The 48262-nt window shown below is 67.2% G+C and carries 40 protein-coding genes, 1 other RNA gene, 1 pseudogene and 1 riboswitch; of the genes and pseudogenes, 27 read left to right on the top strand and 15 right to left on the bottom strand.

Features of this window, described 5'->3' with window-relative positions; all coding sequences use genetic code 11:
- Positions 1–84: 84 nt before the first annotated feature.
- Positions 85–1047 (top strand): thiamine-phosphate kinase, encoded by a 963-nt coding sequence (gene thiL, locus AC5O77_RS17820; RefSeq protein WP_197611160.1) that lies wholly within the window; start codon positions 85–87, stop codon positions 1045–1047.
- A 206-nt stretch (positions 1048–1253) separates the two neighbouring features.
- On the opposite strand, the gene AC5O77_RS17815 is transcribed toward thiL, so the two are convergent.
- The 6 genes from AC5O77_RS17815 to AC5O77_RS17790 form a co-directional block, all read right to left on the bottom strand.
- Complete coding sequence (locus tag AC5O77_RS17815; protein ID WP_478057659.1) at positions 1254–1664, bottom strand: hypothetical protein; 411 nt, start codon at positions 1662–1664, stop codon at positions 1254–1256.
- Between the two features lie 568 nt (positions 1665–2232).
- Entirely contained in the window at positions 2233–4623 is a 2391-nt protein-coding gene (locus AC5O77_RS17810) for an autotransporter family protein (RefSeq protein ID WP_478057658.1), read from the bottom strand.
- A gap of 414 nt (positions 4624–5037) precedes the next feature.
- On the bottom strand, positions 5038–6423 hold the full coding sequence (locus AC5O77_RS17805; protein ID WP_478057657.1) for an FAD-binding oxidoreductase: 1386 nt from the start codon (positions 6421–6423) through the stop codon (positions 5038–5040).
- Entirely contained in the window at positions 6420–7037 is a 618-nt protein-coding gene (locus AC5O77_RS17800) for a metal-dependent hydrolase (protein WP_478057656.1), read from the bottom strand. The genes AC5O77_RS17805 and AC5O77_RS17800 overlap by 4 nt, the downstream gene beginning before the upstream one ends.
- 110 nt (positions 7038–7147) lie before the next feature.
- On the bottom strand, positions 7148–7516 hold the full coding sequence (locus AC5O77_RS17795) for a YraN family protein (protein WP_177179500.1): 369 nt from the start codon (positions 7514–7516) through the stop codon (positions 7148–7150).
- Entirely contained in the window at positions 7506–9227 is a 1722-nt protein-coding gene (locus AC5O77_RS17790; RefSeq protein ID WP_478057655.1) for a penicillin-binding protein activator, read from the bottom strand. The genes AC5O77_RS17795 and AC5O77_RS17790 overlap by 11 nt, the downstream gene beginning before the upstream one ends.
- 81 nt (positions 9228–9308) lie before the next feature.
- Between AC5O77_RS17790 and rsmI the strand changes: the two genes are divergently transcribed.
- Both rsmI and rnpB read left to right on the top strand, forming a co-directional pair.
- Positions 9309–10127, top strand: a complete 819-nt coding sequence (gene rsmI, locus AC5O77_RS17785; RefSeq protein ID WP_005412235.1) for a 16S rRNA (cytidine(1402)-2'-O)-methyltransferase — start codon at positions 9309–9311, stop codon at positions 10125–10127.
- Between the two features lie 155 nt (positions 10128–10282).
- Positions 10283–10634, top strand: an RNA gene (gene rnpB / locus AC5O77_RS17780) — RNase P RNA component class A.
- Between the two features lie 123 nt (positions 10635–10757).
- On the opposite strand, the gene AC5O77_RS17775 is transcribed toward rnpB, so the two are convergent.
- Both AC5O77_RS17775 and AC5O77_RS17770 read right to left on the bottom strand, forming a co-directional pair.
- Positions 10758–11237, bottom strand: a complete 480-nt coding sequence (locus AC5O77_RS17775) for a DM13 domain-containing protein (protein ID WP_100467800.1) — start codon at positions 11235–11237, stop codon at positions 10758–10760.
- Positions 11238–11595: 358 nt separating this feature from the next.
- Positions 11596–12348, bottom strand: a complete 753-nt coding sequence (locus tag AC5O77_RS17770; RefSeq protein WP_478057654.1) for an NRDE family protein — start codon at positions 12346–12348, stop codon at positions 11596–11598.
- 323 nt (positions 12349–12671) lie between these two features.
- On the opposite strand from AC5O77_RS17770, the gene mraZ reads away from it, so the two are divergent.
- From mraZ to lpxC, 15 genes and pseudogenes are all read left to right on the top strand, one after another.
- Positions 12672–13118 (top strand): division/cell wall cluster transcriptional repressor MraZ, encoded by a 447-nt coding sequence (mraZ, locus tag AC5O77_RS17765; protein WP_004143635.1) that lies wholly within the window; start codon positions 12672–12674, stop codon positions 13116–13118.
- A gap of 14 nt (positions 13119–13132) precedes the next feature.
- Complete coding sequence (gene rsmH, locus AC5O77_RS17760; protein WP_094000427.1) at positions 13133–14101, top strand: 16S rRNA (cytosine(1402)-N(4))-methyltransferase RsmH; 969 nt, start codon at positions 13133–13135, stop codon at positions 14099–14101.
- Complete coding sequence (gene ftsL / locus AC5O77_RS17755; protein ID WP_005412242.1) at positions 14098–14361, top strand: cell division protein FtsL; 264 nt, start codon at positions 14098–14100, stop codon at positions 14359–14361. The genes rsmH and ftsL overlap by 4 nt, the downstream gene beginning before the upstream one ends.
- A complete protein-coding gene (locus tag AC5O77_RS17750) occupies positions 14358–16202 on the top strand; it encodes a peptidoglycan D,D-transpeptidase FtsI family protein (RefSeq protein WP_253144674.1) in 1845 nt (614 codons plus the stop codon). The genes ftsL and AC5O77_RS17750 overlap by 4 nt, the downstream gene beginning before the upstream one ends.
- Positions 16199–17707, top strand: a complete 1509-nt coding sequence (locus AC5O77_RS17745) for a UDP-N-acetylmuramoyl-L-alanyl-D-glutamate--2,6-diaminopimelate ligase (protein ID WP_478057653.1) — start codon at positions 16199–16201, stop codon at positions 17705–17707. Before AC5O77_RS17750 ends, AC5O77_RS17745 begins: the two co-directional genes overlap by 4 nt.
- On the top strand, positions 17704–19098 hold the full coding sequence (locus AC5O77_RS17740) for a UDP-N-acetylmuramoyl-tripeptide--D-alanyl-D-alanine ligase (protein WP_478057652.1): 1395 nt from the start codon (positions 17704–17706) through the stop codon (positions 19096–19098). The genes AC5O77_RS17745 and AC5O77_RS17740 overlap by 4 nt, the downstream gene beginning before the upstream one ends.
- Entirely contained in the window at positions 19088–20173 is a 1086-nt protein-coding gene (gene mraY, locus AC5O77_RS17735; protein WP_010481929.1) for a phospho-N-acetylmuramoyl-pentapeptide-transferase, read from the top strand. Before AC5O77_RS17740 ends, mraY begins: the two co-directional genes overlap by 11 nt.
- A gap of 1 nt (position 20174) precedes the next feature.
- On the top strand, positions 20175–21497 hold the full coding sequence (gene ftsW, locus AC5O77_RS17730; RefSeq protein ID WP_121504877.1) for a putative lipid II flippase FtsW: 1323 nt from the start codon (positions 20175–20177) through the stop codon (positions 21495–21497).
- Complete coding sequence (murG, locus tag AC5O77_RS17725; RefSeq protein ID WP_049461621.1) at positions 21494–22582, top strand: undecaprenyldiphospho-muramoylpentapeptide beta-N-acetylglucosaminyltransferase; 1089 nt, start codon at positions 21494–21496, stop codon at positions 22580–22582. Before ftsW ends, murG begins: the two co-directional genes overlap by 4 nt.
- Before the next feature lie 40 nt (positions 22583–22622).
- Complete coding sequence (gene murC / locus AC5O77_RS17720) at positions 22623–24059, top strand: UDP-N-acetylmuramate--L-alanine ligase (protein WP_012510048.1); 1437 nt, start codon at positions 22623–22625, stop codon at positions 24057–24059.
- Positions 24056–25018, top strand: a complete 963-nt coding sequence (locus tag AC5O77_RS17715) for a D-alanine--D-alanine ligase (RefSeq protein WP_049399805.1) — start codon at positions 24056–24058, stop codon at positions 25016–25018. Before murC ends, AC5O77_RS17715 begins: the two co-directional genes overlap by 4 nt.
- A pseudogene (locus AC5O77_RS17710) lies at positions 25015–25692 on the top strand (cell division protein FtsQ/DivIB); the annotation flags it as partial. The gene AC5O77_RS17715 and the pseudogene AC5O77_RS17710, both read left to right, overlap by 4 nt.
- A gap of 68 nt (positions 25693–25760) precedes the next feature.
- Positions 25761–26996, top strand: coding sequence for a cell division protein FtsA (gene ftsA, locus AC5O77_RS17705; RefSeq protein ID WP_005408083.1), 1236 nt, complete (start codon positions 25761–25763; stop codon positions 26994–26996).
- A 170-nt stretch (positions 26997–27166) separates the two neighbouring features.
- The gene (ftsZ, locus tag AC5O77_RS17700; RefSeq protein ID WP_043397963.1) at positions 27167–28402 is read left to right on the top strand and encodes a cell division protein FtsZ; all 1236 of its coding nucleotides are present in this window, start codon (positions 27167–27169) and stop codon (positions 28400–28402) included.
- Positions 28403–28607: 205 nt separating this feature from the next.
- Positions 28608–29519: a UDP-3-O-acyl-N-acetylglucosamine deacetylase gene (lpxC, locus tag AC5O77_RS17695; RefSeq protein WP_005408085.1), complete on the top strand. Its 912-nt coding sequence runs from the start codon at positions 28608–28610 to the stop codon at positions 29517–29519.
- Positions 29520–29801: 282 nt separating this feature from the next.
- Here the strand turns inward: lpxC and AC5O77_RS17690 are convergent, their stop codons facing one another.
- Positions 29802–30251 (bottom strand): DciA family protein, encoded by a 450-nt coding sequence (locus AC5O77_RS17690; RefSeq protein ID WP_005408086.1) that lies wholly within the window; start codon positions 30249–30251, stop codon positions 29802–29804.
- 12 nt (positions 30252–30263) lie between these two features.
- Here AC5O77_RS17690 and AC5O77_RS17685 point away from each other — a divergent pair, with 12 nt between their 5' ends.
- From AC5O77_RS17685 to AC5O77_RS17675, 3 genes are all read left to right on the top strand, one after another.
- The gene (locus AC5O77_RS17685) at positions 30264–31220 is read left to right on the top strand and encodes a M23 family metallopeptidase (protein WP_107432410.1); all 957 of its coding nucleotides are present in this window, start codon (positions 30264–30266) and stop codon (positions 31218–31220) included.
- 341 nt (positions 31221–31561) lie between these two features.
- Positions 31562–34294, top strand: coding sequence for a preprotein translocase subunit SecA (secA, locus tag AC5O77_RS17680; RefSeq protein ID WP_032129708.1), 2733 nt, complete (start codon positions 31562–31564; stop codon positions 34292–34294).
- Between the two features lie 113 nt (positions 34295–34407).
- Complete coding sequence (locus tag AC5O77_RS17675) at positions 34408–35364, top strand: Nudix family hydrolase (protein ID WP_423175276.1); 957 nt, start codon at positions 34408–34410, stop codon at positions 35362–35364.
- An 87-nt stretch (positions 35365–35451) separates the two neighbouring features.
- On the opposite strand, the gene AC5O77_RS17670 is transcribed toward AC5O77_RS17675, so the two are convergent.
- Both AC5O77_RS17670 and metF read right to left on the bottom strand, forming a co-directional pair.
- The gene (locus tag AC5O77_RS17670) at positions 35452–36036 is read right to left on the bottom strand and encodes a DUF4124 domain-containing protein (protein ID WP_132809205.1); all 585 of its coding nucleotides are present in this window, start codon (positions 36034–36036) and stop codon (positions 35452–35454) included.
- A 40-nt stretch (positions 36037–36076) separates the two neighbouring features.
- Positions 36077–36904 (bottom strand): methylenetetrahydrofolate reductase [NAD(P)H], encoded by an 828-nt coding sequence (gene metF / locus AC5O77_RS17665; protein ID WP_049399801.1) that lies wholly within the window; start codon positions 36902–36904, stop codon positions 36077–36079.
- A gap of 203 nt (positions 36905–37107) precedes the next feature.
- Between metF and AC5O77_RS17660 the strand changes: the two genes are divergently transcribed.
- From AC5O77_RS17660 to AC5O77_RS17650, 3 genes are read left to right on the top strand one after another with little or no spacing between them, the layout of a single operon-like run.
- Positions 37108–38034: an alpha/beta fold hydrolase gene (locus tag AC5O77_RS17660; protein WP_478057651.1), complete on the top strand. Its 927-nt coding sequence runs from the start codon at positions 37108–37110 to the stop codon at positions 38032–38034.
- 24 nt (positions 38035–38058) lie between these two features.
- A complete protein-coding gene (locus tag AC5O77_RS17655) occupies positions 38059–39105 on the top strand; it encodes a sensor histidine kinase (protein ID WP_478057650.1) in 1047 nt (348 codons plus the stop codon).
- Entirely contained in the window at positions 39102–39833 is a 732-nt protein-coding gene (locus tag AC5O77_RS17650) for a LytR/AlgR family response regulator transcription factor (protein ID WP_478057649.1), read from the top strand. The genes AC5O77_RS17655 and AC5O77_RS17650 overlap by 4 nt, the downstream gene beginning before the upstream one ends.
- Positions 39834–39839: 6 nt before the next feature.
- On the opposite strand, the gene AC5O77_RS17645 is transcribed toward AC5O77_RS17650, so the two are convergent.
- A complete protein-coding gene (locus AC5O77_RS17645) occupies positions 39840–41354 on the bottom strand; it encodes an amidohydrolase family protein (protein ID WP_478057648.1) in 1515 nt (504 codons plus the stop codon).
- A 136-nt stretch (positions 41355–41490) separates the two neighbouring features.
- On the opposite strand from AC5O77_RS17645, the gene AC5O77_RS17640 reads away from it, so the two are divergent.
- A complete protein-coding gene (locus AC5O77_RS17640; protein ID WP_049425078.1) occupies positions 41491–42048 on the top strand; it encodes a DUF3228 family protein in 558 nt (185 codons plus the stop codon).
- A gap of 109 nt (positions 42049–42157) precedes the next feature.
- The gene (locus AC5O77_RS17635; protein WP_494507028.1) at positions 42158–42772 is read left to right on the top strand and encodes an energy transducer TonB; all 615 of its coding nucleotides are present in this window, start codon (positions 42158–42160) and stop codon (positions 42770–42772) included.
- Here AC5O77_RS17635 and AC5O77_RS17630 read toward each other — a convergent pair.
- From AC5O77_RS17630 to ahcY, 3 genes are all read right to left on the bottom strand, one after another.
- Entirely contained in the window at positions 42769–43272 is a 504-nt protein-coding gene (locus AC5O77_RS17630; RefSeq protein ID WP_478057647.1) for a hypothetical protein, read from the bottom strand. The genes AC5O77_RS17635 and AC5O77_RS17630 overlap by 4 nt on opposite strands.
- Positions 43272–43745 carry a Cys-tRNA(Pro) deacylase gene (gene ybaK, locus AC5O77_RS17625; protein ID WP_317217307.1) on the bottom strand — a complete coding sequence of 158 codons (474 nt, stop codon included), beginning with the start codon at positions 43743–43745 and terminating at the stop codon, positions 43272–43274. The genes AC5O77_RS17630 and ybaK overlap by 1 nt, the downstream gene beginning before the upstream one ends.
- Before the next feature lie 279 nt (positions 43746–44024).
- Positions 44025–45470, bottom strand: a complete 1446-nt coding sequence (gene ahcY, locus AC5O77_RS17620; protein ID WP_014036003.1) for an adenosylhomocysteinase — start codon at positions 45468–45470, stop codon at positions 44025–44027.
- A gap of 36 nt (positions 45471–45506) precedes the next feature.
- A riboswitch (S-adenosyl-L-homocysteine riboswitch) is annotated at positions 45507–45590 on the bottom strand.
- Positions 45591–45710: 120 nt separating this feature from the next.
- Between ahcY and AC5O77_RS17615 the strand changes: the two genes are divergently transcribed.
- The gene (locus AC5O77_RS17615) at positions 45711–48227 is read left to right on the top strand and encodes a S9 family peptidase (RefSeq protein WP_494507027.1); all 2517 of its coding nucleotides are present in this window, start codon (positions 45711–45713) and stop codon (positions 48225–48227) included.
- The last annotated feature ends 35 nt before the right edge of the window (positions 48228–48262 follow it).

Genomic DNA, 48262 nt, shown 5'->3' with positions numbered 1-48262 from the left:
GCAGGGATCCTGAGGTTGCCGGCCAGCGGCCGGCACTACCGCCCACCGCGCACTGCGCGGCACGTACAACAGCGGGAACGCCCCATGTCCCTGGCCGAATTCGCCCTCATTGACCGCATCCGCGCCCGTACCCTCGAGCGCGACGACATCCTGCTCGGCATCGGCGACGACGCTGCGCTGCTGCAGCCGCGTGCCAATGAGCAACTGGTGGTCACTGCCGACACGCTCAACAGCGGCGTGCACTTCCCGGTGGAAACCCCGGCCTTCGACATCGGCTGGAAAACCCTGGCGGTCAACCTGTCGGACCTGGCTGCGATGGGCGCGCGTCCGGCGTGGTGCACGCTGGCGTTGTCGCTGCCGGAAGCCTCCGAAGACTGGATCGATGCGTTCGCCGATGGCTTCTTCGCCCTGGCCGATCAGCACGACATTGCGTTGATCGGTGGCGACACCACGCGTGGCCCGCTGTCGCTGTCGGTGACCGCGATGGGCCAGGTGGGACGTGGCCAGGCGCTGCGTCGCGACCGCGCGCAGGTGGGCGATGACATCTGGGTAAGCGGCACGCTCGGCGATGCCGCCGGTGCGCTGCGCCTGTGGCAGCAAGCTGCGCTGAGCATCGCCACCGCCACGCTGCTGGCCGACTACGAAAGCCTGCGCCTGCGCCTGCTGCGGCCGACGCCGCGTGTCACCCTGGGCCTGCGCCTGCGTGCCTTCGCGCACGCGGCGGTGGATGTATCCGATGGCCTGCTGGCCGATCTGGGTCACATCACCACGCGCAGCAACGTGGCCGCACATGTCGATGCCGATTCGTTGCCGATCTCCCACGCGCTGCGTGAGCTGCTCGGCCGCGATGGCGCGCGCGACTGCGCACTGCGCGGTGGCGACGATTACGAACTTTGCTTCACCGCTGCCGCCGACCAGCGCGATGCGCTGCACTACCTGGCCGAATCGCTGGACGTGCCGCTCACCCGCATCGGTCGCATTGCCGAAGGGCAGGGCGTGCATGTGGATGGCGAAGCCGCCGACGGCGGATACCAGCACTTCGCGTAGCCGCAGCGGTACTGCTCTGGTGGGGCCAACCTTGATTGGTACGAGTGTGTCGACCAAGGTCGACACCTACCGAAGCAGGGGCGCATCGGCATTGCCCTGGTAGGTGCCAACCTTGGTTGGCACGAACGTGTCGGGCGCCCGTATCAATGCCGTGTCGACCAAGGTCGACACCTACCCGAGTGGACATGCATCCGCATCGCCCGGTGTTACGCCGTGTGCAACTGCACATCCACATATTCGGCCAGCCCACGACAGGCCAGTAGTAATCCCTCGCGCACGTCGTCACCCACCTGCTGGTCATCAGCGCCGTCCACGCGCACGCGTTCGGTCGCATGCAGCAGTTCCAGCAGCAACGTCAGGCCGGCTTTGGCGCGGTCGGCACGTGCCATGGCCATGCATTGCCCCGATGTACGGCCCTTGTCTGGCCACGGCTGGCCGTCAGCACCCTCCACGTGGCGGATGCGCTGTAGGCACGCAAGCAAGGTGTTGCTGGTGGGCGCGGTGTTGCCGTGCGTGGCACTGAGCGTGGTTTCCAGTGCGCGGGCGATGGTCTCGGGCAACTGGTTGGCGGCTCCACCGAGGGTGGCGAACAGGTAGGGATAGTGCGTGGCAGTCATGGCGGCGTCCTTGTGCAGGAGGCAAGGCGCCACCCCGCTTAACAGCGAGGGTGGCGGACGGTGCATGGTTCCAATGCCGGTGGTAACACTGCGAAACACCGGCGGGCACGAGGCCCCCACGCACCGCCCGCCATAGATGCGCGGACAGAATGCCTGCCGACGTCACCCAACAAGGAAAGGGTGACGCCGGCAGACAAGCGTAAACAACAGTGTTACCGATCGGGATTGGAAGCCCGTGCCACCCGTTGTCGGTGGCGCCACATGATTTGCATGGAGCGCCAATGCTGCCAATGAGAATTGTTGGAAACTTCGAAAGAGTTGCAATTTCGTCGCCGGCAGGCAGCAGATGGCGTTGCCTGCCGAATGCGACATTCCCTGTAGCGTCGAGCCATGCTCGACTGTTGTTGGCCGCCGTCGAGAAGAGCCAGTAGAGCATGGCTCGACGCTACAGAAAGCAGAAAGCAGAAAGCAGAAAGCAGAAAGCAGAAAGCAGAAAGCAGAAAGCAGAAAGCAGAAAGCAGAAAGCAGAACGGCGCCGGATCTCTCCGGCGCCGTTCTTTCAACTACATCACCACTTGTACGACATGCTCAGATTGGCCGTCGCTTCGCGGTACCCATGGTCACCGCGCATCACACCAAACCCACCCCAGGCACTCAGCCCCGAGCGGAAGTCCACTCGCGCACCGGCATTCAACTCGTAACGGTTGCGCGGCACGCAGGCCTTCAGCGCTTCATCGTCGAACGCCATGCCGTTGCTGGCACCGTCGCGGTACCAGTTGGCTACCACGTAGGGGCTGATCGATGCGCCAGCCGCCGAATGCCCCTCGCCCTGCAGGCGCAGGCCCATGCGGCCAGACAGTCCACTGTCGCCCAGGCTGCGCACCACCGTGCCGTTGGCTTCCTCGTGGCGGTCGATCTTGGCATCGGTGTAGATCAACTGCAGCTCCGGCTGCAGGCTCAGCGCCGTGTTGCCGATCTGGCCGATGCCGAAGCGGTAACCGGCTTCCACCGAGCTCTGCCAGATATCCGAGTCGTAGCGTTCCTCGGCCAGGCCTTCGCCCTGCACGCGGTTGCGGAACTGTCCACGCTGCACGCTGGCATCCACATACAGAGCATCGTTGGCCCAGTTGCCGTACACGCCCAGCGCGCCACCTTCCACCTTGCCGCGTGCGCTGAAACCGGTCACGTTCGAACGCGAGGTAGCGCTGCTACGCGCCGCAGTGCCCATCAGACCGATGCGGCCACGGCCGTCATCAAACACGCCGATGTCCGCACCCAGCTGCACGCGCGAGCGGTCTACGCGCAGGTCCAGCTGGTCTTCCACCGCCGAGAGCTTGCTCTGGTTGGCATCCACGCGGGCCCAGCCACGCACGCCTTCCTCAGCGGTGATGCTGCCGCCCTGGCGGTCGCGCCAGGAGTGCCGCAGCAGCTGGTCCATCGCGAACTGGTTGGCCAGGTAGGCGCCGGCTTCCGGGCGCAGCACCGGGGTCGGGTCCACCGGATCAACCGGGTCCACCGGGTCGATCGGCTGGCATTCCGGCAGGGTCGGGTCCACCACACACGGGTCCGGCACGGTGGCCAGTTCCGAGCGCAGGTACCAGCCGCCATTGGTCGCGTCCTTGAACAGGAAGTACTCGTACTGCCCGCCCACGGCGCGGCCCTGCAGGTCGAACTGGCCGTTGGAGGTACCGCCCACGCGGATCAGCTCGATGCCCTTGTCGGTCTTTGCGCCTGCACCACCGGCATTGAGCACGCGCACGTTGGCCTGGCCGCTGGTGTCGCCGGTGACGATCAGCTTGTCGGTGGCCGAGGTGTCATCACCCAGCTGGGTGTTGAACAGCAGGGTGCCGCCGTTGCCGGTGAAGGTATCGACGGTAAGGGTGTTGAAGGTGCTGCCGTTGCCCAGTGCGACGGTACCGGTGTTGCCCAAGGTAAGTGCGCCGACGGTGCTGTCGCCGGTCAGCAGCCAGGTGCTGTCGCCACTGATCTCGGCGGAGGTGACGTTGAAGAAGCGGCCATCGATCTGCGCCTTGTTGCGCAGCACGACATCCAGATTGCCACTGACCCGGCTGGTATCGAAGGTGATGTCACCGGCCAGGCGGGCGTCGTCCACCGTGAAGTGGACATCGGCCTCGCCCGAGGCCGTGCCATCGGGGCGTACCAGCAGCAGATGCCCATCACCGCCGGACAGCTGCGAACCGTTGGCGACGGTGATGTCGTAGCGCACCGACCTGCGCGGTGCTACCCAGATGGCGGGACCGCTGTCCGAGGCAACCTGGGCGTTGTCCACGCGCAGGGTGATGGGTTGATTGAGCACAGACGCGATGGTGCCGCCCAGCAGCAGTACACCCGAATTCGCGCCTCCCACCCGGGTGCCGTTCTGCAGGATGGCCGTGCCTTGTTGCAGGCGCACCGCGTGACCATTGCTGAGCACTGCCGCGCCCGGTGACGCTTCAGCGCGCACGAACGAGGAGTCGACGATGACGGTGCTGTTGGCATTGGGCTCGGTGGGCGACTTGTCGAGGTAGATGCCGACGCTGAACCGGGTATTGGCGCCGACCGAATGCAGGGTGCTTCCAGTAATGCGCGCGGTGGAAAGGTCGCTGACCACTACGCTGCCGTCATGCAGGGTGCTGTTGGTCATATCCAGCGCTGATGTGCCTCGAAGTACGATGTTTGCCTTCCCTCCACTGGCCAGCGCTTCGACGCGGCCATTGCGCAGCGTCACCAGCGAGTCTTTGCTGGTGATCTCCTCCGTGCGGCCCCCGTCAACCGTCAAAGAGGAGCCATTGATCAGATTCCAGACCTCTACGGTGCTGCTTTCACGCACTGTGGCCGATTGCCCATCAAGGTTGCGGGCCAGTGCAGGCTGCAGGGGAGCTGCGGCAAGGGCCAGCAACAGGCCGTGCGTCAGCGGGCGCAGGCGAAAACGGCGCCGGGTTTGGAAATCGCGATGCATGGGACGCTCCTGATGGAAGATGGTTCGGTCAGGTTTCCGGATGAGCTTGCTATCGCACGCTGCTGAATGCGCTCAGTGGGGTGAAGAGCGGGTGATGCACAGGGCAAGTCGTCTTGGCACATCCGGATCGGACGCCAGTGTCCCGGCTGCCTTTGGCTGATCCCATGCAATTAGTTGCAAAGTGTCGTTTTCGACACAGTTCGTGGTGGCGCGGTTCAGGGCTGTGAAACGTGTGCAGCGCAGCATGTTGTAGAGCCGAGCCCATGCTCGGCTCACCGCGAGAAGCGCGGCGCTCTGCGGGATCTGACCGGCGCGCAGCCGAGCATGGGCTCGGCTCTATAGTGCGGTGGGTGCATCTGTTGGGGTCCGAGCCCATCGTCGTTGCGATGGGATCTGACCCCGAGCAACCAGGCCTCACACCGGAGGCAGCACCTTGCCCGTGTTGAGAATCCCATCCGGATCAAGCGCGGACTTGATCGCACGCATCGCCGCCAGCGTTTCGCGGGTGAACGCCTGGGCCATGAAATCGCGCTTGGCCAATCCAATCCCGTGTTCGCCGGACAGCGTGCCTCCGAGCGCCAACGTCAGCTCGAAGATCTTCGGCAGTGCGGCATGCGCGCGCGCGTTCTCGTCGGCATCGTCGGGGTGATAGAGGATGTTGACGTGCAGGTTGCCGTTGCCGGCATGGCCAAAGGTGACGATGGTCAGCGCGTAGTCGCGTGCCAATGCCTGCACGCCGGCCACCAGTTCCGGAATGCGCGATACCGGTACCACCACATCCTCATTGATCTTGCCCGGGGCAACGCTGCGCAGCGCCGGCGACAGCGCCTTGCGTGCGGCCCATAGCTGGTCACGCGCGCGGCCTTCCATCGCGACGTCCAGCTCGATCATGCCGTCGCCTTCGGCAGCGCTGGCCAGTGCCTGCAGCAGGTAGGGCAGGGTGTCGTGGTCACCATCGGCTTCGACCAGCAGCATCGCGCCAGCCTCGGGTACGTCCGCACCATTGAGACGTAGCAGCTCAAGGCTGCGGGCGTCCATGAATTCCAGGCGGGTGGGTACCACCGGCTGCGACATCAGCCGCGATACCGCCGCAGCGGCGGCATCGGCATCGCGGTACAGCACACGCAGGCCGGCCTGGCTGACCGGCAACGGGGTCAGTTTGAGCGTGGCTTCCACGATCAGTGCCAGCGTGCCTTCGCTGCCCACCAGCAGATGCGTGAGGTCATAGCCGGTGGCGTCCTTGGTGTAGGCACCGCCGCAGCGGATCACGTCGCCGGTGCCGGTAACGGCAACCAGGCCCAGCACGTTGTCGCGGCTGGTGCCGTACTTCACCGCGCGCGGGCCGCCGGCATTGCAGGCCAGGTTGCCGCCGATGCTGCAGATCTCGGCGCTGGAGGGGTCCGGCGCCCAGAACAGGCCATGCGGGGCCAGCGCCTGCTGCAGGGCGCCGTTGAGCACGCCTGGTTGCACCACCGCGCAACGGTCACCGGCGCGGATCTCGACGATGCGGTCCATGCGGGTGAACGACAGCACGATACTGCCGGGCAGCGGCACCGCCGCGCCGGTGGTGCCGGTACCAGCGCCACGTGCGACCAAGGCCACGCCATGCGCACGGCAGGCCCGCACCAAAGCCTGCACCTGTTCGATGTCGGCTGGCAGCGCCACCGCCGCCGGGCGCTGGTGACGCCATGAGTTGTCCTGCGCGTTCGCCTCCAGCGCGCCGTCATCCATGCGCCAGCCCTCCGCGCCCAGCAGGGCGGACAGTTCGGCAACCAGTGCAGCAGGCAGGGCAGGACTCATGACGGATCTCGTGGGGTAACAGGAGCGGGTTGGATCAGTTTCCAGGCGACGACGGCGGTAGCCAGCGGCAGCCACACCCAGCGCAGTTCAGAGAGCAGGGTGGCCACGCCGCGTGCGCTGAAGAACTGCGGCGCGAACGGAGAAACGCGGATGGGTCGCCACGGTGCGAAGAAGCGCTGTTCGCTCCACGGCCAGGCCAGCGCGACGCCGAGGCCGCCGGAGGTCATCGCATCCAGCAACGGATGGCTGGCAGCACAGACGAAGACGAACACGGCGGCTTGTAGGGTAGATGCCAACCTTGGTTGGCACGAAACCGCCGACCAAGGTCGGCGACTACCGGAGCTGTGTGGTGCCGACCAGGATCGGCCGCTACCAAAGAACGCCAACACCGCGGCCAATGCCGCCAGCACGCAGGCAAACAGCAACGAATGGCTGGCACCGCGGTGGCCGAAGGCATCGGCATAGGGAATGTGCAGTGCAAAGGCCAGCACGTCGGCATCGGGCAGCATCGCAGCGATCACACCGGCCGCCAGCAGGCGCGGCGGGATGCGGCCACGGTCAGCGGCGCACCAGAGCGCCAACGGCACAGCGGCATGGGTGATGATCGAAGGCATCAGTCACGCACCGTGGTCGTGCCGGCCAGGCTGCGCTCTGGTAGGTGCCAACCTTGGTTGGCACAGAAGCGCCGACCAAAGTCGGCCTCTACCAGAGCGGACGGTAACCATCAGCAGTCATCCAGCCGGAACGCATCACGCAGCCACCGCAGCTGCGGCGGTTCACCACTGGCTTCAACCACATCGAAACGGCAGGGCGCATTGGCCAGTGCCGGGTTGTCCTGCAGGTACAGCTGCGCGGCATGCGCCAGGCGCCGGCATTTGCGCGCATCCACCGAAGCGGCGCCGCCACCGAAATCGGAGCGCGCGCGATAGCGCACTTCCACGAACACCACGGTACCGGCGTCATCCATCACCAGGTCCAGTTCACCGCCGCGATAACGCACGTTGCGCGCACGCGGCAGCAGCCCGGCCTGTTGCAGATGCTGCTCGGCGGCAGCTTCCACCGCCGAGCCACGTTGGCTGCGCTCAGCGACCACCGACGATCGGCATCGGCCGGCCGCCATTGAAGGTCGACCATGCCGGCTGGCGCAGGATGTTGCCGTTGCTGTCCAGGAACAGGGTGCCGGTGGCACCGTCCAGGCCGCCTTCGTTGGACAGCTTGTCCAGGTAGGCGGTGATCTTCCAGGCATCGGCACCGAAGGCGAACAGGCGGCCGGCCGCACCGCGTGCGCTCGGCAGGGTGCTGGCCACCTGGCTGGCCGAGGGCAGGCCGGACACGCTGCGCACGTTCCAGGCTTCGTTCGGGTAGACGATGCCGTCCAGTGCCACGTCTTCTTCCACCTTGCCGCTGCCGACGGTCAGCTGCGAGGTGCCGACGCGGGTCGCGCCACCGGCACCGGCCAACGCCAGCTGCGGCGCCAGCAACCGGGCCTGCGGGGCGCGCACGGCGAGGAACACGGCATCGACCTGACCGGCATTGCGCACCTGCGCGCCGACATCGCCGACGGCTTCGCTGACATTGACCGTGGCCACCACCTGGCCGCCGCGCTGTGCGAAGCGCTGGGCAAAGGCGGCGGCGGAACGGCGGCCGGTGTCGTCGTTGCTGCTGATCACCAGCGCGCGGTTGCGCTCGCGGCCACGCAGGTACTCGGCGGCGACGATGCCGTCGTCTTCCGGTGCCAGCGAGAAACCAGCGCTGCCGGCCGGCGGTGCATCCTTGCCGCGGTTCAGGGCCAGCACCGGTACCTGCAGCTGCTGGCGGCCGTACACGGCGTCCACTTCGTCGCGGCCCAGCGGGCCGACCACGAAGTCGGCACCGGAGGCGACGGCCTTGTCGTAGGCGGCGAGGGCACCGGCCGGGGTGCCGGCGGTGTCGAAGAAGTTGATGTCCGGGCGGCGGCGGCTTTCACCGTAGTAGGCGCTCAACAGGCCATCGCGAACCGGCTGCGCGGCGGTGGCCAGGCGGCCGCTGAGCGGCAGCAGCACGGCCAGCTTGGCCGGCGGCCGGTAACCGTCGCTCATCGCCGGCGGCCGCTTGCTGGTGTCGAACTGAGCCGCGCCATCGCGGTCGAACGGGCGCGGCAGCGGCAGGCCGCGGGCGATCAACGCGCGACCGGCGAAGTTGTACAGCGGGTCGTTGGCCGGCAGGGCGGCGGCACGGCTGCGCAGCGTGGCGTCGTCGAGGGTGCCGAGCAGGCCGGCGATGGCGGCCTGGTTCTCGCTGCGCGCACTGCCGGTCAGGCTGGCATGGGCGCGTGCACGTTCGGTGGCGGCGCCGAAGGCATCGCCGGTGCCCTGCAGCGCGTTGGCGCGGGCCAGATACCAGCGCGTACGCAGCGCCGGCAGCACGTTGTCGCCGTGGTCCTTCAGCAGGGCCAGGGCCTGCGCCGGCTGCTTGTCGGCCAGTGCCAGCTCGGCGCCGGTCAGCTGGTAGCGCTGCAGGCTGGCGCCGGACAGCTGGCGCGCGGTGAGCTGGCCCAGCAGGCTGCGCGCGCGCGCACTGTCACCGGCCAGGTGCCAGGCCCAGGCCGCGTCGGCCAGCGCGTTGCTGCGGGCGCCGCCGCGGAGGGTGGCGGCCAGGGCTTCCAGCTGCAGCGCGGCGTCGCGCGGCTTGCCCTGTTCGATCAGCGCCAGCGCCTGGCTCTGGGCCGGCGAATCGGGCGTGCTGGTCAGGCTGGTGGTGGCGCAACCGGCCAGCAGCATCAGCGACAGCGACAGGGCGGAGATCCGTGCGGCGGGCTTGTTCATGATCGGGTCCATGCGATGAGGGCAGCGGCCTTGGCCGGGTACACGCTACGATTCTACCCTTGCCCCGTGAGTACCGCTGAAATGAGTGTGCCAACCCTGTACGTCGTCGCCACCCCGATCGGCAACCTGGCCGATCTGAGCCCGCGCGCGCAGGAGGTGCTGCGGTCGGTGGCGGCCATCTGTGCTGAAGACACCCGCCGCAGTGGCCAGCTGCTGTCCCATTTCGGCATCCAGCAGCCGTTGGTGGCCCTGCACGAACACAATGAAGAGGCCCTGGCCCAGCGCCTGGTATCGCGCCTGCAGGCCGGTGAATCGCTGGCGCTGGTCAGTGATGCCGGCACCCCGCTGGTCAGTGATCCCGGTTTCCGTCTGGTGCGTGCTGCGCGCGCGGCGGGCATCAAGGTCAGCCCGATTCCCGGCGCCTGTGCTGCCATCGCCGCGCTGAGCGTGGCCGGCCTGCCCAGCGACCGTTTCAGTTTCGAGGGTTTCCTGCCGGCCAAGGCCAGCGGCCGCCGCGACCGCCTGCAGGCGCTGGCCGGTGAAGTACGCACCATGGTGTTCTACGAATCCTCGCACCGCATCGCCGAATCGCTGGCCGACATGGCGGCGATCTTCGGCGGTGAGCGCCCGGCGGTGCTGGCCCGCGAGCTGACCAAGCTGTTCGAGACCGTGCTCGATGGTGACCTGGCCGGCCTGCTGGCGAAGGTGGAAGCTGACGAGAACCAGCGCAAGGGCGAGTTCGTGGTGATGGTGCAGGGTGCTGGCGACGATGAGGAAGCGCAGCTGGCGCATGGCCGCCGTGTCTACGCCAAATTGAGCGAGCATCTGCCGCCGTCGACCGCCGCCAAGCTGGCTGCCGAGCTGACCGGCGCACCGCGCAAGGCGTTGTACGGGAGTTGATGGATCATGCGGACCAAGGTCCGCACCCACCAGAGCGGAATCCGCACCCACCAGAGCAGCGGAGTCGGTAGATCCACGCCATGCGTGGATGGATGAACCGGACGCCGCGATCAGCACGGCAGGAAGGGCGTGCGTAGGCTAGAATGTGCACTGGCGGAGCCGGCCAGACAGTCGCGTCATCCCTTCGGGGGTGCCGAGGAAAGTCCGGGCTCCATAGGGCAAGGTGCCAGGTAACGCCTGGGCGGCGCAAGCCGACGGAAAGTGCAACAGAAAGATACCGCCTACGTCTTCTTCGGAAGGCCGGTAAGGGTGAAATGGTGCGGTAAGAGCGCACCGCGAGTCTGGCAACAGACCGGCACGGCAAACCCCACCTGGAGCAAGACCAAATAGGGATCCTTTGGCGCGGCCCGCGTTGGATCCGGGTAGGTTGCTTGAGCGTTGCGGTGACGTAACGCCTAGAGGAATGACTGTCCACGACAGAACCCGGCTTATCGGCCGGCTCCGCCTCTTTCTTCCATATGCGTGAACCGCGCATCGGTAGTGCCGGCCGCTGGCCGGCAGCTTCACGATGCCTGCAGGGCGGACAGAGTGCCGGCCAGCGGCCGGCACTGCCTCGACGTCGCGCGTTCGTCAGCCCGGCGTACGGTACTGCCCTGCGGAAATGAACTGCGAGAAGCGTTCGCACCACACCACGACCGTGGTGTAGTCGTCCACGTTGACGTCATCGGGTACATCGACCAGGAAGCGGTTGAAGGTCTTCACTTCACCGATGCGTTTCGCCTGTGCCTTGATCTTCAGGAAGTCGGCCTTGTTGTCGACGAAGTCGCGGACCAGGTACACCTTGTAATCCGGGCCCGGCCCCATCTTGCCGTCGAAGGCGACCTGGCGCGGGCTGACGCTGACTTTGCCTTCCGCCCAATGCACTGCATCGCTGCCCTTGAGGTCGCGGCGAAAGGTGGTGCGGTAGGGGGCATCAGTCATGGCGGCCTGCACCTGTGCGACCGGCGGGTCATCGGGGGCAATCAGGATCGGCAGGAAGTACACGCCCAAGCCGAAGCCAAGGCCGAGGGTGAGCAGGTGGGTGACGATCAGGATGAGGATGCGGCGCATGGGGCCTCCATGGGGGTTGCGGTCGATCGCGCGGCGGGGTGCCGGGCGCCACCACCCTGGGGGGGCAGGGGCGACATTTATAGACACAGTGCCGATTGCGAAAAGGGCACAGTGGGCGGACTGCGACGCCGGAGCCCCTGTGGCGTGGGCGGATCGCGGTCGCGGTTGGAAGCTGAATGACGTTTCGAGCCCGTTGCGATGACGACTGCCGTCGCGTGGATCGCGACAACGCGATGCCCGGTAGTGCCGGCCGCCGGCCGGCAGCTTCATGGCGCATCCAAAGATCCAGAGGTTGCCGGCCAGCGGCCGGCACTACCCTGCTGGAAAGGAATTCCCGCCAGCGGCCGGCACGACCCGGTCAGAAAATGACGTGACTCTGTCCGTTGGCTGCGCCCTGTGGGCCAAAGCGGCGCTCGTGGATCTGGCCGTGGCCGTCGGCGTCGATCAGCAGCACGGTGCTGGCGCGGGTGCCGTAGTCGTCGCCGCGGATGAAGGCGGGGCTCAGCCAGCGCTCGCGTTCCAGGCCGATGCCGGTGTCGGGCAGGTCGCTGTCGGCAGGGCGGTGTTCGTCGGCCAGCGCGGCCCAGAGCGGGGCCAGCTCGTCGTCGCCGGACTGCAGCCACGCCGACAGCGCGGCCATCAGCCGCCGGGTCTTCGGCCAGGGCGCGTCCAGCGCACCGTTGGACATGCCATGCACGCCCGGGCCCAGGCTCTGCCGCTCGGCGGGGTGGTTGCCCAGGAACTCCAGGCTGTGGCCGTCGGCCAGCAACAGGTTGAACGGCGCGTAGGCGCCGGCCACGGTTGCCAGTCGGTCGATATGCACGGCGGCCGGGTCGCGGCCGCGCAGGAAGTCGGCCACCAGCGCGCCCCGTGAAGGACCGGTCTGGGAGGCCAGCGGATCACGCACATTGGTGACCACCGCCATCCGGCCTGCGGCACCGACGCCCGCCCAGCCGCCGCCGGAGCGCAGGTCGCGCCCCCCGATGACGGAGGTCTCATCTTGCCAGGGGGCCAGCGCCGCCGTCGGGCGGGCGTGGAACTCATCACGGTTGCCGGTCATCACCAGCCGCCAGCGCGGGTGGTGCATCCAGCCAAGAGCGAGCAGGCACATGGCCTCATTGTGCACGGTTTGCGCAGTCTGGCGCCGCTTCCAGCCCGTTTTGGATGAATGCGCGGCCGATGTTTCACGCGCTGTCCACAGCCCTGAACTTCCGTTCAATCTCAAAAATTGAGACGGATCAGCAACTTGTGGATAAGCCTTGAACAATTCTCTAAAGGTTGTTGCAAGCCATTGATGTGGCTGGCGATTTCCCCGCTGAAAAGTTGTTGACAACCCTTCGGCCGCTGCTAAGGTGGGCATCAGAGGGAAATCCGGGTGTTTTGTGGGTTTTCGTGGTTCAATGTTTCACCGGGCGAAGGATAGGTGCACGCGTCGTGTTCCAGGGCGAGACGGCCATCACAGTTGACGATAAAGGGCGCATGGCGGTTCCCACCGCTTACCGCGACCTCGTCGCGCGCGCCAGCAACAACCGTCTCGTGCTGACCTACAACCCGTTCGAAGCCGGCTGCCTGTGGCTGTATGCAGAGTCGGAATGGGAGCGGGTCCGCGACGACGTGATGTCCAAGCCCAACACCCAGCGCGTCGTGCGCCTGTTGCAGCAGAAGCTGGTCGGCTCGGCCGCCCATCTCGAGCTGGACGGCAACGGTCGCATCAGCATCCCCGCCAGCCACCGCGGTGCGGTGGGCATTGAGAAGAAGGCGGTATTGCTCGGTATGGGCGACAAGTTCGAATTGTGGAGCGAGCAGGCGCATCGGGCCCTGATCCAGCAGACATTGTCTGACGAGGATCTGGGTGATGGGTTGCTCGACCTGAAGTTGTGAGCCGGGGTGCCCGGATGCGCCCAGAAGCGCAGGCCGGTCACCTTCCGGTGTCGCAGTCGCCGGCGGTGCACCTGCCGGTCCTGTACACCCAGGTCCTTGAAGGCCTGAGGGTGATCGAAAACGGACGTTATCTGGATGGCACGTTCGGTCGTGGCGGTCATGCACGTGGCGTGCTCACCCAGCTCGGTCCCGAGGGGCGCCTGCTGGTCATGGACAAGGATCCGGAAGCCATCGCCGTAGCCGAGCGCGATTTCGCGCCGGACCCGCGCGTGTCCATCTTCCGTGGCAGCTTCGCCCAGCTGCTGCAGTGGGATGCGACGGCTGAAGGCCTGGACGGCGTCCTGTTCGACCTGGGCGTGTCGTCGCCGCAGCTGGACGTGGCCGAGCGTGGCTTCAGCTTCGGCAAGGACGGCCCGCTGGACATGCGCATGGACCCGGACAGCGGTGAAAGCGCCGCGCAGTGGATCAACCGCGTCGAAGATCGCGAGATTGCCGACGTGCTGTGGACCTACGGCGAAGAGCGCCAGAGCCGCCGTATCGCCCGTGCCATCGTGGCGCGCCGCGAGAAGCAGCCGTTCACCCGCACCGCAGAACTGGCCGAGCTGATCGCCTCGGTGATGCCGCGTGGCAAGGACAAGATCCACCCGGCCACGCGCAGCTTCCAGGCCATCCGCATCCACATCAACCGCGAGCTGGCCGATCTGGAAGCCGGGCTCGATGCGGCGGTGGAGCGTCTCAAGCCCGGCGGTCGTCTGGCGATCATCAGCTTCCACTCGCTGGAAGACCGCATCGTCAAGCAGTACATGAACCGCCTGGCCAAGGCGCCGCCGGCCAACCGCCGCCTGCCCGAGGCGGAGGTGTTCGTACCGACGCTGGATCTGATCGGGGGTGCCATCAAGGCTACCGACGAAGAACTGGCGGCCAACCCGCGTGCCCGCAGCGCCGTGCTGCGCGTGGCCCAGAAGCGGGAGGCCGATGCATGAGCCGGCTGCTGCTGATCATCCTGTTGGCCTCGACCGTGGCCTCGGCGATCGGCGTCGTGTTCGTGCGTCACCGTCACCGGCAGACGTTCATCGAGCTGTCGCGCGCTGAGCGCAAGCGCGATGACATCAATCTGGAATTCGGCCGCCTGCAGCTGGAGCAGGCCACCCTGGCCGAAGCCAACCGTGTCGATCGCATCGCCCGCGAGAAGCTCGGCATGAAGTTCCCCGAGGCCGCCGACATCGTGGTAGTGCGCCCATGAGCAAGACCGGCCGCAACCGCCCCCGCAACGCCTTCAACCTGCGCCAGCGCCTGCGTTGGGTTGCCCTGGCGCTCGGCCTGTGCTCGGTGTCGCTGGTCGGCCGCGCGGCCTACGTGCAGATCATCAACAGCGATTTCTACCAGCGCCAGGGCGAAGCCCGCTACCTGCGCGAGCTGCCGATCAAGACCTCGCGCGGCATGATCACCGACCGCAACGGCGAGCCGCTGGCGGTGTCGACCCCGGTCGCTTCGATCTGGGTCAACCCGCAGGACCTGCTGCGTTCGCCTGAGCGCATCCCTGAGCTGGCCCAGGCGGTCGGCATGTCGGTGGATGAACTGAGCAGCCGCCTGTCGCAGAAGTCGGACAAGGAATTCATGTACCTGCGCCGCCGGATCAATCCGGACGAGGCAGAGAAGGTGGTCGCGCTGAAGATTCCGGGCGTGGCCGCGCAGCGCGAGTTCCGCCGCTTCTACCCGCAGGGTGAGGCGATGGCGCACGTGCTGGGCTTCACCAACATCGACGACCGCGGCCAGGAAGGCCTGGAGCTGGCGTTCGACGAATGGCTGCGCGGCAAGGCCGGTGCCAAGCGGGTGATCCGCAACCGCAAGGGCGAGACCGTCGAGAGCGATCTGCTGCGCGCCGCCGAACCGGGCAAGGACCTGACCCTCAGCATCGACCGCCGCATCCAGTACCTGGCGTTCAAGGAACTGCGCAACGCGCTGGTGGCCAACAAGGCGGCAGGTGGTTCGATGGTGATCATGGATGTGACCACCGGCGAGATCCTGGCCATGGTCAACCTGCCGACCTACAACCCGAACTCGGTGGGTGGTGCGGCTCCGGACACCCGCCGCAACCGCGCGGTGACCGACCTGGTCGAGCCGGGTTCGACGATGAAGCCGCTGACCATCGCCACCGCGCTGCAGTCCGGCGCGGTGACCAAGGACACCATCATCGACACCAACCCGGGCTACATGACCCTGGGTCGCTTCACCATCCGCGACGTGCCGCGCAACAACGGCGTGCTGAACGTGACCGGCGTGATCACCCGCAGTTCGAACGTGGGTGCGGCCAAGGTCGCGGCGAAGATGCCGGACCAGGTGTTCTACGACGGCGTGCGCCGTTTCGGCTATGGCTCGGTACCGCACAGCGGCTTCCCGGGTGAGTCCGGCGGCGTGGTGCTGCGCCCGGCGCGCTGGTCGGGCACCACCAAGACCACGATGTCCTACGGCTATGGCCTGAACGTGACGCCGCTGCAGATCGCCACTGCTTACTCGGCGCTGGCCAATGGCGGCAGGTTGATCGCGCCGACCTTCGTCAAGGGCCAGCGCAACGAAGGCCAGCAGATCATCGACGAGAACGTCGCCAGGCAGGTGGTGGCGATGATGGAAACCGTGGTCACCCAGGGCGGCGCCAAGCAGGCGGCGGTGCTGGGCTACCGCGTGGCCGGCAAGACCGGTACCGCGCGCAAGGCCGGCCCCGGCGGTTACGAGCGCGGCCATTACAACGCGCTGTTCGCCGGCGTGGTGCCGGCCACCAATCCGCGCTTCGCCACCGTCATCGTCATCAACGACCCGCAGGCCGGCAAGTTCTATGGCGGCCTGGTGTCGGCGCCGGTCTACCACAACGTGATGGAAGGCACCCTGCGCCTGATGGACGTGCCGCTGGACGACCTGCAGTCGTGGCTGGCCGCACAGCAGTCCGGCAAGGTCGGCCATTCGGCCTCGATCCTGCCCGCGCCGCCGGCCGAGGCCGCGCTGCCGGTGGATGCCGCCGCTGAATTCGACGCTGCGCTGCCCAGCGCGCAAGCCCAGACGCCGCCCGCTACGGGAGGCACGCAATGAGTCCTTCGATGTTGCTTTCGCAGTTGCTTCCGGATGTGGCCCTGGCGGGCCACGATCCCGTTCTGACCGGCCTGGTGCTGGACAGCCGCGCCGTGCGCCCCGGCAATGCCTTCGTCGCCATCGCCGGTTTCGGCGCGCATGGCCTGGGCTTTGTCGAGCAGGCCCGTGCGGCCGGCGCTGGCGCCATCCTGTTCGAACCGCCGGCACCGGTCGAACTGCCGGCACCGGACGATGCGATCGCTGTGCCGGGCCTGCGCGCGCGCATGGGTGCGATGGCCGACCAGTTCCATGGCGCACCGTCGCGGGCGATGGCGATGGTCGGCGTGACCGGCACCAACGGCAAGACCTCCACCGTGCAGCTGCTGGCCCAGGCCTGGCACCTGCTCGGAACGCCCAGTGGCAGTATCGGCACGTTGGGCGCCGGACTTTATGGTTCGGTTGAGCCTACCGGCTTCACTACGCCGCTGGTGCTGCAGATGCATGAGCTGCTGGCGCAGCTGCGTGATGCCGGTGCGCGCGCGGTAGCGATGGAAGTCAGCTCGCACGCGCTGGACCAGGGCCGCGTGGATGCGGTGCACTACGACGTGGCGGTGTTTACCAATCTCACCCGCGACCATCTGGACTACCACGGCGACATGGCCAGCTACGGCGCGGCCAAGGCACGGCTGTTCCATCGCCCGGGACTGAAGGCCGCGGTGATCAATCTTGACGACGCGTTCGGTCGCCAGCTGTTCGCCGGCCTCCCGGCGGGCGTGCAACCGATCGGCCTGAGCTCGCGCGGTGCCACCGATGCCAGCGTGCGCGCCGAGGCGCTGCAGCTGGACGGCCGTGGCATTGCCTTCGAACTGGTCATCGACGGCCAGCGCGCGGCGGTGCAGTCGCCGCTGCTGGGCCGCTTCAACGTGGACAACCTGCTGGCCGTGGCCGGCACCCTGCACGCTCAGGGTCAGCCGCTGCCGCGCATTGCCGAGGTGTTGTCGGCGCTGCAGCCGATCCGTGGCCGCATGAACCGCCTGGGCGGCGAAGACGGCCTGCCGACCGTGGTGGTCGATTACGCACATACCCCGGACGCACTGGAACAGGCGCTGGACAGCCTGCACGGCCACCTGCAGGGCACGCTGTTCTGCGTGTTCGGCTGCGGTGGCGAGCGTGATACCGGCAAGCGCCCGCAGATGGCCGCGATCGCCGAGCGCTTGGCCAACCAGGTCATCGTCACCGACGACAATCCGCGTGGCGAAGATGGCGACGTGATCGTAGCCGACATCCTGGCCGGCTTCACCGATGCCTCCGCCGTGACCGTGCAGCGCAGCCGCGCGCGTGCGATCGGCCTGGCGGTGAAGCGTGCCGGTGCCGGCGACATCATCCTGATCGCTGGCAAGGGCCACGAGCCGTACCAGGAAGTGAATGGCGTGCGCCATGACTTCGACGACACCGAAGTGGCCGCCGCTGCGTTGGCCGCCAAGGCCGGTGTGCTCAGCGCGCAGGCCGGGGAGGGCATCGCATGAAGCGCACTCTGCTTTCGCTGATCGCACACTGGGCCGGCGGCGAGATCCACGGCGACGACGTGGCCATCGATGCGGTCAGCAATGACACCCGCAGCCTCGGCCCGGGCAGCCTGTATGTGGCGCTGCGCGGCGAGCGTTTCGATGGCCATGACTTTGCCGCCGACGCGCAGGCGCGCGGTGCCAGCGCGCTGCTGGTCGAGCGCCTGCTGCCGATCGAACTGCCGCAGGTGCTGGTGGCCGACAGCGAACTGGCGCTGGCGAAGATCGCCACCGGCATGCAGCGTGACCGCGATACCGAGGTGTTCGCGATCACCGGCAGCAACGGCAAGACCAGCGTGAAGAGCCTGCTGCTGGCAATCCTGCAGCAGGTGGCCCGTCATGCGCACAAGGTGGTCTACGCCAACCCGGGCAACCGCAACAACGAGATCGGCCTGCCGCTGGCGGTGATCGATGCACCGGAAGATGCTGACTACGCGGTCTACGAGATGGGTGCGGGCAAGCCGGGTGACATCGCCTACCTGACCGACATCGCCCGCCCGCGTTATGCGCTGGTCAACAACATCGCCCCGGCGCACCTGGAACGCATGGGCAGCCTGCTCGGCGTGGCAGTGACCAAGGGCGCGATCTATGCCGCGCTGCCGGCCGATGGCGTGGCCGTGATCAACGTCGACGATGCCTACGGCCGCTGGTTCGAACAGCACTTCGTCGGCACCCCGCCGCGCTGCCGCGTACTGCGCTATGGCCTGGAGCACACCGCGGACATCACCGCGCGCGACATCCGCGCCGGCGCGCAGGGCAGCCAGTTCACCCTGGTCGCACCGGGCGGCGAAGCCCGCGTGGTGCTGGGCCTGCCGGGTCGCCACAACGTCAGCAATGCGCTGGCCGCTGCCAGCCTGGCGCTGGCCGCCGGTGTCGATCTGGCGTTGATCGCGGCCGGCCTGGCCGAAGCACAGCCGGTACCGGGCCGCCAGATCGCCCATCAGCTGCGCAACGGCGCGGTGCTGGTGGACGACAGCTACAACGCCAACCCCGGTTCGCTGGCCGCGGCCATCGACGCCCTTGCCGCCGCACCGGAAGAGGGTTGGCTGGTGCTGGGCGACATGCGCGAGCTGGGTCCGGACGCCGAAGCGCTGCACGCGCAGGCAGGGCTCCGCGCGCGCGCTGCTGGCCTCAAGCGCCTGTATGCGCTGGGCCCGCTCAGCGCCGCTGCCGCCACCGCCTTCGGTGAAGGCGGCCGTCATTTCGCCACCCATGACGCGCTGTCGCAGGCGCTGAAGGACGAGCTGCACGCCGGCGTGCGCTGCCTGGTCAAGGGTTCCCGTGGCAGCGCCATGGACACGATTGTCAAAGCGCTGCTGGCGCAAGGAGAGGAATCCCCGCATGTTGTATGAACTGGCTCGATGGTTGCAGCAGTTGGAGAGCCTGTTCGGGCTGTTCAACTACCAGACGTTCCGCGCCATCCTTGCCGCGCTGACGGCCCTGTTCCTGTCGCTGTGGCTCGGCCCGGCGATGATCCGCAAGCTTGCCCAGTTCAAGGGCGGCCAGCCGATCCGCAAGGACGGTCCGCAGACCCATTTCTCCAAGGCCGGTACGCCGACCATGGGCGGTTCGCTGATCCTGCTCACCATCACCCTGTCGGTGCTGATGTGGGCCGACCTGCGCAACCGCTACGTGTGGCTGGTGCTGGCGGTGATGCTGTGCTTCGGCGCCATCGGCTGGTATGACGACTGGATCAAGATCGTCCGCCGCGACCCGAACGGCCTGAAGTCGCGCTGGAAGTACCTGCTGCAGTCGATCTTCGGCCTGGCCGCGGGCCTGTTCCTGTTCTACACGGCCGACGTGCCGGCGGCGCTGACCTTCTACATCCCGATGTTCAAGTCGATCGCGCTGCCGCTGGCCGGCATCGGATTCGTGGCCATCGCCTACTTCTGGATCGTCGGCTTCTCCAACGCGGTGAACCTGACCGACGGCCTGGACGGCCTGGCGATCATGCCGACCGTGCTGGTGGCCTGCGCACTGGGCGTGTTCGCCTACGCCTCGGGCAACGTGGTGTTCGCCAACTACCTGCAGATCCCGCAGATCCCGGGCGCCGGCGAGCTGGTCATCATCTGCGCGGCCATCGCCGGTGCGGGCCTGGGGTTCCTGTGGTTCAACACCTATCCGGCCATGGTGTTCATGGGCGACATCGGCGCGCTGGCGCTGGGTGCGGTGCTGGGTACGATCGCAGTGATCACCCGTCAGGAGCTGGTGCTGGTGATCATGGGCGGCGTGTTCGTCATCGAAACGCTGTCGGTGATGATCCAGGTCGCCTCGTTCAAGCTGACCGGCAAGCGCGTGTTCCGCATGGCGCCGATCCACCACCACTTCGAACTGAAGGGTTGGCCGGAGCCGCGCGTGATCGTGCGCTTCTGGATCATCTCCGTCGTGCTCGTGCTGATCGGCCTGGCCACGTTGAAGGTGCGCTGAGATGAACGACCTGTCCCGCCAGGCAACACGCCTTGAGGCCATCGAAGGCAGCTACGACAAGTGGCTGCTGGGCGCGATCATCGCGCTCACGGGCATCGGCGTGGTGATGGTGGCGTCCAGCTCGATCGCTCTGATGAGCAGCCCGTTCTACTACCTCAACCGCCACCTGATCTTCCTGGCGGTGGGTATCGTGCTGGCGGTCGTAGCCGCCCGCACTGAACTGAAGTCCATCGAGCAGTACAACCAGATGCTGCTGCTGGGCTGCTTCGTGCTGCTGCTGGCGGTGTTCGCGCCGGGTCTGGGCAGCACGGTCAACGGCGCACGCCGCTGGATCAATCTGGGCATCTCCAAGTTCCAGACGGTGGAAGCGGTGAAGGTGCTCTATATCGTCTGGCTGTCCAGCTACCTGGTGCGCTTCCGCGACGAGGTCAACGCGACCTGGCCGGCGATGCTCAAGCCACTGGGCGTGGCCGGTGCGCTGGTGCTGTTGCTGCTGCTGCAGCCGGACTTCGGTTCCTCGACCCTGCTGCTGGCGATCACCGCCGGCATGCTGGTGCTGGGCGGTGTGAACATGCCGCGCATGTCGATGCCGGTGATCATCGGCCTGGTCGGCATGAGCGCGCTGGCGATCATCGAGCCGTACCGCATGCGCCGCATCACCTCCTTCCTCGACCCGTGGGCCGACCAGCAGGGCGACGGCTACCAGCTGTCCAACGCGCTGATGGCCGTGGGCCGCGGCGAGTGGACCGGCGTTGGCCTGGGCAACTCGGTGCAGAAGCTGTACTACCTGCCGGAAGCACATACCGACTTCATCTTCTCGGTCACCGCGGAGGAGTTCGGCTTCCTCGGCACCTGCGTGATCGTGGCCCTGTACGCGCTGCTGGTCGGCCGCACGTTCTGGCTGGGCATGCGCTGCGTGGAAATGAAGCGCCACTTCTCCGGCTACATCGCCTTCGGCATCGGCCTGTGGATCAGCATGCAGACCTTCGTCTCGATCGGCGTGAACCTGGGCATCCTGCCGACCAAGGGCCTGACCCTGCCGCTGATCTCCTCCGGCGGTTCGTCGGTGCTGATGACCTGCGTGGCGATGGGCCTGCTGTTGCGCGTCTCCTATGAACTCAAGCGCGCCGAGCGTCGCCAGGCCGTGCGCATCGGCGGTGGCGACGAGGCCGTGGCCGATGCACCCGTGGACGCGCCGGCCGCACCGGCTGCGGTCAGCGTGCCGATGAGCGCCGAGCCGACGGCTGCCGCTGCAGCGAACGCCGCACGCGGTACCAGCCGCCTGCAGTCGCGCATCGAACCGACCTTTGGGAGGCTGTCATGAGCGCAGCCACCGATAACGTGCGCCCGGTGATGATCCTGGCCGGTGGAACCGGCGGTCACATCTTCCCCGGTCTGGCCGTGGCCCGCGTGCTGCGCGCCCGCGGCGTACCGGTCACCTGGATGGGCGCCGATGGTGCGATGGAAACCCGCCTGGTGCCGCAGCACGACATTCCGATCGACACGCTGGCCATCACCGGCCTGCGCGGCAAAGGCAAGCTGGCCCTGCTGGGCGCGCCGTGGCGGCTGATGCGCGCGCTGCGCGCGGCCGGCATGATCATCCGCAAGCGCCAGCCGCGTGCGGTGGTCGCCTTCGGTGGTTTCGCGTCCGGCCCGGGGGGCATGGCCACACGCCTGCACGGCCTGCCGCTGCTGGTGCACGAGCAGAATCGCGCTCCCGGCATGACCAACCGCATCCTGTCGCGCTATGCGCGCCGGCTGCTGACCGGCTTCCCGGGCACCTTCGCCAAGGGCGAAGAGTTCGTCGGCAACCCGGTACGTGCGGAGATCGCCGCCATCGCACCGCCGGAACAGCGTTTCGCTGACCGCCAGGGTCCGCTGCGCGTGCTGGTGGTCGGTGGCAGCCAGGGCGCGCGTGCGCTCAACACCGGCGTGCCGCAGGCGATTGCTGCGCTGGGCACGAGTGTGCCGGTGCAGGTTCGCCACCAGAGCGGCGAGAAGCTGCATGCCGAAGCGGTCGAGGCGTATGCCAAGGCCGGCGTGCAGGCCGAGATCACCCCATTCATCGCCGACATGGCCGAGGCCTTCGCCTGGGCCGACCTGGTGGTGTGCCGTGCGGGCGCTTCGACGCTGGCCGAGCTGTGTGCGGTGGGTGTCGGCAGCGTGCTGGTGCCTTTCCCCGCTGCTGTCGACGATCACCAGACCCGCAATGCGGAGTACCTGGTCGAGCGCGGCGCGGCGGTTTTGCTGAAGCAGGACGGAACGCTGGCCGACGGCATTGCCGCACTGCTGCGCGATCTGTCCGAAAATCCCGCCCGCCGCATGCAGATGGCGCAAGCCGCGCGTGCCCTGGCCAAGGTCGATGCCGCCGAGCGCATCGCCGATATCATTCTTGAGGAAGCTGTATGAAGAAGGCATGCCACCGCGCCTGCCCTGCGCGAGGCCGCGCATGATCCGTCGCCTGCACGACACCAACGACCTGGTGCGCGCGTTCCCGCGCGTGCATTTCGTCGGCATCGGCGGCACCGGCATGAGCGGTATCGCCGAAGTGATGCTGACGCTGGGCTATGAGGTGTCCGGCTCGGACAACGCCGACAACGTGGCGACCCGTCGCCTGGCCAGCCTGGGTGCGCGCATCATGCGCGGCCACTCCGCAGCCAACGTGCTGGGCACCGACTGCGTGGTGGTCTCCAGCGCCATCCGCGAAGACAACCCGGAACTGATGGAAGCGCGCAGCCAGCGTATTCCGATCATGCCGCGTGCGGCGATGCTGGCCGAGCTGATGCGCTTCCGCCGCGGCATCGCTGTGGCCGGTACCCATGGCAAGACCACCACCACCAGCCTCACCGCTGCGGTGCTGAGCGAAGGCGGGCTCGACCCGACGTTCGTGATCGGTGGCCAGCTGCTGGCTGCCGGCGCCAACGCCAAGCTGGGCGGTGGACAGTGGCTGGTGGCCGAGGCCGACGAAAGCGATGGCAGCTTCCTGCGCCTGAACCCGCTGATGTCGATCATCACCAACATTGACGCCGATCACCTGGAGAACTACGGCAACGACTTTGCCCGCGTGCAGGCGGCGTTCGCCGAGTTCCTGCAGCGCCTGCCGTTCTACGGCCTGGCGGTGCTGTGCATCGACGATCCAGAAGTCGCGGCTCTGGCTGCCAAGACCCCGCGCCACGTGATGAGCTACGGCATGAGCCCGCAGGCCGACGTGCGCGCCGAGAACGTGGTGCAGGAAGGCTCGCGCATGCGCTTCACCCTGCGCCTGCCGCAGGGCACCAGCCAGGAAGTGGTGCTGGCGCTGCCGGGCAAGCACAACGTACTCAACGCGCTGGCCGCCGCTGCGGTGGGCTGGCAGCTGGGCGTGGCACCGGACGCGATCGCGCGCGCACTGGAAGGCTTCGCCGGTGTCGGCCGTCGCTTCAACGATCTGGGCGAAGTGACCACCGCCAGCGGCGCCAAGGTCCGCATCATCGACGACTACGGTCATCACCCGAGCGAGCTGGAAGCGGTGTTCGCCGCCGCCCGTGGTGGCTGGGCCGACAAGCGCCTGGTGGTGGCCTTCCAGCCGCACCGCTACAGCCGTACCCGCGACCAGTTCGACAAGTTCGCCGCGGTGCTGTCCAGCGTCGATGCACTGGTGCTGAGCGAGGTCTACCCGGCCGGCGAGGAACCGATTGCCGGTGCCGATTCGCATGCGTTGGCCCGCGCCATCCGAGCGCGTGGCCGCAGCGAGCCGGTGGTGGTGGGCAAGGCCGCCGAGCTGGCCAGCGTGCTGCCGGACGTGCTGCAGGACGGTGACCTGCTGCTGATGATGGGTGCCGGCGACATCGGTGCCGTGGCCACCCATATCGCGGTGGAAGGCTTCAAGGGGGAGGGCGAGGCGTGAGCGCGCTGACCTTCCCGCCGCTGCGCGTGACCGACCCGGCCGTGTTCGGCCGCGTCGCCGTGCTGCTCGGCGGCAGCTCCAGCGAACGCGAGGTGTCGCTGGACTCCGGCCGCAACGTACTGGAAGCGCTGCAGTCGCGCGGCGTCGATGCGTTCGCGGTGGATGGCATTCCGGCGCTGGCCAAGGCGCTCGCCGCCGGTGGCATCGATCGCGTGTTCAACATCCTGCATGGCCACAACGGTGGCGGTGAGGACGGCATCGTGCAGGGCCTGATGGACGCCTTCGGCGTGCCGTACACCGGCTCGAACGTGCTGGGCTCGGCGCTGAGCATGGACAAGATCCGCACCAAGCAGGTGTGGCTGTCGCTGGGCCTGCCCACCCCGCAGTACCGGAAGGTGGACGCGACCACGGTGCATGCACTGGCAGCCGAACTGGGCCTGCCGGTAGTGGTGAAGCCGGCCAATGAAGGCTCCAGCGTGGGTATCAGCCGGGTCACCGACGACGCCGGCCTCGATGAAGCCGTGGCGCTGGCCGCGCGCTACGACGGCCAGCTGCTGATGGAACAGATGGTGGTGGGCGACGAACTGACCGTGGCCATCCTCGGCGATGTCGCACTGCCGTCGATCCGCATCGTGCCCAAGGGCCAGTGGTACGACTACAACGCCAAGTACATCGCCGAGGACACCCAGTACCTGTGCCCAGGCCTGGACGGTGACGACGAAGAGGAAATCCGCCGCATCGCGCTGGCCGCGTTCCGTGCCGCTGGCTGCCGTGGCTGGGGCCGCGTGGACGTGATGCGAGATCGCAGCAGCGGCCGCTTCTTCCTGCTGGAAGTGAATACTGCGCCGGGCATGACCAGCCATTCGCTGGTGCCCAAGGCCGCAGGCCAGGCCGGCATCAGCTTCGAAGAGCTGGTGTGGCGCGTGCTGGAACAGACCCTGGAGGCCTCGCACGCATGAACGCGGTGCTGCGCATCTTCGTCTGGCTGTTGGCGCTGTCGGTGGTTGCACTGCCGGTGGTGGCCGTGGTCAATGGCTGGGTCGGCGCCGAGCGCTGGCCGCTGGCGAAGCTGCGCGTGCATGGTGAGTTCAAGCGGGTGCCGGCCGAGCAGTTGCAGCAGGTGCTGCTGCCGTACGCGCACGCGGGCTTCTTCGCGGTCAAGCTGCAGGACGCGCAGGACGCACTGGAACAGCTGCCGTGGGTGGAAAGCGCGCAGGTGCGCAAGCAGTGGCCGGACGTGCTGGAAGTGACCCTGGTCGAGCACAAGCCGTTCGCGCGCTGGGGCAACGACCGCCTGGTTTCCGAGCAGGGCAAGTTGTTCCCCACGCCGAAGAAGCTGGCCGATCTGGCGCTGCCCGAACTGGATGGCCCCGACAGCCAGACCGAAGAAGTGATGAAGCTGTACAGCGACTCGCGTGCATTGTTCGCACCGGCCGGCGTCGACGTGCGCCGGGTGACGATGGATGCGCGCGGCAGCTGGTCGCTGGTGCTGAGCAACGGTACCGAAGTGGTGGTCGGCCGCGACGACGCGCGCTCGCGCATGCAGCGCTTCGTCAAGGTGCTGCCGCAGCTCAACCGTCAGGACGCGCCGATCGAGCGCGCCGACCTCCGTTACACCAATGGTTTCACGCTGAGCTGGGGTACCCCGGCCACGCCGGCGAAAACGCCGGCGACCCCAGCCAGCAGGACGCAGGAAAGGACATGAATCGCAAGGGTGACAAATCGCTGATCGTTGGGCTGGACATCGGCACCTCCAAGGTGGTGGCGCTGGTGGGCGAGTACTCGCCGGGCAACCCGATCGAAGTGATCGGCATCGGCTCGCACGAGTCGCGCGGGCTCAAGCGTGGCGTGGTGGTGGACATCGAATCGACCGTGCAGTCGATCCAGCGCGCGGTGGAAGAAGCCGAGCTGATGGCCGGCTGCGAGATCCGCTCGGTGTATGCCTCGATTTCCGGTAACCACGTGCAGTGCAAGAACTCGCCGGGCATCGTGCCGATCCGCGACGGCGAAGTGACCTGGGGCGACCTGGATCGCGTGCTCGATGCGGCCAAGGCCGTGGCGATTCCGGCCGACCAGAAGATCCTGCACGCGATCCCGCGCGAGTACGTCCTGGACGATTCGCAGGAAGGCATCCGCAACCCGGTCGGCATGACCGGCGTGCGCCTGGAAGTGCATGCCCACCTGGTGGTGTGCGCGCAGTCGGCTGCGGCCAACATCAGCAAGTGCGTCCAGCGCTGTGGCCTGCAGGTGGACGACCTGGTGCTGTCCTCGCTGGCCTCCAGCGTGGCGGTGCTGACCGCCGACGAGCGCGAGCTGGGCGTGGTGCTGGTCGACATGGGCGCCGGCACCACCGATATCGCGGTGTTCGTGCAGGGCGCGATCTGCCACACGGCTTCGCTGCCGATCGCCGGCGACCACGTCACCAATGACATCGCGCACATGCTGCGCACGCCGACCCCGGAAGCCGAGCAGATCAAGGTGCGCTATGCCTGCGCCCTGGCCCAGCTGGCCACCGCCGAGGAAAGCATCCAGGTGCCGTCGGTGGGCGACCGCCCGCCGCGCCGCATGCCGCGCCATTCGCTGGCGCAGGCCGTGCAGGGCCGCTACGAGGAAATCTTCGAGATGGTGCAGGCCGAACTGCGCCGCTCCGGCTTCGAGGAACTGGTACGCGCCGGCATGGTGCTGACCGGTGGCGCTTCGAAGATGGAAGGCGTGGTCGAACTGGCCGAGGAAATGCTGCAGATGCCGGTTCGCGTGGGCATTCCGCAGCACGTCACCGGCCTGGGCGAAGTGGTGGGCAACCCGGTGCATGCCACCGGCGTGGGCCTGCTGCTGATGGGCAGCCAGATCGAGCACCCGCGGCGGCCGTCGCTGCCGACCGGGCGCGCTGGAAGCATGTTCAAGAAACTCAAGACCTGGTTCCGCGGCGAGTTCTGACGCGGAACCCGTAACACCGGGCATCGCCCGGGCGCAGCACCCGCAGTACCCGTAGCACAACGCAACACCGGCAACACACAACCCACACAGCCGCAACGTCGGCATGCAGCAGGACGGCAGGACGCCCGAATGCTCATGCCAGCCAAAGCGGATACAACGAGGACACGGACATGGCGCATTTTGAACTGATCGAAAAGATGGCACCCAATGCGGTGATCAAGGTGGTTGGCGTGGGCGGCGGCGGCGGCAATGCCGTGGCGCACATGGTCAACTCGGCGGTGGACGGCGTGGAATTCATCACCGCCAACACCGACTCGCAGGCCATCAAGAATTGCGGTGCCAAGCTGCAGCTGCAGCTGGGTACCAACGTGACCAAGGGCCTGGGCGCAGGCGCGAACCCGGAAGTCGGCCGCCAGGCCGCGCTGGAAGACCGTGAGCGCATCATGGACGCCCTGCAGGGTGCGGACATGGTGTTCATCACCGCCGGCATGGGCGGTGGTACCGGCACCGGCGCTGCGCCGGTGGTGGCACAGCTGGCCAAGGAAATGGGCATCCTGACCGTGGCCGTGGTCACCAAGCCGTTCCCGTTCGAAGGCCGTCGCCGCATGCAGGTGGCGCTGAAGGGCATCGAGGAACTGAGCCAGCACTGCGACTCGCTGATCACCATCCCGAACGAGAAGCTGATTACCGTGCTGGGTCGCAACGCGACCATGATCCAGGCCTTCCGTGCCGCCAACGACGTGCTGCAGGGCGCCGTGCAGGGCATCGCCGACCTGATCGTGCGTCCGGGCCTGATCAACGTCGACTTCGCCGACGTGCGCACCGTCATGTCCGAAATGGGCCTGGCGATGATGGGTACCGGCACCGCCCGTGGCGATGACCGCGCCCAGGCCGCCGCCGAAGCCGCGATCCAGAACCCGCTGCTGGACGATGTGAACCTGGCCGGTGCCAACGGCATCCTGGTCAACATCACCGCCGGCGCCGACTTCACCATGGCCGAGTTCGACGAAATCGGCCGCACCATCGATGGCTTCGCTTCCGAGGACGCCACCGTGGTGGTCGGTACCGTGCTGGATCCGGACATGCAGGACGAAGTGCGCGTGACCGTGGTCGCTACCGGCCTGAACCGCGTGTCGGCCAGCAAGACCCAGCGTCCGGGCGAGCGTGCGCCGATCAAGCTGGTCCGCAATGCCACCACCGGCCAGCCGGAATTCGGTGACTTCGACAACGGCGGCGACGCCGTGTCCAAGGCCGTGGGCGGCATGGGTCTGGGCCTGCGTCGCGCCAGCAGCGATACCGCGGCAGCCTCCGCTCCCTCGGCCCCGGCCGCTTCGGCCCCGGCGGCGGCGGAACTGCCGAACGATTACCTGGACATCCCGGCGTTCCTGCGCCGCCAGGCGGACTAAGCGGGGCGCCCGGGGCTTGTCCTCCCCGGGTTGCGCCACCATGTCCTGAAAACGCGGGCGCCGGGCCAGGATGGGTCCGGCTACCCTGCTTCACGCGCGTCCCCGCGGCGTGCCGGTGCGTCCTGCCGGCAGCCTTCACTGGCGTTTCAGCCAGGGTAGGGGAGGGCGCGTGTTAATCTAATGTGTCACTTCCGGCCCATCCCCCATGATCCAGCAACGCACCCTCAAGAACACGATCCGCGCCACCGGCGTTGGCCTGCACAGCGGTGACAAGGTCTACATGACCCTGCGCCCGGCACCGGTCAACCATGGGATCGTGTTCCGTCGCGTGGATCTGGACCCGGTGGTGGAAGTGCCGGCCAAGGCCGAACTGGTCACCGAAGTGACCCTGTGCACCGGCCTGACCTGCAACGACGCCAAGATCCAGACCGTCGAACACCTGATGTCGGCGCTGGCCGGTCTGGGTGTGGACAACATCATCGTCGAACTGTCCTCGGCCGAGCTGCCGATCATGGACGGTTCGGCCGGCCCGTTCGTGTTCCTGCTGCAGTCGGCAGGCATCGTGGAACAGGATGCGCCCAAGCGCTTCATCCGCGTGCTGAAGACCGTGGAAGTGACCGAGGGCGACAAGGTGGCCCGCTTCAGCCCGTACGAGGGCTACAAGCTGGGCTTCACCATCCAGTTCGATCACCCGATGATCCCGGCCAAGCAGTCGCGCCAGGAAATCGAGTTCTCGACGCTGGCCTACACCAAGGAAATCTCCCGCGCGCGCACCTTCGGTTTCATGCGCGACCTGGAATACATGCGCGAGCGCAACCTGGGCCTGGGCGGTTCGATGGACAACGCCATCGTGCTGGACGAGTTCCGCGTGCTCAACGAAGACGGCCTGCGCTACGCCGACGAGTTCGTGCGCCACAAGATCCTCGACGCGATCGGCGACCTCTATCTGGCCGGTGGCCAGGTGCTGGGTGCCTACGAAGGCTTCAAGTCCGGTCACGCCCTCAACAACAAGCTGGTGCGGGCGCTGATGGCCGACGCCACCGCCTGGGAATGGGTCAGCTTCGACTCGCCGGCCACCCCGGACCCGGTGGAATATGCCACTCCGGCCTACGCCTGATTCCTGTAGATCGTTGAATTGAAAGACAAAAGCGCCGCCTTCCAGGGCGGCCTTGTCGTTTCAGGCGTGTCCGACGCATTCAGCATGCTTGACGCGCGTCAAGGCCGGTTCGAGGTCACGGTTTTGTGAACCTGTTGGATCGGAAGCCTGAATTTAACGCCGTTTTAACAACAATCTAACGACAGACCCCCGGATGGCAGCTAGGATGCGACCCGGCCCCCGAAATGTTTCACGCCGTGGTGACACGCGCGACGGGGAGCGGAGCCGGATGCTCCGTTGTCGTCAGGACCGCTTCTTCGGCTTCGAAGGAACGTCCTGCAGGCAAGCCAAGGCGTCGCGTAGCCCTTTGTGCGTGGCGGCTGAAACTGCGTGGGGTCCATTCCGGTTGTCGAGCGCTGGGGAGCGCGTGGGAGTGGGAGACGCAGTCTTGATGGTCACCCTGGTGGCCTTCAGCCCGATGGAACGGGCCGCGTCGAGCAACTGGGCTTCGGCAAGCCGCAACTTGGCATGCCAGACCGGGGACTCGACGAGAAAAACGAGGTGTTCCCCGTCCACATTGGCCAGCCGGCAACGGCTGCGCAGAGGTGGCGGCAACTGGGGGCGCAACTGACGGTCCAGCGCGTCGAGCCACAAGGCACGCCGCAGCGGGTTCCCGCTTTTGTCCGCCATCACCGCATCCAGCGCCGGCTTCGGCACTGACGCGGGGCGAACGCTGGATTTCGGCTCAGACATGAAAACTCACTGATGGCATTCAAAAAGATCGTAATCAAAACGCGTGAAGGACAGGCCAAAGCGTCGCCGATCGCGCGTTTGCGGTTCTATTTCGAGGACCGCCCCCGCGCCCTGCTGGGCAGCGTGCTCGGGGTAGGCTGCATTATCGGCCTTGCCGGCGGCATTGGCGCCAGCGCGCTGAATGATTCCCGCCTGCAGGCCAAGGTCGAGCGCCAGGATGCAGAGCTGGCCAAGGTCAAGCGCGATGCGCAGACCCAGGTCAACGCGCTGGCGGCCCGCCTCGGCGAGCTGCAGGCCCAGGCCACCCGCCTCAACGCCCTCGGCGAACGGCTGACCCAGATGGGCAAGCTGGAAGACGGCGAGTTCGACTTCAACGAGACCCCCGGTCTCGGTGACGGCGACGCCGGCGGCCCGACCAGCGACATCCCGGTCAAGGACGTCAACGCCGACTTACAGGTGCTGGAGCAGCGCTTCGCTGCTTCAGGCCGCCAGTTGTCGGTGATGGAATCGCTGATGTTCGACCACCAGCTGCAGCAGAACGCCGTGCCGTCGCGCATGCCGATCCGCAACAGCTACGTGACCTCCGGTTTCGGCACCCGTGCCGACCCGTTCGGCCGCGGTGCCGCCACCCACAAGGGCATGGACTTCCACGCCAGGGTCGGTGACCCGGTGATGGCCGTGGCCGAAGGCGTGGTCAGCTTCTCCGGCGTGAAGGGCGGCTACGGCAACGTGGTCGACGTCGACCACGGTAACGGCTACGTCACCCGCTACGCGCACAATTCGCGCCTGGTGGTGAAGGTCGGCGACCTGGTCCGTGCCGGGCAGGAAGTGGCCAAGGCCGGTTCCACCGGTCGTTCGACCGGCGCCCACGTGCACTTCGAGGTGTGGGAGAACGGCAACGTGGTCAACCCGCGCAAGTTCCTCGGCGACGGCGGCAACACGCCGGTCGGCCGCGTCAGCCGCGGCTGATGCCCCATTGGGGTGCCGGCTGCCGTCGGCACTACCGCCCCCGAAGTACGGGGGCAGCGCCGTAGGCGCGGGGGTGTGGAGGCGAGGTAAGCGGGCCCCACGGTTCGCGCAGCGAAGCGTGGGAGCGCCAGCGCGCATGCGCTGACGCGTACCCGGCCAGCGGCCGGCACTACCGGGAGTGTTCGGATGCCATTGCCGCCAAAGGGTTGAAACCCCTTGCGGCCGTCCCAAGCTACAATGGGTGTTGCCATCGACAGGGCGCCAGGCGCCCTGTTTCGTTTGCGGCGGACGGATCCCAAGGGGGAGGCCGGGCGTCGTGTCCATCCAACCCGGTTCCTTCAATGATCAACAGCCTGCTTACCCGCGTATTTGGCAGTCGTAACGAACGACAGCTGCGCCAGCTCAACCGCATCGTCGCCAAGATCAATGCGCTGGAGCCGGAGATCGAGAAGCTTTCCGACGAGCAGCTTCAGGCCAAGACGCCGGAGTTCAAGCAGCGCATCGCCGACGGTGAAGCCCTGGACAAGGTGCTTCCGGAAGCGTTCGCGGTCTGCCGCGAAGCCGGTCGCCGCGTGCTGGGCATGCGCCACTACGACGTGCAGCTGATCGGCGGCATGGTGCTTCACCTGGGCAAGATCGCAGAAATGCGCACCGGTGAAGGCAAGACCCTGGTGGCGACCCTGCCGGTGTACCTCAACGCGCTGGAAGGCAAGGGCGTGCACGTGGTCACCGTGAACGACTACCTGGCGCGCCGCGACGCCGCGCAGATGGGCAAGCTGTACAACTGGCTGGGCCTGAGCGTGGGCGTGGTGTACCCGGGCATGCCGCACAGCGACAAGCGCGAAGCCTACGCCTCGGACATCACCTACGGCACCAACAACGAATTCGGCTTCGACTACCTGCGCGACAACATGGCGCTGTCCAAGGCCGACCGCTACCAGCGCGGCCTGCACTACGCCATCGTCGACGAAGTCGACTCCATCCTGATCGACGAAGCGCGTACCCCGCTGATCATCTCCGGCCCGGCCGACGATTCCCCGGAGCTGTACATCCGCGTCAACCGCGTCGTGCCGAACCTGGTCAAGCAGGAAGCGGAAGACGGCGAAGGCGACTTCTGGGTCGATGAGAAGGGCAAGCAGGTGCACCTGTCCGAAGCGGGCATGGAGCACGCCGAGCAGCTGCTGGTCGAGGCCGGCATCCTCGACGGCGAGACCGAAGGCCTGTACGCGCCGCAGAACCTGACCGTGGTCCACCACCTCAATGCCGCGCTGCGCGCGCACGCGATCTACCAGCGTGACGTGGACTACATCGTGCGCGATGGCGAAGTGGTCATCGTCGATGAGTTCACCGGCCGCACCCTGTCCGGCCGCCGCTGGTCCGATGGCCTGCACCAGGCGGTGGAAGCGAAGGAAGGCGTGCCGGTCCAGCGCGAGAACCAGACGCTGGCGAGCATCACCTTCCAGAACCTGTTCCGCATGTACAAGAAGCTGTCCGGCATGACCGGTACGGCCGATACCGAAGCCTTCGAGTTCCAGAGCATCTACGGCCTGGAAGTGGTGGTGATCCCGACCAACCGCCCGACCATCCGCAAGGACAGCCCGGACCAGGTGTTCCTGAACCGCAAGGGCAAGTTCAATGCGGTGCTGGCCGACATCGAAGAGTGCGCCAAGCGTGGCCAGCCGGTGCTGGTGGGTACCACCTCGATCGAAACCTCGGAAATGCTGTCCGAGCACCTGCGCAAGGCGGGCGTGAAGCACGAAGTGCTCAACGCCAAGCAGCATGACCGCGAAGCGACCATCGTCGCCAATGCCGGTCGTCCGGCCGCGGTCACCATCGCCACCAACATGGCCGGTCGTGGTACCGACATCGTGCTGGGCGGTTCGCTGGAAGCGGAAATCCACGAGCTGGGCGAAGGCGCGACCGACGAACAGAAGGCCGCGGTCAAGGCCGATTGGCAGAAGCGCCACGAGGCCGTCAAGGCTGCCGGCGGCCTGCACATCGTCGGTACCGAGCGCCATGAATCGCGCCGTATCGACAACCAGCTGCGCGGCCGTTCGGGCCGCCAGGGTGACCCGGGTTCGTCCCGCTTCTACCTGTCGCTGGAAGACAACCTGATGCGCATCTTCGCCTCCGACTGGGTGCAGAAGGCCATGCGCATGATGGGCATGAAGGAAGACGACGTCATCGAGGACCGCCTGGTCAGCCGCCAGATCGAGAAGGCGCAGCGCAAGGTCGAGGCCCACAACTTCGACATCCGCAAGAACCTGCTGGACTTCGACGACGTCAACAACGACCAGCGCAAGGTGATCTACGCACAGCGCGATGAACTGCTGGACGCCGAGTCGGTGAAGGACAACGTCGACGGCATCCGCGACGACGTGATCTTCGACGTGGTGGCCCGCTTCGTGCCGCCGAACTCGATCGACGAGCAGTGGGACCTGCGTGGCCTGGAAGCGACCCTGGAGTCGGACTTCGGCCTGCAGATGTCGCTGACCGACCTGGTCAAGTCGCACGAAGAGCTGGACGCCGAAGCCATCGCTGCCAAGGTGCAGGAGCGCGTCAACCAGCACTTTGCCGAGAAGGAAGCCGGTGTCGGTGAGGAAACCATGCGCGCGCTGGAGAAGCACGTGATGCTGACCGTGCTGGACCAGAGCTGGAAGGAGCACCTGGCGCGCATGGACTACCTGCGCCAGGGCATCTACCTGCGTGGTTACGCGCAGAAGCAGCCGAAGCAGGAGTACAAGAAGGAAGCCTTCGAGCTGTTCTCGGACATGCTGGAGAACGTCAAGCGCGAAGTGGTGACCCTGCTGTCGCGCGTGCGCATCCGCAGCGACGAGGAAGTGCAGGCGCTGGAAGCAGCCGAACGCCAGCAGGCCGAAGCGCGCCTGAGCCAGTCGCAGTTCCAGCACCAGGACGTGGGCGGCTACAGCGCCGACGAGGAAGCCGCGCAGGTGCAGGCTGCCCAGCAGGGCATTGCACAGGCGCAGCGCGATGAGCCGAAGATCGGCCGCAACGATCCATGCCCGTGCGGCAGTGGCAAGAAGTACAAGCACTGCCACGGCCAGCTGAGCTGACCCCGAAGAGCCCCGCGAAAGCGGGGCTCTTTTTTCATGGCGGCTGTTTCGTGGGGCTGATCCGGCCCGATCCGAGATTGCGCGGGCCGCCCTGTTCTGGGCATGCTTCCCCCATGGCTCCCCCCACCCGATCGATCCACGTCGTGGCCGCCGTCATCACCGACGCCCGTGGCCGCGTGCTGCTCAACCGTCGTACCGAGAACCGCGACATGGCCGGCCTGTGGGAGTTCCCCGGCGGCAAGCGCGAATCCGGCGAGACCTCCGAACAGGCGTTGGTTCGCGAGCTACGCGAGGAACTGGGCATCGAAGCCGATGTCGGCGAATGGCTGATGGATGTGCCGCAGCGCTACCCGGACAAGCACCTGACCCTGGAAGTGCGCCACGTGCGCAGCTGGAAGGGGACGCCACGTGGCCGCGAGGGCCAGGCCATTACCTGGGTGGCGCCGGATAAACTGGGTCGCTATTCGATGCCACCGGCCGATCTGCCGGTGGTGGCCGCGCTGCGCCAACCCGACAGCTACCTGATCACCCCGGCGCCGGCCGATGACGCCGACGGCGTGCAGCACTGGCATGAGCAGCTGCAGCGCGCGGTGGCGGCGGGCCAGCAGCGCATCCAGCTGCGGTTGCCGACGGCGCATCCGCAGCGCCAGGCGATGGTCGAACAGGCCGTGCGCGCGCATCGTCGCAGCGGGGTGCAGTGGTTGCTCAACCGCGATATCGAGCTGGCACGCGCATTGGGCGTGGGGGTGCACCTGGGCAGCGAGCAGCTGCTTGAGCTGTTGCAGCGTCCACTGCCCGAAGGCCAGCTGGTGGCCGCGTCCTGCCATGACCTGCAGCAGCTGCAGGCCGCACAGCGGTTGGGCTGCGACTTCGCCGTGCTGGGCCCGGTTCAGGCCACGGCCAGCCATCCGGATGCCGTGCCGCTGGGCTGGAACGCGTTCGCCGAGCTGCGTGCGCAGGTGTCACTGCCGATCTACGCGCTGGGTGGCATGGGCAGTGGCCATGTCTCCGAGGCGCGCCGCCATGGCGGGCAGGGCATCGCCGCCATCCGCGCGCTGTGGCCGGAGTAAGGCTGCTTCGCTCGCCGGGCATGGCCCGGCGCTACCGTGTGGGATGGAGGCATTAGATCCACGCCATGCGTGGATGGATGCTCGCGATCACAACGTGATCCAGAAACACCCGTACTGCCGCCGCAACCCCAGCACCGTCGACGCGCGCGACGCGCTGCCGGGCAACGTCTGCTCCAGGCGCAGGCCGATGGGATGCCGCGCCACAGAGGCCACAGGGTCGGATCCCAACGCGGCAGGGCTCTGATCCTCATCCTGCGATTGTGGCAGCGCCTGTGACGGATACACCGGCACCACGTCCACCAGGGGCCGCCGCGCCAAGGATTCCAGCTGGCCGAGGATGCGCTGCGCGCCCGCATCGGAAACCGCGCCCCACAGATACAGTGAGGACAGCCGATTCACATCGTTGCTGACGATGCCGACGCGCAGCGCGTCCACCAGTTCACTCAGCCGCCGCGGGCAGCGTGCCCCCAGGGTGTCGCGCTGCAGGGTGTTGCCGGCGGGCGCAGGCGGTGGCAACCGCGACCGCGCGCCCAAGCTGTCGCAGGGCCGGTCGGTGTAGACGCTTTGGCCCTGGGCATCGGTGCAGCGGTTCAGGCGCGTGGACTGTGCGTGGGCGGCGCTCGACAGAACGCACAGCGGCAGCAGCAACAGCAGGAAGGAAAGCCGGATCATCCTCGCAGGGTAGCGCCGATCACGCTTGCGCGCCGTGCTTTCAGCCCTGCAGCAGCTTCAGCACCGAAGTGGTCGGCTTGGCCAGGTTCAAGGTGTAGAAGTGCAGGCCGGGTGCGCCGCCTTCGATCAGGCGCTGGCACAGCTTGGCCACCACTTCAGTGCCGAATGCACGCACCGACTCTGCATCATCGCCATAGGCCTGCATCTTGCGGCTGATCCAGCGCGGGATCTCCGCACCGCACTGTTCGGAGAAGCGGCGCAGCTGGCTGAAGTTGGCGATCGGCATGATGCCGGGCGTGATCGGTACCTGCACGCCCAGCCGCCGCACTTCGTCGACGAAATGGAAGTAGGCATCGGGGTTGAAGAAGTACTGGGTGATCGCCGCATCGGCACCGGCGTCGATCTTGGCCTTGAAATGCTTCAGGTCGGCCAGTGCGTCGGAAGCCTGCGGGTGCGTTTCGGGGTACGCGCCCACTTCGATATGGAACGCATCGCCGTGCTCGGCGCGGATGAAGTCGATCAGTTCGGCGGCATAGCGCATGTCACCGGGGAAACCCATGCCCGACGGCAGATCGCCGCGCAGCGCGACCAGGCGGCGGCAGCCGATGGCGCGGTACAGCTTGAGCAGCTCGCGGATTTCCTGACGGGTGCCGCCGACGCAGGACAGATGCGGTGCGGCATCGAAGCCATGGTGCTGGTTGAGATGGCGCACGGTCTCGGAGGTATAGCTCAGGGTCGAGCCACCGGCGCCGAAGGTACACGACACGTACTCGGGACCGTAGTCCTTCAGCCTGGCCGCGGCGCGGTCCAGCTGGCTGCGCTGTTCGTCGGTCTTGGGCGGATAGAACTCGAAGCTGATGGCGGTCATGGCACGGGCGGCAGCGGCGGGTGCGGATCAGTATATCGCTTCATCAAGATGGATGTTGTCAATTTCTGCGGACGTACATCGTCTTCCGCCTGCGACCGTTCGCCCCGGCGATCGGCCGCTGCTCCGAAATCGCCCCCCGAGTGCCATGGCCGGCGGCACGCTGAGCCCATCCCGGCACCACCCACCTGACGAAGGAGCAGACGATGAAGATCTTCCTGGCACTCTGGTATGCAATGAAGGCCCTGGCCCGGCTGGCGATGATCGGCATGGCGATGGCCGTGCTCGGCTCCGGCTCGGCGCACGCCGCCAGCGCCCCGGCGGCGGGCAAGGTGCAGGTCGAGGTGGTCGGCAAGGGCCGCCCGCTGCTGATGATTCCCGGCCTCAACAGCAGCGCCGAGGTGTGGCGCGAGACCTGCCTGGCCCTGAAGGATGTGCAGTGCCATCTGGTGCAGCTGCCCGGCTTTGCCGGTGCGCTCGCGGCCGATCCGCGCCCGGTCGAGTTCCTGCCGGCGATGCGCGGGCAGCTGCTGGCCTACCTGCATGACCAGCATCTGGGCCCGGTGGTGGTGGTTGGCCACAGCCTCGGTGGCCTGCTGGGCCTGCAGATGGCGCAGGCCGAGCCGAAGGCGGTCAGCGCGTTGGTGGTGGTCGATGCGTTGCCGTTCCTGCCGGCCGCGCGTGACCCGAACGCCTCGGCTGACAGCGTGCGGCCGATGGCCGACCAGCTGCGCAAGGGCATGCTGGCCGCCGACGCCGCGCAATGGCAGGCGCAGTTGAAGGCGGGCCTGCCGGGGATGACCCGCGATCCGCAGCGCCAGGCCGAACTGGGCCGCTGGGGCGAAGACAGCGACCGCCAGACCACGGCCGATGCCATGCATGCGGTGATGACCACTGACCTGCGTGACAGCATCGCCTCGATCGCCGCACCGACGCTGGTGCTGGGCAGCTGGGCCGGCTACCAGCCGATGGGCGGCACCGAGGCCGGCACCCGGGCGGTGTTCCAGGCCCAGTACGCGAAACTGCAGGGCGTACAGATCGCGATGAGCGCGCAGGGTTTCCACTTCCTGATGTGGGATGATCCGCGCTGGTTGCAGGAACAGATGCAGGCCTTCCTCGACCGCCACCACTGAGTTTCAACACGCCTCGGAATGGACATGCCGGATTCCTCCTCGACGCTACGCTTCTGGCTGCTCAATGCGCTGGTATGGGCGCTCTATGGCGTTGCCGGAATCGGCCTGCGCCAGGCCTATCTCAGCGACGCCGGAAGTGCAGGCGTGTTGATCACGCTGGGCCTGGCGTTGGCCCTGTTTGGATGCAGCGGTGCCATCCGTGCGCTGGCGCTGCGTGCCGACTGGTGGGCGCGCGGTATGGCCGGGCTGTTGCTGCGGCTGGCGCTGTCGGTGGCATTGGGTGCTGCAGTGGCGCAGCTGCTGGTGAACATCGCGCTGCACTCGGCGCTGGCCTGGAACTGGGTGAGCCTGGGGCGGCAGACGGCCGACTTCAGCCCCAAGGCGCTGCTGCTCTACTGGTACACCACTGCGGTGATGCTGGCCCTGTGGGCAGCGCTTTGGGCAAGCCTGCACAGCCTGCGCCGGATACGCGGGGCGGAACTGGCCCGCCTGCGCGCCGAAGCCGAGCGCAGTGCGCTGGAACGCGATGCGCTGCGTGCGCGGCTCAACCCGCACTTCATGTTCAATGCGCTGAATAACCTGCGTGCGCTGATCCTGGAAGATCCTGAGCGTGCGCGCGACATGGTCACCCGCCTGTCACGCACGCTGCGCCAGGCGCTGGCGCACAACCGCAGCGAGCAGGTCACGCTGGCCGAGGAACTGGCGGTGGTCGACGACTATCTGGCAATCGAGGCGATCCACTTCGAGCAGCGCCTGAAGGTGCGGCAGCAGATCGATGCCGATGCCATGCAGGCGCAGTTGCCGGCGATGGCACTACAGCTGCTGGTGGAAAACGCGATCAAGCACGGCATCGCCAGCCGCCCCGGCGGCGGCGAGGTGCAGATCCGTGCCACGCTGGACAATGACGTGCTGCGCCTGCAGGTGGACAATCCGCTGGGCAGCGCCAACGAGCCCACCCATGGGCATGGCGTCGGCCTGGCCTACCTGCGTGCGCAGCTCGGTGCGCAAGGTCGTTTCACCCTGCAGCCGGTCGGTGACCGCATGCAGGCCCTGCTGGAGATTCCGCAATGAGTGGCATGCTGCGCGTGTTGATCGTTGATGACGCACGGCTGGCGCGGCAGGAGCTGCGTACGCTGTTGTCAGCGCTGCCCTGGGTGCAGTGCGTGGGCGAGGCCGACGATGTGCCCGCCGCACGCGAGGCGATCGCCACACTGGCGCCGGACCTGGTGCTGCTGGATGTGCAGATGCCCTCCGGCAGTGGCTTCGATGTTCTGGATGGGCTGGAGACGGTGCCGGCGGTGATCTTCGTTACTGCCTACGACACCTACGCGGTGCGCGCGTTCCAGGCCAATGCGCTGGACTATCTGGTGAAGCCGGTCGAGGCACCGCGCTTGCTGGAAGCGTTGCAGCGGGCGCGCCAGCGCGAGGTGGTGGCGGGCGAAACGCCGGAGCCGCGCAGCACGCTGGGCGCGCAGGACCAGGTGTTCGTGCGCGAGGGTGAGCGCTGCTGGTTCGTGGCGGTCTCCGAGATCCGCAGGCTGGTGGTGGATGGCAACTACACGCGGCTGTGGTTCCGCGACCAGAACGCCCTGTTGACCCGCAGCCTGAGCGCGCTGGAAGCACGCCTGCCGCAGGATCTTTTCTTCCGCGCCAACCGCAACACACTGGTCAACCTGCGCCGTATCCGTGGGGTGTCGCCCAGCATCGGCGACGGCTATGACCTGGCGCTGGATGATGGCAGCGAGGTGGAAGTGTCGCGGCGGCAGGCGCGGGAGCTGCGCGAGCGGATGGCGTTGTAGTTGCCGCTACAGCTCGGCACTGACCGGGCTGGTGATGAAGCCCCACAGCAGGCGCGCCATCACCGCCGGTGAACGTGCCTGCGCGCGGGCGTAGGCGAGCAGTGCATCCAGCCGCGAGCGGTCGTAGAGGTGCCCGGCCAGCAGCACCGCGTGCACACGACGGGTGTTGGCGGTGTCCTGCAGCGGGTTGCCGTCGAGCAATACCAGGTCGGCGGCTTTGCCGACCTCGACACTGCCATGCGATGCCTGCAGCTCCAGATGACGCGCCGCGTGCAGCGTTGCCGCGCGCAGCACGTCGGCCTGGCTCAAGCCGGCCCGCCGCAGCCACTGCAGTTCATCGTGGTAGCGGAAGCCGCCCAGCCCGGTATCGGTGCCGACCAGCACGGTGACGCCTGCACGATGCGCGGCGCCGGTCAGCGCCAGCCCGTGCTCGAAGTAGGCCTTCAGTGCGTCTTCGCCGCGCAGGCCGGGATAACGCGCCACGGTAGCCTGCAGGTCATCACGCCACGCCCAGCGTGAAAGCGGATCGAGATAGGCCAGGTGTGGATCGTTGATGAAGGCGGGGTCGCGCGCACGCGCATCTTCTTCGCGGGTGACATGGGTTGGTACGAACGCGGCACCGCTGGCCTGCATCACACCGAACGCCTCGTTGCAGAGCGCGGGCTGGTAGCCGCCGACCATGCGTTCGGCCAGCGCGGTTGGATCCTCGCTGTCGAGCGTGCCACCGCGCCACGCCGCCGCGTTGTCGAAGCAGTGGCGTACGAACAGATGGGCATGCTCGAAGCTGCGCTGGTCTGCCTGTAGTGCGCCCTCCAGCGGCACCGCTTTGGGCAGGTGGCCGACCAGCGGGCGACGCAGCTGCCGCGCCTCGCTGGCCAGCCGCTGGTAGGTATCCGCACGCAGCCGGTTGTAGACCTTCAACGCGTCGACACCGCGCGCGCTGTACGTGCGCGCACGCTGTGCCGCGGTGTCCGGCGCCAACGCTGGATCTTCGAAATAGAAGCTGGCGATCTGCACGAAGCGCGGTGCGACCTGCTGGCCGGCAACGGCCTGTGCGGTCCAGCGGCGCTTGTCGGCCACGCAGGCGATCAGCGGATCGGTGGTATGCGGGCAATCCATCATGTCGCGGGTGCCGGTGATGCCGTTGGCCAGCATCAGCGGGAACTGCAGCTGCGGCGACAGCTGCAGGGCGTGGGTGTGCATGTCCCAGAAGCCGGGCAGCAGCCAGCGGCCGCCGGCGTCGAAGACCGGCAACGCTGCATCGGCAATGCCTTCGCCGACGGCGGTGATCGTGCCGTTGCGGATGGTGACCGTGGTGGGTTCACTGGCTTGGCCGCGCATGACGTCCACCACCCGCGCGTTGATGATCATCCGGTTGTCGCCGGCGTCGGGCAGTGGCGGTGCACGCAGCGGCCAGAGCAGGGCGGCGATGAACAGCAATGGCGGTGCCAGCAGGACGACGGCCAGCACCTTCAGCCATCGGCGGCGGACGGGGTGGGGCAACGCACGTGCTGCTTCCATGAGCCGACGATCCTTGTGGTGGGTCGCGCGCAGGGTGCGGCAAGAGGGCGGGGGATGCCAGTGACCATCGGCATGCCGTCCTCCCTGGCGCCGGGGCGGTTACCCTGTGCAGTGGAACCCCTAATCACGCCCCGCCATGTCCATCGTCCTCACCGACTTCGCCCGTCCCCGCCTGTTCCCGCGCGTGCCGCGTGGCAACACCATCCAGGACTGTACTGCCGAGCAGTTCGAGGCACACCTCAATGCGCACGCGCCACTGAAGGTGCTCGACGGCTACGCGCCGTTCTGCAAACTGTTCGTCTACGAGAACTGGACCAGCACGCGCTGCCTGACGGTGCCGGTCACCGAGGCCAACCGCCACCAGCTGCGCAGCGGATACGAAGCGCGCAACCGCGAGGAGCTGCCGGTGCTGGTGCGCTGGTTCGAGGGCGTGGAGTCGCCGCGCGCGAACTATCTGGTGGTGATCCTGTACAGCGCCGGGCAGCTGGCGAAGGAGGGTTCACCGATCGAGGCCGACTGGGGCATCGTCGGCTGTATCTACACTGCCGAACCGGAAGAAGTACCGATGGCGCCGATTACCATGATGCGCAATGCACTGGGCGTGGAGGAGGGCGGTTCCGGTGTGCCGCTGGATCGCGAGGCGTACCAGCGCTCCGTCGCGTTCTGGGAGAACAACGCGAACTGGCGGCCGTGAGCCCACGCTGCGGCCGGACAGTCGGCATATGAACAGGGAGGATTGCAGCGGGGCGCTACCATAGCAGTGAATCAACGCAGGGAGCACAGGGATGGATGTTCGCAGTTGGATGCCGTTTGCATGGGTCGCCGCAGGTCTGCTGGCCGCAAGTGAAAGCTCGGCAGCAAAGTACGATGCAGGCGCCGCCTGTGGTGCTTTGTCCGACGTGACGCCGATCCGCGATGCCGGCGTGGGTTCACTGCAGGCGAAGGCAACGTCGGGGCGCTGCACGTTCCATGTGGAAGCGGATGACGCTGCAGCGCTTTCGCGTCAGCAGTCGTTGCTGCAGAGCGTGTCGGCGATCGCCTGTGGTGCGCCAGCCACCACCCGGCCTTCGCAAGGGGCTGCAGGCTTCGACCTGCAGATGCCTGCACGTTGCCCACTCTCTTCCAGCACGCCCTTGATTGCCCGGGAAGGAGGCTGGCACCAGCGGCGACTTTCGTCGGTCCCGACGTATCCTGCGGCCGCCATGCGCGAGGCCCAGCAGGGAGGTGTCGAGCTGATGCTGCTGCTGGATGCGCAGGGCAAGACCCAGGCGATCATCCTGTCCCGATCCAGCGGCTACCCGCTGCTCGATGCGGCGGCGCTCAAGCACGCGCGTGACTGGCGCTACGAGCGTGAAGCGGCAGGCAAGGCACCAAGCATGAGCCTGATACGCGGCACGGTCACGTTCAAGCTCAACTAAGGCGTCTGCAGGGCGGGCTCGGGCTTCCACTCCCACCAGGTGTAGTGGTATTCGCGCTCGGTCGCGCTCCATTGCTGCGCGCAGCAGGTGCACGTCAGCCGGTAGCATTCGCCCCAGCCGTCCTCCGCTTCGCCCCGTGCACGCAGCTGCACGTGACCTTGTTCCAGCAGCGGCTCGGGGCTGAAGAACACATAGGATGGGTAGAGCGCACACAGGCAGCCTTCGCGTGCCTGCCAGTAGCGCAGCCGTTGCAGGGCCGCCTTGAGGTGCGCCTGGTTGCTGATCAGCATGCCGCCAAGGGCGACGCCTTGGCAGCTGCGTTCGATCGTATCCACATGCGCAACCAACGCGTCCAACGATGAGGCGCTGAACAGCCGAGCGACCGTACGCGCGGCATCGGTGATGCGCGTTGCATCGCGCGACAACAGGTTCTGCAGCAGCACATCGGCCTGTGCATCGTCGAGCCGGGGTATCGGTGCTGCAGACCACGGCCAGCGCATCAGCGTGACTTGCCGATGGCAGCGTAGTGGCCAGCAGTCAGCTGCAGCAGGTCGGTCGGCGCCAGTTCCACCTCGAGGCCGCGGCGCCCGGCGCTGACATGCAGGTTGGGCAATGCCTGCGCGCTGGCGTCCAGGAAGGTGCGCAGGCGCTTCTTCTGCCCGAGCGGGCTGATGCCACCGACCAGGTAACCGGTCGCGCGCTGTGCAGCGTCAGCAGCGGCCATCTCGCACTTCTTGCAGCCGGCCGCTTCGGCCAGGGCCTTCAGGTCCAGCTGGCCGGCCACCGGCACGATCGCCACCAGCAGCTCGTGGGTTTCGGTGCTCGCCAGCAGGGTCTTGAACACCTGGGCCGGGTCGAGGCCGAGCTTGTCGACGGCTTCGCCCCCATACGATTCGGCGTGGGCGTCGTGCACGTAGCTGCGCACGGTGTGGGCGATCTTCTCGCGCTTGAGCAGGTTGATGGCCGGGGTCATGGGTGCATCCTAGCGCGGGGCAGGGGTGTTGCCTTGACCGAGGCTATTGTTCCCGCTCCGGTGGGGAACATCCACGCATGGCGTGGATCTACTGTGGGTTGGCTGGGGGATATCCACGCATGGCGTGGATCTACTGGGGCCGGACGATCAGTAGATCCACGCCATGCGTGGATACGTGGTGTACGGCCACACGCGAACGCAGAACGGGCGCCCGAAGGCGCCCGTTCCGTGTGTTGCATGCACCGGTAGTGCCGGCCGCTGGCCGGCACCGCGCAGGCATCAGTAGCGGTAGTGGTCCGGCTTGAACGGGCCTTCCACCGGCACGCCGATGTAGTCGGCCTGTTCCTGGCTCAGGGTGGTCAGCTTCACGCCGATCTTTTCCAGGTGCAGGCGGGCCACTTCTTCGTCCAGCTTCTTCGGCAGCAGGTAGACCTTCTTCTCGTAGCTGTCCTTGTTCGCCCACAGGTCGATCTGTGCCAGGGTCTGGTTGGCGAAGCTGTTGGACATCACGAAGCTCGGGTGGCCGGTGGCGCAGCCCAGGTTCACCAGGCGGCCTTCGGCCAGCAGGAAGATCGCGTTGCCGTTCGGGAAGATGTACTTGTCCACCTGCGGCTTGATGTTGACGTGCTTGATGCCGGCGAACGACACCAGCGCATCGACCTGGATCTCGTTGTCGAAGTGGCCGATGTTGCAGACGATGGCCTGGTCCTTCATCGCGCTCAGGTGCTCGATGCGGATGATGTCCTTGTTGCCGGTGGTGGTGACGTACAGGTCGGCACGGCCCAGGGTCGATTCGATGGTGTTGACTTCATAGCCTTCCATCGCCGCCTGCAGGGCGCAGATCGGGTCGATCTCGGTGACGATCACGCGCGCGCCGTAGGCACGCAGCGAGGCCGCGCAGCCCTTGCCGACGTCGCCGTAGCCGCAGACCACGGCCACCTTGCCGGCCAGCATCACGTCCATCGCGCGCTTCAGGCCATCGGCCAGCGACTCGCGGCAGCCGTACAGGTTGTCGAACTTGCTCTTGGTGACCGAGTCGTTGACGTTGATCGCCGGGATCAGCAGGGTGCCGGCCTGGGCCAGCTGGTACAGGCGGTGCACGCCGGTGGTGGTCTCTTCGGAGACGCCCTTCCAGTCCTTGACCACGCGGCCCCAGTAACCCGGGCGCTCCTTGGCGACGCGCTTGAGCAGGTTCTTGATGACCTGTTCTTCGTGCGAGGCAGAGGCGGTGTTGACCCAGTCGCTGCCGTTTTCCAGCTCGTAGCCCTTGTGGATCAGCAGGGTCACGTCACCGCCGTCGTCGACCACCAGTTCCGGGCCGGTCAGGGTGCCGTCGGCCAGGGTGAAGGTCAGCGCGTCCAGGGTGCAGTCCCAGTACTCTTCCAGGGTCTCGCCCTTCCAGGCGAACACCGGGGTGCCGGTGGCGGCGATGGCGGCAGCGGCGTGGTCCTGGGTCGAGAAGATGTTGCACGAGGCCCAGCGCACGTCGGCACCGATGTCCTTCAGGGTCTCGATCAGCACCGCGGTCTGGATGGTCATGTGCAGCGAGCCGGTCACGCGCACGCCCTTCAGCGGCAGCTCGGCCTGGTACTTGCGGCGGATCGACATCAGGCCCGGCATCTCGTGCTCGGCGATGTCCAGTTCCTTGCGGCCCCAGTCGGCCAGCGTGATGTCGCGGATCTTGTAATCACCTTCGGTGGAGAAGGTCTTGGCAACAGCGTTCATTCGTGTGCTCCGGTTGTGGGCGAGCGGGTGCTCGCATCTAGCCGGGCGCCGTTGTTACAAAGCCACCTTACCGAGCCTGGCCGGGCCTCATGGGATCCGGTCGCAGCGCCCCTCGGCAGGGGAGAACCCCCATTATATCGCGGCCCCGGCGTGACATCCGGATGACCCAACCATCGGCAGGTGGGATCGCGTGCACGGCCTGTTAAGGTCGGTGTTTTCACGCATCACACAGGTGGAACGATGAGCATGCACGCGCGCCGCACACGGCGCTGGACCGGTCTGGTCCTGTCGATGGGACTGCTGGCGGTGGCTCCGCTGGCCTGGGCCGCGTCCCCGCAGCCCGCCCAGGTACAGGCCCAGGGCGCCACCGGCTACGAACTGCCGTCGGCCGCGCTGCAGGCGGTGGTCGACGCGCCGCGCGCGCCTTCGCTGTACCTGTCGCCACGCCGCGATGTCGCCGCGATGATGCAGATGCCGTCGCTGCCGTCGATCCAGGTGGTGGCGCAGCCGGAACTGAAGCTGGCCGGCCTGCGCATCAACCCGCGCACCTTCTCCGACAGCCGCTTCAGCTTCGGCGAGAAGCTGTGGCTGATGAACGTGGCCGACGGCAAGGAACGGCAGATCAGCGGCCTGCCGGCCAAGCTGTCGATCGCCAGCGTGATGTGGTCGCCGGACCAGAAGTGGCTGGCCTTCAACCAGGTCGACGCCGCCAGCGGCGCCAATGAACTGTGGCTGGTGGATGTGGCCGGCGGCAGCGCCCGTCGTCTGGTCGCCGGCCTGAACACGGTGATCGGCAGTGGCTACCAGTGGCTGCCGGACAGCCGCGGCCTGGTGGTGTTCACCCGTCCGGCCAACCTTGGTGCGGCCCCGGCCGCCGACGGCATTCCGACCGGCCCGGCCGTGCAGCAGACCAGCCAGGGCGGCGGCGTGGTGTCGATCCGTACCTACCAGGACCTGCTGAAGAACGAGGCCGACGCGCGCCAGTTCGATTACTACGCCACCACCCAGCCGATGGAAGTCAGCCTGGATGGCAACACCCGCGCGATCGGCGCAGCTGGCATCTTCATGGGCTTTGCGGTGTCGCCGGATGGCCGCTTCGTGCTGCGCCAGCCGGTGCAGCGGCCGTATTCCTACGTGGTACCGGTGAGCAGTTTCCCGCGCCGCATTGAAGTGATCGACCGTGCCAGCGGCAAGCTGGTGCACACCGTGGCCGTGCGTCCGCTGGTGGAAGGTTTGCCGACCGGCAACGACGCTGAAGTGACCGGCGTGCGCGATATCAGCTGGCGTGGTGATGCCGATGCCACGCTGGTCTGGGCCGAAGCCCAGGACGGCGGCGACCCGAACAGGGAGGCCAAGGTGCGCGATGCGGTGCTGATGCAGGCTGCGCCGTTCGACAAGCCGCCGGTCACGTTGGCCCAGCTCGGCAGCCGTCTGGTGGGCATCAACTGGGGCCGTGGCGACCTGGCCCTGCTGACCGAGTCGTGGTGGAAGACGCGCAAGACCAGGACCTGGCTGATCGCCCCGGACAATGCCGGCGCCGAGCCGCGCCTGCTGTGGGATCGCGACGGGCAGGACCGCTATTCCGATCCGGGCCGGCCGCTGTTGTCCAGCGACGACCGCGGCCGCTCGCTGCTGCAGACCAGCGCCGATGGCAGCAGCCTGTATCTGGCCGGTGCCGGTGCATCGCCGGAAGGCGATCGTCCGTTCGTGGACCGCTTCGACGTTGCCACGGGCAAGGCCACCCGCCTGTTCCACTCGCAGGCGCCGAGCTATGCGCTGCCGGTGGCGCTGCTGGACAACCAGGCCAGCTCGCTGCTGCTGAGCCGCGAGAGCCCGGATGAGCCGGCCAACTTCTACGTGCAGTCGCTGGCCGATGCCGGTGCTGCACCGCGTGCGCTGACCCACTTCGCGCATCCGCTGCCGCAGTTGAAGGGCGTGCAGAAGGAGCAGATCCGCTACAAGCGCAAGGATGGCGTCGACCTGACCGCGACCCTGCTGCTGCCGCCGGGCTACGACCCGAAGCGCGACGGCCCGCGGCCGCTGCTGATGTGGGCCTACCCGGGCGAGTTCAAGAGTGCGGCTGCGGCCAGCCAGGTGACCGATTCGCCGTACCGCTTCAATGCGGTCAGCTACTGGGGCCCGCAGGCGTTCCTGGCCAAGGGCTATGTGGTGCTGGCCAGCCCGTCGATGCCGATCATCGGCGAGGGCGACAAGGAGCCGAACGACACCTACATCGAACAGTTGGTGGCCAACGCCCAGGCAGCCGTGGATGAAGTGGTGCGCCGTGGCGCGACCGATCGCGATCACATCGCCATTGGTGGCCATTCCTACGGTGCGTTCATGACCGCCAACCTGCTGGCGCATACGCGCCTGTTCAAGGCGGGCATCGCGCGCAGCGGCGCCTACAACCGCACGCTCACCCCGTTCGGCTTCCAGGCCGAGGAGCGCAACTACTGGCAGGCGCAGGACGTCTACCAGAAGATGGCGCCGTTCAACTACGCCGACAGGATCAAGGATCCGATCCTCTTCATCCACGGTGTGGACGACAACAACTCCGGCACGTTCCCGATGCAGAGCGAGCGCATGTTCGCGGCGGTGAAAGGCCTGGGCGGCACCGCGCGCCTGGTGATGCTGCCGAACGAATCGCATGCCTACCGCGCACGCGAGTCGATCATGACCATGCTGGCCGAAAGCGAGCGCTGGCTGGAGCAGACCATCGGCCCGGCCGAGCAGGGCAAGGCGAAGAAGAAGCGCTGACGTGACCCGGTAGTGCCTGTCTCTTATACACATCT

This window comes from Stenotrophomonas sp. INTA L402-1, from assembly GCF_059295135.1.
This window is presented reverse-complemented; position numbering and strand designations above follow the sequence as displayed.

Coding starts and splice junctions, on each gene's coding strand:
- AC5O77_RS17745 (WP_478057653.1), top strand. CDS start 16,199: ATGAGTCCTTCGATGTTGCTTTCGCAGTTGCTTCCGGATGTGGCCCTG.
- AC5O77_RS17670 (WP_132809205.1), bottom strand. CDS start 36,036: ATGATCCGGCTTTCCTTCCTGCTGTTGCTGCTGCCGCTGTGCGTTCTG.
- AC5O77_RS17815 (WP_478057659.1), bottom strand. CDS start 1,664: ATGACTGCCACGCACTATCCCTACCTGTTCGCCACCCTCGGTGGAGCC.
- AC5O77_RS17635 (WP_494507028.1), top strand. CDS start 42,158: ATGCCGTTTGCATGGGTCGCCGCAGGTCTGCTGGCCGCAAGTGAAAGC.
- AC5O77_RS17740 (WP_478057652.1), top strand. CDS start 17,704: ATGAAGCGCACTCTGCTTTCGCTGATCGCACACTGGGCCGGCGGCGAG.
- rsmH (WP_094000427.1), top strand. CDS start 13,133: ATGCGCCCAGAAGCGCAGGCCGGTCACCTTCCGGTGTCGCAGTCGCCG.
- AC5O77_RS17675 (WP_423175276.1), top strand. CDS start 34,408: ATGGCTCCCCCCACCCGATCGATCCACGTCGTGGCCGCCGTCATCACC.
- AC5O77_RS17775 (WP_100467800.1), bottom strand. CDS start 11,237: ATGCGCCGCATCCTCATCCTGATCGTCACCCACCTGCTCACCCTCGGC.
- murC (WP_012510048.1), top strand. CDS start 22,623: ATGATCCGTCGCCTGCACGACACCAACGACCTGGTGCGCGCGTTCCCG.
- AC5O77_RS17615 (WP_494507027.1), top strand. CDS start 45,711: ATGAGCATGCACGCGCGCCGCACACGGCGCTGGACCGGTCTGGTCCTG.
- ftsZ (WP_043397963.1), top strand. CDS start 27,167: ATGGCGCATTTTGAACTGATCGAAAAGATGGCACCCAATGCGGTGATC.
- ftsW (WP_121504877.1), top strand. CDS start 20,175: ATGAACGACCTGTCCCGCCAGGCAACACGCCTTGAGGCCATCGAAGGC.
- rsmI (WP_005412235.1), top strand. CDS start 9,309: ATGAGTGTGCCAACCCTGTACGTCGTCGCCACCCCGATCGGCAACCTG.
- AC5O77_RS17810 (WP_478057658.1), bottom strand. CDS start 4,623: ATGCATCGCGATTTCCAAACCCGGCGCCGTTTTCGCCTGCGCCCGCTG.
- mraY (WP_010481929.1), top strand. CDS start 19,088: ATGTTGTATGAACTGGCTCGATGGTTGCAGCAGTTGGAGAGCCTGTTC.
- thiL (WP_197611160.1), top strand. CDS start 85: ATGTCCCTGGCCGAATTCGCCCTCATTGACCGCATCCGCGCCCGTACC.
- AC5O77_RS17640 (WP_049425078.1), top strand. CDS start 41,491: ATGTCCATCGTCCTCACCGACTTCGCCCGTCCCCGCCTGTTCCCGCGC.
- AC5O77_RS17660 (WP_478057651.1), top strand. CDS start 37,108: ATGAAGATCTTCCTGGCACTCTGGTATGCAATGAAGGCCCTGGCCCGG.
- AC5O77_RS17690 (WP_005408086.1), bottom strand. CDS start 30,251: ATGTCTGAGCCGAAATCCAGCGTTCGCCCCGCGTCAGTGCCGAAGCCG.
- metF (WP_049399801.1), bottom strand. CDS start 36,904: ATGACCGCCATCAGCTTCGAGTTCTATCCGCCCAAGACCGACGAACAG.
- AC5O77_RS17655 (WP_478057650.1), top strand. CDS start 38,059: ATGCCGGATTCCTCCTCGACGCTACGCTTCTGGCTGCTCAATGCGCTG.
- AC5O77_RS17750 (WP_253144674.1), top strand. CDS start 14,358: ATGAGCAAGACCGGCCGCAACCGCCCCCGCAACGCCTTCAACCTGCGC.
- murG (WP_049461621.1), top strand. CDS start 21,494: ATGAGCGCAGCCACCGATAACGTGCGCCCGGTGATGATCCTGGCCGGT.
- lpxC (WP_005408085.1), top strand. CDS start 28,608: ATGATCCAGCAACGCACCCTCAAGAACACGATCCGCGCCACCGGCGTT.
- AC5O77_RS17645 (WP_478057648.1), bottom strand. CDS start 41,354: ATGGAAGCAGCACGTGCGTTGCCCCACCCCGTCCGCCGCCGATGGCTG.
- secA (WP_032129708.1), top strand. CDS start 31,562: ATGATCAACAGCCTGCTTACCCGCGTATTTGGCAGTCGTAACGAACGA.
- ftsL (WP_005412242.1), top strand. CDS start 14,098: ATGAGCCGGCTGCTGCTGATCATCCTGTTGGCCTCGACCGTGGCCTCG.
- AC5O77_RS17685 (WP_107432410.1), top strand. CDS start 30,264: ATGGCATTCAAAAAGATCGTAATCAAAACGCGTGAAGGACAGGCCAAA.
- AC5O77_RS17800 (WP_478057656.1), bottom strand. CDS start 7,037: ATGCCTTCGATCATCACCCATGCCGCTGTGCCGTTGGCGCTCTGGTGC.
- ftsA (WP_005408083.1), top strand. CDS start 25,761: ATGAATCGCAAGGGTGACAAATCGCTGATCGTTGGGCTGGACATCGGC.
- AC5O77_RS17650 (WP_478057649.1), top strand. CDS start 39,102: ATGAGTGGCATGCTGCGCGTGTTGATCGTTGATGACGCACGGCTGGCG.
- ahcY (WP_014036003.1), bottom strand. CDS start 45,470: ATGAACGCTGTTGCCAAGACCTTCTCCACCGAAGGTGATTACAAGATC.
- ybaK (WP_317217307.1), bottom strand. CDS start 43,745: ATGACCCCGGCCATCAACCTGCTCAAGCGCGAGAAGATCGCCCACACC.
- AC5O77_RS17630 (WP_478057647.1), bottom strand. CDS start 43,272: ATGCGCTGGCCGTGGTCTGCAGCACCGATACCCCGGCTCGACGATGCA.
- AC5O77_RS17770 (WP_478057654.1), bottom strand. CDS start 12,348: ATGTGCCTGCTCGCTCTTGGCTGGATGCACCACCCGCGCTGGCGGCTG.
- AC5O77_RS17805 (WP_478057657.1), bottom strand. CDS start 6,423: ATGAGTCCTGCCCTGCCTGCTGCACTGGTTGCCGAACTGTCCGCCCTG.
- AC5O77_RS17790 (WP_478057655.1), bottom strand. CDS start 9,227: ATGAACAAGCCCGCCGCACGGATCTCCGCCCTGTCGCTGTCGCTGATG.